The following is a 53,730-nucleotide window of genomic DNA, read 5'->3' as shown; positions in this document are numbered from 1 at the left end:
CTTCCTTCCGTGCTTTTTCTTCGAGCTTTTGTGCGATAGTCATGATTATGTCTCCATGTTGCGGTAAACGCTGCACCAGAGTGCTGATAAAGGCGTCAGGATTTGCCGTATCCCCAACCATTAGCATGTAGTTGAATAACGCCTCCAGCTGTTCGGATGTATTGTAATCCAGCTGCAGCAGCATGACCAGTAGCGGCTCCAGTTCTGCCATATCACGCTGACGGATATGCTTCTGCACCAGTTCCTGCGCGGCAATACGCCGGTGCCTGATAATCTCATCGTCGCTGATCGTTGTAACATCCACCAGCGGAAAATCGCCGCAGTAAAGCTGCCGCGCTGCGTTCGTGTCACTGAATGCATCCATCCAGTTCATGGAATAGGGATAAGGTGCGATTTTACCGTGATAAAACAGGACTGGGATCACCAGCGGCAGTTCCTTTGCCTTTTTATGGTTATCCAGATGCCGCTGCATCGCCGCCAGTGCATAGCGCATCAGGCGGAAGGTCATCAGCCTGTCGGGGGTGCTCTGATGCTCAATCAAACAGTAAATATAGCCCTCCCCGCTGTCAGTCTGCAGCGAATAGAGAATGTCGGACTGAATGCCCCGCAGTTCACGATCGATGAAACTGCCTGACTCCAGCTGCAGTGTATTCAGGTCGCAGCGTTTCAGTAGTGCTGGCGGCAGGTGGATTTGCAGGAAATCCCGCGCGGTCTCAGTGCGGGTAAGGAATTGTTTGAAGACTGCGTCGTGCGGTGTGGGTGTGCCGGCATTCATTGCCTGTATCCTGTCGTCCGTTTGACATGGATGAACTTTATCACGGCTGTCCGCTGGTTAAAATTAAAACAGAGCATTTCTTGAGCAACAGGTAAAGCCAAAAATATACTCAGCTTATGTCGCGAGAAAGCAGGAACTTCACGCCAGATTATCCGTTACAGGCTGGTTATGCATGACTGAATCGCCACGGATAGTCCAGACACATCAGAGCCGTGGGAAATATAGGGCGGGAGCTGTCCAGCCTTACCCTGAAGCCAAAACGCCATTGGCGTTCATGCTAAACCTAATGGCTCACTAATAAGTAGCAACCAGCGTCAGACCCGCTCTGAGCGAGAAGCGCAAGTGACTTTTGGTCATCAATGAGCATCAGGCAGCGTCGTCAACTTAAAGGATGGCCACGAGCGCAATGGCGATGCATTTCGATATCCAAACTGCACACTTAGGGGCCACTTAAAATTAGGAAATTATCCCATATCAAGAGTTTGTGCTTAACGTAGAGTGGCACCCACTGAGCGAAAAACCTTACCGCAATGGATTTACGCAATCGTGCGGTTTAGGACTCACAAACTTCAGAGCAACAGCAATTCAGATAGTTACAGAAAATAGCTCTGGTGCAGAGTATTTTTCGTTTTCAGAAAGAACACCAAATACATTGCAAAGGATGCTTACCATGTCATTACGCACTTCACTATGCTTACTGGCCCTCCCCCTGTTTACTGGTTGCCAATATTTCCCTCATACGAATTACTTTAATGCACCTGATAATGAACCAAACCCCGCATGGATTCGTATAGTTAACTACACGCAACATGCTGGTATCTACCAATATGAAAATGGTGTCCGCTCAGGAGGCGTCATCCGGTCAGGTCCCCTACCATTCATCAACACGCAGGATATGGGCATGCCCAAAGCAGGGCAAAATTTGACCTCCGACTACTATGAAACACGCGTCCGGCCTGATATAAAAACAGAGGTGTCGATGATGTGGGAGGGGCCACGAACGAGGTCTTGCTACATCACAATCAAGTTCACCCCAAAAGCAGGGCGCTATTATCAGTTTATGCTGAATGAAGGCTCAGGAGATTTCTGTACCTCGGACGCTGTTCTAATCGAACGCGACAAAGACGGCGCTTCATGGCACCTCACTCCCAATCCTGACGTGACTTACAAATACGATGGACCAACTGCAAAAAAACGGTTCAATAACTCCAGTTTCGAAGACCCTAACTTCCACCCGAATCCGGAGCAGTATCCCGGCACAGCACTGTAGTTCATCATGAGCGAGTTTTTACCTTAATTTCAGGCAGTTTGGCGTTGTCCAGGCAGATGATTATATCGGCTGGCTGGCGGCAGAAGCTGCCGTTATGTGGCACTCCATCAGCTATGAGCGAGAAAGGGAAGTTCGCCGTTGTTCTTAGAACTGATAAAGGCATTAGTTACATCCCGGCGACTTAATTAACGGGAGCATGTCACGCCTGCAGGGTCGCGCCGCGCACTGCTCGCGCTCCTGCGTATCAACCAGCGTGGCGGTTATCAGTTTTTCCCCGTCAGATATCCTGCTTCCATTGCCAACATCAGGTGTAACTGTACCTGCAGGTCTTAAATGTTGCGGACCAGACCCGCTATATTCCGGATTCAGGCCTGATGTCACTGGCGTGTCGCCTGGCTGTCATGGCGGTGTCGTGTACAGTACCGGACTGATATGCAAGTATCATCACAGGCATTGCAGGGAACGAGAATAATGATCACTGTCGCTGAAAAGATGAAAACGTACCGTCTGAGAAAGGTCTGGTCACAGGAACAACTGGCTGAAGTCGCCTCTCTTCCACAGAAAGGAGATGATGTGGCGGTTCACCTGTACTGAAAAAGATTAACTTTCGTCACCGGGACAAATGATGGATACGGTACACTTTTTAAGAGAAACACCCGTATGGGTATGGATCCTACTGGCCTTTTTACTGCGCCGCGGTTTTACTGCTCTTTATGACCGGGAGATGGCAATCGGGCGGTTGTTTTTTCTTCCGCTGCTTTTTCTTGTCTGGGGAACATATGCCGTTATCACCGAGACAGAACTGGCTGGAATAAGCCTTACAATGATGGCAGCCGGACTGCTCGCAGGCACCGCACTCGGATACAGGTTATGGCGCTCACAACCACCGCTGAGAAATACAGATAATCCGGGCATGATTATCCGGGGTGGGACACCGCTAACCCTGGGATTGATTGTGATTGCTTTTTGTATGAAGTTTATCCTGACGTCGGCCCTTTATAGGCAGCCCGGATTACGGTCTACCGCAAGCTTTTGTATGCTGTTTGGCGGTGTGACGGGACTTGTTGACGGCGTATTCTGGGGGGGGACCCTGAGACTTTTCATACCCTGGTACAGTAAAAGATGACCAAGGGGTCCGCCGGAAAAACGGAAAATATCCGACCATAAGACTACTTTTTAAGCAGTCTGTTATGAGCTGTGACCTCACCGCAAGCTCTGAGAGTGAAAAAGCTGAACTATATGGGCAATGGGCATCCGCACTGTGCCTGCGCGAAATGGCCGTTTGTGTGACCGGCCATTCCCATTATCCAGTTGCACTCTCTAGCTCAGCAGCCGATCAACCATCCGTTGAGCGCGTTATTTCTTCCCATTGTTCTATTTCCTTACCCAATGCCGCGAGCTTTTGCCGCACCAAACTTAATGCATCACTACCTAATAATAAATGCGTTGGTGGGTTCTGGCTCTCAATCATTGCCAGCATGGCGTATGCAGCCTTAACCGGATCGCCGAGTTGCTTACCGCTTTTTTCCTTACGTGACTGACGAATGGGATCGAATAAAGCGTCATAGTCCGGGATGCTGCGAGCGCTGCGTACCATTGATCGTCCGGCCCAGTCGGTGCGAAAAGAGCCAGGCGCCACGGCGGTCACGTGTATATTGAACGGGGCAAGCTCTTTGCTTAACGTTTCTGATATTCCATCCAGCGCAAATTTGCTGCCGCAGTAATAACTGATGCCGGGCATGGTAATGAAACTGCCCATCGAGGTGATATTCATAATATGGCCGCGACGGCGCTGGCGCATGCCAGGTAGCACGGCTTTGATCATCGCCACTGCGCCAAACACATTTACGTCAAACTGGCGGCGCATATCTTCGAGCGAGGATTCTTCCATTATACCTTCATGGCCGTAACCGGCATTGTTCACAAGCACATCCAGCGGACCAACGGCAGACTCAATCTCCGCAACCACCCCATCAATACGCGCAAAGTCCGTGACATCAAGCAGGCGGCCGAAAGCCCGCTGCGCATCGAGCGCCTCGAAAGCCTGCTGTGCTTCGTGGTTGCGCACGGTACCGATGACCCGATGGCCTGCGGCGAGGGCTTCCTTCGCCAGCGCACGACCAAAGCCGCTGCTGACGCCGGTGATTAAAATTGTTTTTGCATATGTCATAAAAAGAACTCCCATGAACAGTGAAGGTTGCATGGTATTCTCTGTCCTGCCGCATTTTTAGGCCGTATATTGTCTTTTTCTTGCCTGATTTTATGAGGGACTGTGATGCCCGGGATGATCACCTTAATGAAAGCCCTTGCGGCGCAGGAGGGGTACAACCTGACTGCGTTACCTGATGTGCGAATTTTGCGTGCCGATCGCCCGCTTGCCAGAACGCCTGTGCTTTACGATCCGGGGATCGTGATTGTCTGCCAGGGCCGCAAACGCGGCTTTTTCGGTCAGCAGACCTATTTATATGACGAACAGCACTACCTGGCGGTTTCGGTGCCGGTGCCGTTTGTGATGGAAACCGACGCGTCGGCAGAACATCCGTTGCTGGCAATTTATATGCATCTGGATTTTCAGCTTGCCGCTGAACTGATGTTGCAGATTGAACAGCATGACGCCCCGCATCCTCCCGCCGCGCCGCAAAGCATGATGTCGAGCCCGATGGACGACGCGGTAAAAACGGCCGTGCTGCGCTTGCTTGAAGTCCTGAACAATCCGCTTGAGGCGGCGATCCTCGGCCCTGCGCGGGTGCGTGAGCTCTATTTCCGCGTATTGACGGGCACACAGGGAAATGCAATGCGCGCCACGCTGGCCTTGCAGGGGCAGTTCGGCAAAATAGGCAAAGTGCTACAGCGCATCCATGCCACCTACGCTGAGCAGTTAACGCTGACGCAACTGGCGATGGAAGCCGGAATGAGTGTGCCGACGTTTCATAGCCATTTCAAAGCGATAACCCGTCTGCCGCCGATGCAGTATGTGAAATCGGTACGTCTGCACCAGGCGCGGATGTTGATGGTGCGTCAGCATATCACCGCTGCCGCAGCGAGCTACGCCGTAGGCTATGAAAGTCCGTCGCAATTTAATCGCGAGTTCAAACGCCTGTTTGGTCTGCCACCGGCAGAGGAGATAAAACGCATGCAGCGTAACTTCGCCGTTCCGCCTGTGCAGCAAGCGTCGGTATTTGTTTCTTCACATTAAGGCTTATTCAGCATGGCTGGATATTCCGTGAGGTATGGCATGGGTTAAATCGGTGAGGTCGGTGAACCTGTCAGAGCAATCCTGAGAAATATAAAATGTCAGATTTGACATGTTTTATGAATTCCCTTCCCCGTCATCCTTAGCAGGATTCGTCAGCTGCAAGGTAAGAGGTTGGTAGAGGTATGCGCCGGGCAGATCTGCCAACTGCGCGGCATTTTTACGCCCCACCACATATGCAACGCGCTGTTCCGGAGTTCTGTCCAGCCCTGACGCCTGCATCGCCAGCGCACGGTATCCCAACCCGGTCTCAATAAAGCTGAGCGGCTGTGAACTGAGCAGCAGTATTTCATCTGCGGATACGGCGGGCGCCGGGCCTTCACACTTATACAGGTTACGATGCCAGTCAGTGATATGCTCCTGCCAGCGCGAAAAATTACCGCCGCCTTTTAGCCTGTACTCTTCGCTGTTAATCACATCCGCATCCTTCACTGTATGGATCGCAAGATATACCGGGCAGCCAGGTTTTAGGGCCTGGAAACGCTGGGAGGTGCTGAATCCGGTGACGGAGACCAACGCAGGCAGTTTTTCGTCACTGTAAAATTCATTCCACTCTTCCTCGCTTTTAGGGTCGGTATAGCTGCACTCCACGATGTAGAACATTGGCTCACCTCTGCATAAATAAACAGCAGGAACCTGATGAACCTGCTTAGTGATTTTTATTCATGCTACACGCTGCATTTTCGGCTATAAATCGATATTATTTCAGCAATTAGTGACATTTAGTCACCAACAACGCATCACACTCCGAGAAAAAGGCAATTTTAATGCGCAGAAAAATTCCCAGCAGCGCTTCGCTACAGGCTTTTGAGGCCGCAGCGAGACACGGTAATTTTGCCCGGGCCGCAGAGGAATTATCGCTGACGGAAGGCGCCATCAGTCGACAAATTGCCCGCCTTGAATCTCTGCTCAATTGCCGACTGTTTGACCGTACGGGAACCCGGGTAAAGCTCAATCCAGTCGGAGCTCGCTATGCGCATCACGTACGAGAAATGCTCGAACGGCTAGACAGGGACACTCAGTACGTAATGGGCATGCCGGAAGGCAGTAGAAGCCTGGAAATTGCCGCCCTGCCGACGTTTTGCAGTCGATGGCTCATTCCCCGGCTCAGCGGCTTCACATCCCGGTACCCGGACATCACATTGAATATTGCGGCCAGAACCGATCCTTTTATCCTCACGGGGAGTGGCTTTGACGCTGCGATTCATTTTGCGCATCCCGCATGGGCAGGCATGCATACGCAGACTCTCTTTCAGGAGAAACTGGTGCCGGTATGCCATCCCGCATTGTTAACAGAAAAGAATATCTTTGATCAGTTGAATAAACTGCCGCGCATTCACCGGCGGCAGAATCCGGAAGCATGGCCTCATTATGCTCAGCAGAGCGGGATAGCGCTTGATAACCCGGCGCAGGGTGTCCGGTATGACCTTCATGAAATGGCAATAGCTGCCGCATTGGCCGGACATGGCGTAGCAATGGTGCCGCGCATATATGTCGAAAAAGAGCTTAATAGAGGAGCGCTTGTTGCGCCCTGGCCGGAATCAGACTATCTGAGCAAAACATTCTGTTTAGTGAAACCAGCAGAAACAGGAATCAATGAACCTGCCCTGCAAGATTTTGAACGCTGGTTACAGGCTGAATCATTAATAGGTACATGACATAGCCATGGGCGGTTTTATGCAAGCAGCAGACGTTACTTATATCACCAGGGGAGCAGGCCACGGGATCAGGAAATGGTTTGGCTGCCCGAGGACTAACGATGCCTTAGCCGTCAAAAGAAATGCAGGACGTTTTTATTTCGTGATCACCTGCTGCGCGCGGGCCGTTGCGTTGCCGGGATCACCCACTCCCTGCCACTGTGTTAACCCCGGTTCGGGGGCAGCCCGGCGGTGGCGATTCAGTCTGCTTTTCTGCAAGATGGACGACAGAGAAAGGATTCGCCCTTAAGGCGTGATGGATACGCTCGCGGACAATCCTGCCACTAACTCGATCCCCGCAGGTAACTTATCGATATGGATGCGTACCGGCACTCGCTGCGCAAGTCGCACCCAGTTAAACGTGGGATCGACCTCTGGCAGGCCAAGCCCACCCGTCTCGTCATTGCTGTCGCTTATTCCATGTCCGATACTTTCAACATGGCCGGTTATTACAGATTCAAATCCCATAAGAGCGATCTGTGCGGTGTTCCCCACGCGAATATGACGTAGCTTCGTCTCCTCAAAATAGCCAACAATCCAGAAACTCTTCGCATCGATGATGGCAACTTTTGTCACTCCAGCGGTTGCATAATCACCGGGGCGCAGCCTGAGATGCGTGACATAACCAGCTACCGGTGCCCGAACCGTGGCATGTGATAAATTAAGCTGTGCCAGTTCCAGCGCAGCCAGCGCCCCATGATAATTCGCCGCCGCGACATTTGCCGCACTGTCTGTTTGTTGTAAATCCTCGGTGGAAATAACGCCTTTGATCCGGGAACGCCGTCTGGCCGCATCCTGACGCATTAACATCTCATGACGTTTAGCTTCGACTTCAGCCTGCGCGCTGACCACCGCCAGTTTCAACCAGTGCGGATCTATCGAATAGAGATCATCGCCACGATTAATCCACTGATTATCGCTTACTGCAACACTGCTTACTGGCCCGGAAACATCAGGCGCAATCTGCACCACATCAGCACCAACCCGACCATCGCGGGTCCACGGCCTCTGCGCATAATGTTTCCACATCATGAAAGCCAGGCTGGTTGCCACCACGACTGCGGTTAACGTAAGCGCATAGCGGCTTAACAAAGAGAGAAATGATTTCATGCTAATAACCCCAGCGCGTTCAACCCCTGCATAAGCAGGAAAAAGCTCACAATATACGTTGAGAAATCAATCAGCGGACGACAAGGCAAGCTACGATAGAGTCTGCTGAAAGTGAGAAGAGGCACGAATAGCAACGTGCAAAACAAACTAACGAGCGCGATAACCAGCAGGCCGGGGAAAAAGACACCGCCGATATTAATGTCATTAATCATCAGTTTGCCCCTTATGCTGTTCTCGCAATGCGCAGTGCAAATCAATCAGTCGGTCAATGAGCTGGCGCGATTGTTGATGTTCCTCAGCAGAATAAATGCTAATCATTGATTCAATACGTTGGCGTAAGAGCCTGGTGTCTGTCTCGCGGCTAAGCACGTTAAGCACCTCGTTAATCTCTTTGGCAGTTTCACTGCCAGTCTGCGGATGAAAACGCCGTAAATGCATGACGGAGAGGCCAATACGTAGATAGTGCAACATTTGGTTAAGCGCCTTTTCTGATGATTGCCTGCTCCGCGGCAAGCGCGGCAGTAACAATGCGGTTCTGTCTATCATCAAATTCGTCCAGTGCACCTCATCCGGAGTAAAAACGCCCTTCACGCTGCGCCGGATGTCGCGCCGGCAAATTTGTAGCAGACGATGTATGGCAGAGTCGGCCTGCACGGTTTGCAGCAAACTCATGCTGACCACAGCAAAGCCGGTCGCGGAAAATAATGCGATGGCGGTGTTTACCGCCGCGGCGAAGTCTCCGCTGTAGTGGGCGCCTAACTCGCATAAAATGGGCAGCGTCAGTGTGATCCCCATGGCCATAAAGGTGGTGGCTGGCCGCGCCTGCAGCGATCCGGCCAGCAGATATGCCGGCGCCAGTACCGCAACCAGCACATTGAACTCTGTAACCTGAGGAAGCAGGGCAAAGCTGTAGAGCAGACTGATAATCACGCCCCAGGCTGAACCAATAATATATTTGACAAGATGCGGGGCCGGAGTGTCGAAACTGCCAAACAGTGTGCAGCAGACCCCGAGGATAGAAACCGCTGTGCTGCCATCAGGCCAGGCTGAGTCAATCCATAACAGGCAGCCACTCAGTATTGTCACGAAAGCGCCCAGCGCAGTACGTGCAGCGGTAAGATTATCACGATGGAAAACATAGCCTTTCACAGCCTTGTCTTCTGCCTGCATTTGCGCGGGTTTCGCATGATGGATGGCTTCAGCAAGGCGCTCGCATTGTTGCAGGAGGAGGATGGCCTCGTTAAGGTGACGGGTAAAACTCACTTGCAACTCTTCTTCAAATGTCAGCGCATTTGAAGCGAGCCGATTGGTTAACTTCGCACTGCATTCTTTCAGCGCTTCTCCCGTTATTTTTCGTTCACTCTCATTCTGACAAGCAAGCCAACTCTGCACATCTTTCAGCAGCAGCTGTATGTCGGCAGGTATCGTACTGATCATCTGCATACGATCACGTAATTCACAGCTCACAATTAACAATCGCGCCAGTTTGTCATGGATGACTTTTCTGGCATTGCGGACAGGAACTGAGATGGCAAAGTCGTAGGGAATATGATGGCTTATACCCTGCAGGAACTGCAACGCCAGCGCCAGCCGCAAGTTCCCTGAAATCTCATCGGCTTTGCCTGTTAATGTGTCCGCAATCATCTGCCGCGCAAAACACAGCGTTTCCAATATTTTGCTGTTGAACAGCCCTGATATACGCTTTGGCAAAATATACCTGTGAATAAGCGCTGCGCAGAGGATACCAATAACGATCTCCTGCACCCGGGTAATGGCTGTATCAAAAATCGCGCCGGGATCAAATACCGCGGGAAAACCAATCAGACTCGCGGTGTAACCGGCCAATACAAAGGCGTAGGCGCGGGGCGAGCGTTCGATCAGTGATAAGTAAAGGCAAAAAGTAATCCAGCCAGTGAGTATCACACTGCAAAAGATCGGCATATTAACGAAAGCAGGCACAATCAAAACGGTCGCCCCGGCTCCGATTATGGTTCCGGCCAGACGATAGACGCTTCTGCTCAGCGAGGCGCCAACCGACGTTTGCGAAACAATATAAACGGTTATGATTGCCCAGGAGGGCCTTTCAAGACCTATCGATAAGGCGATGTAATAAGCGAGCATCGCGGCTGCAAAGCTCTTGACGGAATACAGCAAGGCATTTGCATCGTTCTGCAACCTCGATGAGACCAGTGTTGCGCCCGCACGATGGAACACGACATATATAGCCCGCAAAAAACGGCAGTGGGAGAAGTCTATTTTGCTCATGCCGGCAATTATTACCGGGTTGCGCGCTCCCTTAAATACTCTATTCTGTCAAAAAATACCTAAATGTTGCCAATAATATGACAGCACAATATGCCACTACATTGTTTGACCCCGACGCCACAGCGTGCCCGGCAGTAGCGCGTCATCTTGATTTCATTGATTACGCAGCAGAAGTGCCGGTCCATACACATCGGAAAGGGCAATTAATTATTGCGTTGTATGGCGCAGTTATCTGTCGCGCGCAAAATGAGATATGGATAGTGCCGCCTCACTGTGCCGTATGGATCCCCGGAGGGATCCCGCATAGCGCGGGAGCCACCTGGAACGCACATCTTAATTATTTATTCATTGAACCCGGAGCCGCCGCACTCCCGGATCGGTGTTGCACGCTGGCAATTTCTCAGTTGATTAAAGAATTAGTTGATCGTTTAACCCGCGAGAGCGCTGATTACCCACCGGATAGTCATATTGCCAGGCTGACCAGAGTGACACTTGATGAATTAGTCACGATGCCGCAGCAGAACTTCAGCTTGCCTGTCTCTGCTCATCCCAAAATACGTGCCATGGCCGATACGCTGGTGAGCCATCCTGAAGATCGGAGCACTTTTAAAGCATGGGCGAAACGACTGGCGCTCAGTGAGCGTTCATTGGCACGATTGATGCTGCGCGAGACTGGGCTGACCTTCGGGCGATGGCGTCAGCAACTCCATTTGATTATTGCTCTACAAGAGTTAGCCAGCGGCGTATCTGTACAAAATGTGGCAGAAAAACTAGGGTATGAGTCCGTTAATGCCTTTATAACCATGTTCAGGAAAACGATGGGCAGCACGCCAGCTCACTATTTTGCCGAACGAAAAATACAGGCACCCTAACCCGCGCACGCTAATAATGCGCCGTGATGTTTTTAACGCCCCACAACACCGGTCCCAGGCAGCTTAGAGCGAACAGCGGACGTTGGTGATCAGTAGCTTTAGCCAAATTACAGGTATGAGCCGCTAATATAAGCGGCTGTATCTATAAATTATTCTGAGTAGCAGTGTTCGGGCGCCGGGAAGCTGCCGTCTTTAACTGCTGCAATGTAGCTTTTTACCGCGCCCTGGATGTCATTCTGTCCTTTCATAAAGTTTTTTACGAATTTTGGGGACCTGCCGGTGATGCTCAGGCCAAGCATGTCATGCAGCACCAGTACCTGTCCGTCGGTGTCCGGGCCGGCGCCGATGCCGATGACCGGTACGGACACCGTCTCACTCAGCGCTCTGCCCAGTGAGGCGGGGACGGCTTCAACCAGCACCATCGCCGCGCCGGCTTCTTCAAGCTTTTTCGCGGTATCGATGAGGGCGGCTGCCTGCTGGCTGTCCCGCCCCTGCACCTTAAAGCCGCCAAAGACATTAACCGACTGCGGGGTGAGCCCGATATGTGCGCAGACCGGTATACCGTTGCGCGTCAGCTGGCGCACCGTGTCGCACAGCCACTCTCCGCCCTCAATCTTGACCATCTGAGCACCGGCCTGCATCAGCTGCGCCGAGCTGTGCAGGGCCTGCTCAGGCGAAGAGGAGGTCATGAAAGAAAGGTCGGCGATAATGAAGCCGCCGTTATTTCCGCGCTTTACGCAGGCCGTGTGATAAACCATATCTTCCAGCCTGACCGGCAGGGTGCTGTCATGGCCCTGCAGGATCATCCCCAGCGTATCGCCGATGAGGAGCATCTCCACGCCCGCCGTGCTCAGCTCGTGCGCAAACGTGGCGTCGTAGCAGGTGAGCATGGTGATCTTCTCGCCGCGCTGCTTGAGGTTTTTCAGGTGTGTCAGTGTGATTGATGGCATGGTGTTCTCAGCTAAATCGTTGTATTAGTGAAGGATATTGCGGGTGCGAGAATACCGGCTCCCGGCAACGCTTGATTATATTTTTCAATCCGCCAGAGGCCTTCGAGTCCCGGCGTGCCGCAGCGCAGATAAAACGCACCGCTTTTTATCCGGAGTTCCGGCTGCGTCAGCGGGGTATGACATATTTCCCTGACGGCGGCAGGCGCAGGCGCGGTGCTTTTCATGCCCAGCATGAACAGGCTCAGGTATACCAGCGCCAGACCCACACCGGCAATGATTCCCGCCCTGATGGTATAGCGTGTAACCTGTGCCTGAGACGTCATGTCCCTGCGCTGAGTGTATTCATAGAGTACCTGCTGCATGATGTATTATTGATTAGCCCCTGTGGCCGCGCGTCAGAGAAACTGCTCTGCCAGCAGCAGGGCCGCAACAATGATCATCAGGCCGCCTGAGATCCGGCTGACATTCAGCGCAGCGCGCGGGCGCGTCCGGAGCACCGTGCCGGAGCCATACCCCACCAGCAGGTAGACCACACCGCAGCTGATCACATGTACCAGCCCCAGCGCGGTCATCTGCAGCGGAAGCGGCCAGGCGGCGTGGACGTCGGTGAACTGAGGCAGCAGGGCTAAAAACAGCAGAAAGACCTTTGGATTAAGACCGCTGATGCAAAAACCCTTAAGCGCCCACTTCAGTCGCGAACCGGCATCTTCATTCTGCTCCGCCACCGGCGCTGACGGGTGGCGCAGCATGCCAATGCCGAGCCAGAGAAGATAGCCAGCGCCGGCAACGGTCAGAGCGGTCAGTACGCCCGGTGCGCCCGCAATGACCGAGCCGACGCCCGCTGCCACTATAAGCGTTGCAACAAGATGACCGCTCAGCATGCCGGCTACTGCTGGCATAACCCGGCGTCCCCGAATGCCGGCTGAAATGGCGTAGGCCCAGTCGGCACCCGGCGTGATGACGAAAAGCACGGAAACAGCCCAGAACGCGGCGAACATACTCATTGACATGCGCCGTTATCCTCATAGGTCGCATTTCTGACCGGCCCTTTATCAGTGTCTGAAAACTGCATGTATTGAAACCCTTTCCTGACTGATACGTTTAAAAGAGAAGAAAGATTATCGCTTTTTATGCGGAATGTGCTTTCATTTACAGCATAAAAACGTATACAAGCCGGGAGGTTATTAGGAATGGACAGAACAGACTGCAATATTCTTGCAGAGCTTCAGCAGGACGGACGACTTTCGCTAACTGACCTGGCGGAACGGGTGGGGATCAGCTTATCATCCTGCCAGCGTCGGGTCAGAGCACTTGAACAGGAAGGTGTTATCAGCGGCTACCGGGCGTATCTCGACCCGGCCAGATTCGGGCTGAACTTTTCCGCCATAGTCTTCGTCACCCTGCGCGAGGGAGACCGGCAGGCGGTCAGCACCTTCGAGGCGGCATTAAAAGAGATACCGCAAATTATTCAGGCGCAGCGACTGTTTGGCGATCCGGATTATCTGCTACACGTTATCACCCGGGACCTGCCGGCTTTTCAGCAGCTGTATGATGAAAAACTCTCCGGTATGCCAGGGGTGCAGCGGCTTACCTCAACGCTGGTTATGAAAACGGTTGTGAAAGACCGTGCCCTGCCTGTCTGACGCTTGAGCAGTACCTCAGCCAATCAATATTTTACAGGAAGTTTTTTGGCACTGAGAAAACGTTGTGCTCAGGATCGTTATAAAAGTCGAACGTCCACTGTTGGCACTTCCCTGCCTCTAGGTGCTGAAAAAAACGTCAGTCATGACAACTGAAATGGACGAGGTATCTGCCATATGGTGAATCAATGACGAACTCATCGTGTAGAGAGCCATACCATATAGGAGGGCTAGTTGTGAGTGTAAATAGCCGAGCATTACCGGTCATTTCAGTGAGATCATCTTTAAAATTGGCAAGCAGTTTCTGCTTGAGTGAGCGAGGTAGTTGTTGTGTGTCCGGTTTGATTAGACCATTACAGTTGAACTCACAGCGAAAAGCAGACCGTTCGGCGTTACAACCGGAATGGCTCTCATGCCACAATGAAGACCTGACTGACTACAATGTGCCTTGAACAAAGAGAGAGCTGTTCACAGGGGCTTCCCCTGTTGTGCCAGGAAGTACATAATTGATTGATATTTAAACACCACATGGCGTCTTTATGGCATCTTTTCTGAAGTGCGGGGTTACTCTGTATGAATGTGCCGCAAACAAAATCTGAATTGCTTTTAGCAATTGATAAAAATTTCAATAAATTAATTAGTTATCTTAATGCCATCCCCGCCGAACTTACCTCAGATAACTCAATGGATGGACACTGCAAGGGCACGGAAATGAGTGTTCGTGATCTGGTTTCCTATCTGCTCGGGTGGAACACCCTGGTTGTAAAGTGGATCACTTCTGATGAGAAAGGAGTGCCCGTTAATTTCCCGGAAACCGGTTTTAAGTGGAATCAACTGGGGCTTCTGGCGCAAAAATTTTACTCTGATTATAGCGGATTGAATTATAACGCGTTAATCACTGAGCTCGAGGCAGTAAAAGATAAAATAGTGAAACTTATTGATGAGCGCACAGATGACGCTTTGTATGGTAAACCATGGTACACAAAATGGACTATGGGGCGCATGATCTCATTTAACACATCATCACCCTATGCCAATGCTAATGGCAGATTAAGAAAATGGGCGAAAAATAATAATATCAGCTTAAAATAAAAAAACTCTGTGAGCTTGCCTCATCATCATTGACTAATAATACGCCGTGCTGTTTGTCATGTCCGCTTCCGGCACGCCCTGTTGACCAACAGGTTAGCGAGAATTTATACGAACAACCGTGTCTGAATCGATAACCGATGTGAACCACCGAGCTGAAGTGCGACCAGCTCAACGATTTTTTGTGGTGAGGTAATGGACATCACTTACCAGGAAATTGCCTAAAAGCAGAGGAGAGGACGACTGAAGGCGAATGTTTCAATACCTGAGTGGTTACAGCAACTGGTCGCCCGCAATATCGAATGTTGTCCCGTTTCGTCAGAGAGAATGGCGGCCACAGCACGGCCAATATCATCCGGCAGACCCACACGTCCCAGCGCGATCCCCTGAGCCACAAAAGCATTCACATCTTTATTATCACGCACTGCGCCATCGCCAAAAGTGAGCGAGAAGCAGACATAGTACTAAGAAGAGATTAGATCAACAGGTACCTGACACAATTAAATCTGATTTGCACACTTGGGCAAAGGCATGAATAAGGGTTTGCCACCCTATTCGCAAAAATGCTCCACCTTGCATTTCGGTCGCCATTTATTGGCGACCGGTTCGCGTATAAAACTGATCTTAATTATTTCACCAGGATCTGTCCCACATCGATACGATTTCCATCCGGATCGGCGAAAACAAATGCCCGAATGCCATAATCTTTATCTTGTATGCCTTTAACAATCCTGGCACCAATTTCCTGACAAAGGGTATATAAGGCATTTGCATCATCAACAAGAAGATGAGCGATAGGATAGGAAGCAGCTTTGTGCTGTGGCTGGAGAGTCAAATGTAGTTCAGCCTCTTCACGCTTTATTATCACAAAGCCCACAGGATCTCCATTTTCAAATACATCTTTGAAATTCAGTCCGTTGATATAAAACTCTTTGGAAATCATGATATTTTTAACAGGTAACACGGCTGCTATACGACCAAATCTGACAAGATGCTGCATGATCAACCTCAGGATTGTTAATCAATAGCATAGCGATGGACGGTGCCGTAGCTAAGCGACTGGACGGTGCCAGATGATATATGAGGATATAATAGTTTTTGCCAGTGTGAAATTGAAACTTTTGAGGTGCTGTGACAAGACCTTATGTACTAACGCTCCGTTATGTAATCAAGGTCCGCTCCTGGCTGTGAGTTCAACTGATGGATGCAAGAACTAAAGATCGGCATAAGCAAGGAGCGGACGTCTGCCAGAAAATTATTTCTGGCGACCATCGCTTAGCCCCCTGCCCGGCAAATGTTATCTCTATGACAGACCCTGACAAGTGAGGATATTAGTGATGATGAGAACATCCCACTTGCAGGAATTCTGCAATTGCAGCCGTGACTGCCTGCGCAGCTTCAGTCGGAGGATGATGACCTGTTCCAGCCAGCAGGAGTAGACGGGCCTCAGGGATCAGAGTAGCTATCTCCTGACTCAGTTCAACAGGTGTTGCAGTGTCCTGTTCCCCACAGATGATCAATGTCGGAGCACTGATGTCAGCCAGTAGTGCCGTTATATCACCCCGTTCAAAAACCGCAGCATCCAATGCAAGGTAGCAAAACTGGAGAAAAAAATCTCTGGACGGGATCTGCCTCCTGCCGGAACATTGCTGTCAAACTCAAAATATCCGCTTCTGGCACTGACCCGTCTCTTTGACGTCGAACCACTATGAACGTAAAGCGGTCGAATTCTCCCGGCCGGGGCAGTATTGATAGGTCAGGCTCAGCCATGTCGATTCAGCGGGCAATTCTTGCTGACCCGGATAAATGGTACGCAGGCCCACCGGAATCAAGAATTGACGAAGTAGCGCCCCAATGCCGGACACGCATTAGGAAATTATGTGTTGGCGCCCGGGCATCGTTTTAAAAAGGCCTTAACAGGGCTACTCATTACCCCATTGATTCAGGAACGTGGCTATCTCATCAATACGCAGTGCGTTGATACCGGCTTCACTGGCCATCTCTTTCTGCGCGTTCTCGCTGATTTCTTCGTTATTCATTAAGCGGGTGATCAGCAGCTGGAAATAGCGCGCCAGGGATTCACGTTCTGACTCGCTTACCGGTTCTGCACATTCCGTCGAATACTCATCCACGATGTCATAATATTTAAGCGGTACTTCATTGTTCATAAATAGCCTCCGGGGGTTAACGTCTGTCTATGTCAGTTGCTACGCCAGTTCGCTTCGGGTGACGATGCGGGGAATGGATGGTTGATTATGGTTGCCCGTGCATATCCCATCGCGCAGACCCCATCACGTCGTAAACATGCTGGTCGGTAAATGCCGGAAATTTGGCTCGTTTGGCCGCTTCGGCCAGGGCATGACAATAATCCTTGTCGCCGCTCTTGATGATGACATTCTGCAGGGTGCCATCAATTTTAAAATCCAGATGCAGATTACATCTTTTACCGTCCCAGGCATGGGGCTTTGTAAGCGCAGTATCGAGGGCTTTTTTAATGCCAGCCGCCTGCTCACCATAGATATCATTATCAGTCACTTTACCTGTGCGGTTGTAACTACATGCATCAGTCGCACGCGCTTTCTGACAGTCTTTCGGAGTGAGAGGGGTACAACCGACTACAGTGGCAGCCATCAGCAGCATCAGTAATATTTTTGCCATGATTAAGTCCGTTTATGATGATGGCCAGGTAGCCGTGATTGCTGGCAGTTATTCACGTTATTATGCCACGTGTATTCAATCGGTTGTCAATCAGACTGACAACCCCATGACCTGCATGCCATTATTCAATACACCGCGGTGTTGGTGAAAGAGACGTATATCATGGCGCACAGAGGTCAGTAAGCGATGCTGAAATCCCGCTGATAAATGGCACAGCATCAGTCCGAATGCTTTCAGACCTTAAGCAGCTTCACCGTGGCATCCACGTCAATCTCATCTTCCGAGAAAATTAACGTCGTTCCCTGGAAGGTGGTGATCGCCAGTTTTTTCAGCGAGCGCATTTCACCAGGCTTAGCGGCTGATTTCGGTCTGATACTACTCATCAGTACCCCCACAGACAGCACCGCATTTTCTTTATCAATGCGGGTATCGGCTGATACTTCTTCGCTGTACACCAGGTAAGACTTGATCGACGTAAGCTTCAGGCGCTCGCCCGCGATATAGATGTATTTGCTTTCCGGTACGACTTTTACAGAAAAAGCTGACAACCCCTTGTTATTAGTGGAGGGTTCGAAAGTCACCGCCGCATCTTTCTTAATCAGCTCAGGATTGGCGACCTTAATCACATGAAAATAACGGTTATCACCGTTTTCATCTTTGATAAATCCAAAACCTTTATCTTTAAACCACGTTGTGATCGTTCCATTCATCGCCATTACCGCCTGATTAATCGTTTATCTACTCAATTTTTGCAGCGCGCAGTGTAAAGCACAATGCCTGCGCAGACTACGTCTTTGGTTTAAGTCTGGATGATAAATTTCTGCAATGCGAAAGATGACGTCCAACTGAAGGCGTCACAGACGCCGATTGAAACGTTGTGGCCAGAGGTGGCGGAAGGGTTAACCGGCTACAGCCGGATCGGTTTGGCGGTGTGAGGGTACCAGATCAGCACCCAAATCCCCCGGGGCATGGCCCGCCCCTTAGCGAGGATCGCCGATTACAGATGTGAACCTCTGGTGTTATCTGAAAGGAATTACTGCTGTATCCTGATGACCACTTTGCCCTTCGCATGTCCCCGGGCAAGGTAGGCAAGAGCATCCTTTGTTTCGGCAAAAGGGAACACCTTGTCAATCACTGGTTTGATTTGTTCAGTCTCTATAAGTTTGCCGATTTGGGTAAGTTGATCCGCATCAGGACGGACAAAGAGAAATGAGTAGCTGATACCTCGCTTTTTTGAAAGACGCATAATCTTGCGGCTCATCAACCCAAAGATAAAAGTCAGAAAGAAGTTTACCTCCCGGGCCCGTGCGAACGCTGTATCTAACGGCCCGATAAGAGAAACAATCTGTCCGCCAGGCTTAAGAATTTGGGTGGATTTTTCAATTGCATCGCCTCTGATAGTGCCAAGGACAATATCGTAGTCGCTCAGAATGGTTTCGAATTCTTGCTTTTTATAGTCAACCACTTCATCTGCGCCAAGGTGACTCACCCATTCGACATTGTCTGTACTGGTCGTGGTTCCCACCGTTGCGCCGAACTGTTTCGCCAGCTGAATCGCAAACGTGCCAATCCCCCCCCGAACCAGCAGGGATGAACACCTTCTGCCCTGACCGAAGCCTGGCGCGCTCTACCAATGCCTGCCACGAGGTGAGGCTCACCATCGGGAGCGAAGCCGCCAGCTCGAAACTCAGGTTTGATGGTTTTATGGCCGCAGCGTTCTCCGGCACCACGGCAAATTCGGCGAGAGAACCCGTTCCGCTATCGAAAATACTGGCGAAGATTTCGTCGCCTGACGTGAAACGAGTTACGTGGCTTCCCACTGCAATAACAACACCAGACAGATCGCTACCCAAGGTGGCCGGGAGCTTAAAATGCAGAACCGGCTTAAATATTCCGGTTGGGATCATATTGTCGATAGGGTTGAGACCCGCAGCGTAAACTTTAACCAGGATTTCATTAGCCTTAAGCGAAGGATAATCGACCTGATCGAATCCCAATTCAGGATATTTGCCATAGCGTTTAAAGGTGAAAGCTTTCATTGTGTTATTATTCATTTGTTGTTTACCCCTATTCCCGGAAAAATTTTTATTCTCTCGTATCAGGCTAAAGACTGTGCCGCACCACCTTATCCAGCAATTTTTCCGGCGCGAATCTGAAGATGAAATCCAGTTTTCCGGCCGTGTAGCGCAACTTTGGCTGTGAAGTCTGAGCAGACTTAACAACCACTTCAGCCACCACCGCTGGACTTTCCGCTTCAGCCATCGCCTTACTAACAACTTTCGTCAGCTTAGCCCGAATAAGCTCATACTCTTCAAACCTGGCATCCGGCTCTGGGTTATTGGCGTCAAACTGCGTCTTAAGGTAGGCAGGTTCGATGGCTGGGACCCTTCTGCCCTGGGTGCGCAATTCATGAGCCAGCGTTCACGAATATTTGTCATGCTTAAATCAGACCTTCACGCGTTGTTTGCGCTTTCTCATCGGTGATGAGAAGACCAGCTATACGGAATTTAATGTTGGTTTACCTCTCTGCAGAACAGCCGAAAGACTGTTATCAGTGTCCTGCAGAGGGCATCTCATTGACTAAACGGTTTTATATCGCTCTGCAGCTTCAGCTTGTTTGATGTCGGAAAGCAGAGCCTGCCGCGCAGCATCAAGAGCGTCCCAGCGTGCAGCATTATGCAATGGTGGGATGGTGACGAGTTCACGGCGATCAAAGCCAACCAGTGCTGCATCAACTAACTCACCGACTTCCATCATCCTGGCCGAGGTACTGATATCGATCCCTGCACGTTCCCAGATTTCCGTGTAAGTTCCGGCAGGAAGCACCGCCTGGACGTAAATACCGCTGGATGACAGTTCCAAATTCATTCCCTGAGACAGGAAAAGGACAAAGGCTTTGGTGGCGCCATAAACCGACATAGTAAATTCCGGGGCAAGGCCAACCACGGAGCTGATATTGACAATCGAGCCCTCTCCGGCCTGGACAAATCGGGGCGTCACCGCACTGGCAAGTCGCGTCAGGGCCGTGATGTTAAGTGCTATAAGCCGCTCAATCGAATCAGGCGTCTGCTCTATAAAGCCGCCCGACTGTGCGATACCCGCGTTATTGATAAGAATACCTATCCGCGTGTCGTCACGCAGGCGAGCCTCGACAGTCGCTAATTCATCCGATAGCGTGAGATCAGCGGGCAATACATCGACAGAAATACCCGTTTCTTGTCGCAGACGGTCTGCAAGAATATCCAGTCTGGTCTGGTCGCGAGCCACCAGCACAAGATCGTGGCCGCGGCGTGCGAACCGCTCAGCGTAAACAGCACCGATGCCCGTAGAGGCGCCTGTAATGAGGACTGATGATTTGGTCATAAGTTGATCTTCTTTATTCATGAGTAAACAGAATCCGCAATCTGCGATGTATGTAGTAGCGTGACACCCGCTGATCTAGTTGCTGACCGCGGTAGTCGACGGGTAATCGGTGTATCCTTCCGCGCCACCGCCATACAGCGTTTCAGGGATAAGTGGGCTCAGAGGCGTTCCCGTCTTCAGCCTTGCAACCAGATCCGGGTTGGCGATAAACGGACGCCCGAACGCGAACAGATCGGCCCGGCCTTCCGCAAGTTGGCTGGACGCCAACTCCAGGTCATAACCGTTATTGCCGATATAGGTATTTTTAAAACGCCGACGCAGGGAAGCGTAATCAAACGGTGATATATCACGCGGGCCGCCGGTAGCGCCTTCCACTACATGGAGGTACACAACGCCTAATGTATCGAGTTGCTCAACGAGGTAGTCATATTGTGGCGGTGGATCACTGCAGGAAATCGCGTTAGCGGGCGAAACAGGGGAAATGCGGACACCGGTGCGCTCAGCGCCGATCTCATCCTTAACGGCGGCCGCGACCTCTAATAGCAACCGTGCACGATTCCCGACAGAACCGCCGTATGCGTCGGTACGCCGATTAGCGCCATCTTTGAGGAACTGCTCCAGCAGATAACCATTCGCGCCATGAATCTCAACCCCATCAAATCCGGCGGCAATGGCATTGGCAGCGGCCTTGCGGAAATCTTCGATAATGTCTTTTATTTCGCCCACATCGAGCGCCCGTGGCTCAGAGACATCAGAAAAACCGTTGTTCACAAAGGTTTTGCTCTCGGCACGGATAGCGGACGGAGCGACTGGCGCAGCGCCATCAGGTAGCAAGTCTACATGGGAGATTCGCCCTACGTGCCACAGCTGTACAAATATCAGCCCGCCTTTGGCATGCACCGCATCAGTCACTTTACGCCAGCCGTCAATTTGGGCTTGCGTGTAAATCCCCGGCGTATCCTGATAGCCCTGCGCTTGTGCTGAGACCTGCGTAGCTTCAGTAATCAACAACCCGGCAGTTGCACGCTGTGCGTAATAGGTCGCCGCCAGTTCGCCAGGCACAAGACCCGCTCCGGCGCGATTACGTGTTAATGGCGCCATCACAATACGGTTGGCAAGCGTTATTGGCCCAAGATCATAAGGTTGAAATAACTGTTGGTTCGTCATGTTCGTTTCCCTGCTAAGTGATTGGTGATGACACAAACCTAATGATGATGATCATAATCTAAAAAGTCAATCGGTTTGATTATGGTCATCATCAATGTATACTTGCGGCATTAATTTTTAAGACAGGAGGCGAAAGCCATGAAAGTGTCGAAAGAGCAGGTTCGTGAAAACCGAATGCGTATTGTAGAAACTGCCTCGGTGTTGTTTCGTGAACGGGGCTATGACGGCGTGGGTGTCGCGGAACTGATGTCAGCGGCAGGTTTAACTCACGGCGGATTCTATAAGCACTTTGGCTCTAAAGCTGATTTGATGTCAGAGGCGATGAGCTGCGGTTTTTCGCGATCCGCAGAAAGTACTTTGGGGGTGAACCGGGAGCAATTTGTTGAATACTACCTCTCCCGGCAGCATCGCGACTCTATGGGCAAGGGTTGCGTGATGTCGGCACTGGGTGCCGATACAGCGCGTCAGTCTGAGACAATCAAGGCGACATTTGCGGCTGGAATTGAAAATCAGCTGGCACTGTTAGCAAATGAAAATGCAGTGGGCGGCGCAACACGAGCTGACCTGATCGACACCATTGCACATCTTGTCGGCGCCCTGGTGCTGTCCCGCGCCTGCCCTGATGATTCCGCGCTGGCAGATGAGATTCTGGATGTTTGCCGCTCGCGGATTCTCCGTCAGGAAGTCGATGAGAATTGAATTTCCGGGTGATTTAGCGAGTGAATAAAATGCCGTCGCGTTTAAGCAGGGATGCAGATAAAATGCGCGATTAATACGCTATCCGGGAATTTTATCTGCGGCTGCTATCCGCCAGTAAAGCCAAAAGGCGGGCACTGGTCGCCTGCCAACGCAAAGAAAGCACCATCCTGAATCTATGGTACAGGATAACCAGATATGAACACTTATTCGACCAGTGAACGCCTCATCAGGGGCGGTGTTAACTCAAATGTAGTTCGTTCGTATAATAAGAATAGCTACAGTAACGCGACGATAAACATCCTTCTCAAGGCTATAACGCATGAAGAGGAGGCTATTTTTTCACTGAATCAATTTCCAGGGAAACAGACTGATGACTATTTACATCACTCTGCCATCGATCCTTACCGCAGCCGAAAGAATTTAAAACCCGGTTATCCGTACTCCGACGGTTTTGGTTTGTTCTGGCTAAAACACGGTGGCAAATCCCAATATCATAGTGGGTGATTTCCCTTACTATGACGATCGCGAGTTTTGTCGATCCGTTTCCGGAGCGCTGCCCGGCGGGCTGACTCTTCCATGGGTTTTGCATATACCTTGCTACTCAAGGCAAAAGTAGCCCATTCAATTCCCTGACAATGCAATCCGGTTCATCGCTAAGCGGCATATTGTTGAGATCCTGGATGCCATCAATTTTTTGCGGTTCATCTACTTTTAATGCGTCAAAAAGAGGCGTTAAGTCCGCTTGTTCTTTGCCCCGCTCCGCCACCAGCTCAAAGGTTTTATTTTTTGCCGCCTCACTGGTCAGTGATGAAACCAGTACCCGGGCAATTTGTTCCCGTGAAATCACGCCATCCTTCGGTGTGCCGGCATGGCGACGATCGCCCTGAAGCATGATTAATTGATGCTCATCAGCATTGTTATAATCAAACCAGCCTGGTCGAACAATGGTATAAGGATGGCCACTGGCGCGTACCAGTCGCTCGGCCCGTCGTTTCCAGTCATGGACTTGCGTGCGTTGGTTCCAGTCGCTAAGCCGTTCTGTTACCCCGATGGTGGTCATCAGGGCAAGGCGGACGCGTTTATCTTCCAGCATCTTCAGGATGTTGCGTACCCCACCATAATCTATTGCCCGGGCGCCAATCCGTCCCTGACCATCAGAACCCAGCGTGAAAATCACTGCGTCGATACCTTTCACCACATCCGTTAATGTCTCAGGCATTGAAACGTCGCCATAGAAAACCTCTGTATCACGGGGCAACAGTTTAACTTTCTGGCGGTTTCTGACCAGCGCCCTGGGCTGATGGCCAATCTCAATCACGCGCTTCACAACATGCAGACCAATGCTTCCTGTCGCGCCGACAACAAGTATTTTCATGGCAGACCTTCTATTTTTTAATCAGAGAAACTGGCAATGAAATCAGAATAACAATTGCCATTATTCTCAGTAATAAGGCTAAAATGATTGCGTCTATGAACAGACTTCATGAGTGCCATGTTCGGTGGCGATGTTAATTAAGGAAATAAGCCATGCTGAAAGAAAACTTCAATGAGCTGCAGATCTTTCTGGTTGTCGCCAGAGAGAGAAGTTTTACTAAAGCAGCGGGAAAACTGGGCGTTTCTCAGTCCGCACTCAGTCACGCCATGAAAGCCCTGGAAGAACGTTTAAACATCCGTCTTTTGACCCGAACAACCCGTAGCGTCGCCCCCACTGAAGTCGGTGAGAGAATTATTGCCTGCCTCGAACCGCGTATCGCCGATCTGGAACAAGAACTGGATACCCTCATTCAGTTGAACGGCCATGCATCAGGCAATATCAGGCTTTCGGCAGGAGAGCACGCGGCGCGCAGCCTGTTATGGCCAAAGCTAAAGCCGTTTTTAAGGGAATACCCTGAAATCAGTGTCGAGCTGGTGGTGGATAATGGTTTCGTTAATATCGTTGATGGCCGGTTTGATGCCGGCGTTCGCCTTGGCGAAAGCGTTGATAAAGACATGGTTGCCGTCAAGATCGGTCCGAATATGCGCATGGCGGTGGTGGCTACGCCGGCATATTTTGCGGCAAACGGAACGCCTCAGACTCCGCATGACCTGCAGAACCATCGCTGCATCAATATGCGTTTGCCGACTGCCGGTGGCTTGTATCACTGGGAGTTTGAGAGAGAAAGGAAACCGCTACGCGTAAGGGTTGAAGGGCAATTGACGTTCAATTTTCTGTCAGAAAGAATCGATGCGACGCTGTCAGGATTCGGCATTGCCTGTGTGCCAGAGGATATCATTCGGGATTTCGTAAAGTCCGGAGAGCTTATTCAGATTTTGGAAGAGTGGTGCCCGTCTTTCCCTGGTTATTACCTTTACTACCCGAGCAGGAAACAGCATCCGCCGGCCTTTGCTCTTATGATTGATGCGTTGCGTTATTCTGAATGAATGGCTTGCGGGATACCGCAAGCCAGATTAACCCTTAACGACCCACGCGAGCCTGTAGGGCGGCGGGATAACGTTCGCCCACAATTTTCACCGTTTCAAGCGCCTGAGTAATCTTCCATAAATCATCCTGAGAAAGAACGATCCCGGCGGCGCCCAGATTCTCCCCCAGCCGATGCAGTTTTGTGGTGCCTGGAATGGGCACAATCCACGGTTTTTGTGCCAGCAGCCATGCCAGGGCAATTTGCGCTGAGGTCACGTCTTTTTCTGCGGCCAGCTCAGCCAGCAAGGCAACCAGTTTTTCATTCGCTTCAAGCGCCTCTGCGGCGAAACGAGGCACAAGGCTGCGAAAATCATCCTTACCGAACGTCGCGCCGGCCTTGATGGCCCCGGTCAAAAAGCCTTTGCCTAATGGGCTGAAGGGCACAAAGCCAATACCCAACTCCTCCAGTAGCGGTAAGATCTCCTGCTCAGGTTCACGCCACCACATGGAGTATTCACTCTGCAGAGCGGTAACCGGCTGAACGGCATGCGCACGGCGAATGGTTTCCACGCCGGCCTCGGAAAGACCGAAATGTTTCACCTTGCCTTCGGCAATCAGATCTTTCACGGTACCCGCAACATCCTCAATGGGCACATCGGGATCGACACGGTGTTGATACAGCAAGTCAATCACCTCGGTTTTGAGCCGACGCAGCGATCCTTCCACCGCTTCGCGGATATGCTGCGGGCGACTGTTTAAAATCTGCTGCTTATTATCATCACCAAAGGTAAAGCCAAATTTTGTGGCGATAACCACCTGGTCGCGAAAAGGTTTTAAGGCTTCACCGACCACTTCTTCATTCAGATAAGGGCCATACACTTCGGCGGTATCGAAAAATGTCACGCCACGCTCAACGGCAGCGCGAATCAGTTCGACGGCCTGACGCGTTGCTGTTGCCGGGCCGTAGCCGTGGCTCAGCCCCATACAGCCCAGCCCAAGAGCCGATACTTCAAGCCCGGATTTTCCGAGATAACGTTTTTGCATTGAGTCGAACCTCCCCTGTCATACGGTTAAACATCAAGTTTACGACCAGTCAGCCACTCGACCATCGCCGGGTCCCGATGTGAGAAGAAGGCGCTGGTGGCTGTATCCATCGCACTGATATTGATCATCTCCTCATTGCTAAGTTCGAAGTCCAGCAGGTTGATATTTTCGGCCATACGTTGTTTACGCACCGATTTAGCCAGCGAGACGATGCCGCGCTGGAAGATCCAGCGTAATACTACCTGCCCCACGCTTTTGCCATATTTTTCGCCGATAGCGGTTAATAGCGAATTCTGGAAGAGACCATTTCGCCCTTCCGCGAACGGCGCCCAGGCTTCCGGTTGAATACCACGGCTTTGCATCCACGGCACCGCGTGTAGCTGCTGGTTGAACGGGTTAACTTCAATCTGGTTTACGGCCGGAGCGATGTTGTTAAATGCCATCAGGTCTGCCAGGCGGTCCGGCTGGAAGTTGCTGACGCCAATAGCACGGATTTTGCCGGCCTGGTGTAACTCTTCCATGGCACGCCATGCGCCATGCACGTCGCCATAAGGCTGATGAATCAGGTACAAATCGACATAATCCAGCTGCAGGCGGTTAAGGGAACGCTCAAACTGTGCTTTGGCCCCGGCATAGCTGGTATCTTGCAACCACAGTTTTGTGGTGATAAACAGTTCATCTCGCGCAATGCCACTCTGCTTAAGCGCATTCCCTACCTGCGTTTCATTCTGGTAGGACGCAGCGGTATCGATCAGGCGATAGCCTGTCTCAATGGCATCGACAACGGCACGCTCGCATTCTGCGGCGTCAGTCATCTGGAAGACACCAAAGCCCAGCAGGGGCATATCAATACCGTTGTTTAGTTTTACTGTTTGCATGACGTTATCCTTGAGTGTTGTGCTTAAGATAAGCATAACGCAGCGTCATTTATCTGATTAGAGGCCGTAATGCGATAGGGTTAATTAGCATAATTCACTAATTAACCTATGCACCCTGCTTTACCGTGTTTGTTCACCACATCGCGCCACACTCGTGCCATTGCCAGAGGTACACGCCAGCTATCCTCGCGGGCATCGCCGTCGGTTTGTCCGGAATGTTATCGCCGTAAAAATCCGAACAGGGATTTGGCTTGGCGCCATAAATTGATGCAACGGCACCCATGGCGCTCTTTGTCAGGCTCATCAGGTTAGCTACGCACCGTTTCTAACCAACTGGCGACGGTTTCGGTGGTGCTTCTTTCCTGACTGCATTCAATAACTAGTGGTTTTTCGCGTCGGGATGCTGGCGTCAGGCTGACGACCTCCTGACAATCTTGTCAGTTGCGGCCAATACCGTTATTCCCGGTTCTGCCTCTGGAGATGGCGCCTGATGTCGGTAAGCGCCGCTATCCGACGGCAAAGCAAACGTCAGTCCAAAGGTATTAATGCCGCCCTCGCTACGCGCAAACACATCCCCACGGTGCATAATCGCGACTGCCCGCACGATCGATAATCCAAGACCGTGGTGGGTATCGCTTTTCGTGCGTGAAGATTCCACCCGATAAAAACGCTCGAACAAACGAGGTAACTGCGCGGATGCGATAGGTTCGCCGGGATTGGAAACGGCGACGCAGGCCTGATTCTCATTTGCACTTAATCTGACAGTAATCGTACTTTGCGGCGCTGAATGCCTTGCGCTATTTTCCAGCAGGTTGGCCAGCGAACGGTGAAACAAACGCCGGTCAATAAGGGTTATCGCCTCACCTTCGACCTGCAGGGAAAGCTGCTTCTCAGCGAAGGAGGGTTCAACATATTCCGCGGTTTTAAGTGTCTCTTCGCGCAGTGAGACGCGGGTTAACTGGGAGGCATGTTCACCCGCATGAGCATGGGACAGGAACAGCATATCGTTAACGATGGATGTCATCCGCTCAAGTTCTTCCAGATTTGAACCCAGTAATTCTTCCAGCTCCTCATGCGAACGCCGACGTGACAGGCCCAGCTGCGTCTGGCCTGTCAGGTTGGTGAGAGGGGTGCGTAATTCATGTGCCACATCGGCGTTAAAGCTCTCAAGCTGACGCCAGGCGATCTCCTGCCGCTCAAGCACGCCGTTAAATGATAAGGCCAGCTGTTGCAGCTCTTCAGGTAAGGTCGTGGTATCCAGACGCTGGCCGTGGTCTCCCGGAGCCAGATGCTGTGCCTGTTTGCTGAGCGCCCCGACCGGACGCAGGCCAATTCTGGAAACGGCATATCCCAGTAATGCCACAATCAGCACGCCCAGCGCGGTAATCATAAGCAATGTCTGCGTGAACGCATCCAGCGTGCCCATATAAGGTGTAGAGTCGATAGCCACGACATAGCGTAGCGCCGGTCTTTGTTGATTGGCGGCAATGGTTTTCACCAGCAGAAAAAGCGAGCAGGCCCCCTCTGATGCGCCAGGCATTTTGTTGAAGCCCTCTTTCAGGGATGACCAGTCGACACCCACTGGCGGCGTGCCTCCCACGCTAAAACCGGGGTTGTCGCTGACGATCCAGTAGCGAACTCTCTCCCCCTCAGAGCTGGCCAGAACGGTGAGTTTGTTCGCAAGGGTTGACCACCCCTCCGCCGAAGTTCGCGCGGTGATCCACGGACTCATCAATGACTCGCGAAAAAGCAGTTCGTTGTGCATCTGCTGTTGCAATGAGTCATGCAGCGAACTTCGCAGCAGAATGCCGGTCGCCGAGACAATCAGTAAGGCGGACAGCGCAAACATCAACGCCATATGGACGGAGATGGAACGTCTGAACATAATTTTCTCCTTCACCCGCCCGGTGTGTCAGGTCTGACTTCAAGGACATACCCCATACCGCGAACGGTATGCAGTAACCTGATCTCAAACGGCGCATCTATCCTGGCGCGCAGACGTTTAATCGCCACTTCAACCACGTTGGCATCACTGTCGAAGTTCATATCCCATACCTGCTCAGCAATCATCATCTTTGACAGGATCTCCCCCTGGTGGCGCGCCAGCAGGCTCAGCAACGAAAATTCTTTCGCCGTCAGCTCCAGCCGGACCCCGGCACGAAACACGCGGCGCGCCAGCAGATCCAACTGTAGATCGTGGATCTGTAGTTGCGTGATATCTGCGCCATCCGTAGGGCGGCGACGCACCAGCGCCTGAATGCGAGCCACCAGCTCAATGAGTGAAAAGGGTTTCGGCAGATAATCATCTGCCCCAAGGCGAAGACCTTTAACACGTTCATCCACTGACCCCCGGGCAGACAGCATTAGCACCGGGGTTTGTTTACTGGCACGAATACCTTCAAGCACTTTATAACCGTCCATCCCCGGCAGCATGACATCAAGAATGATCGCGTCGTAGTCGAATTCCAGCGCGTAATGCAGTCCTTCCGCACCTTCTGCGGAAACATCGACAGTAAAACCAGACTCTCCCAGCGCCCGGCTGAGATATGTCGATGTTTTTTCTTCATCTTCTACTAATAACAGGCGCATGGTGTTTTTATTCCTTATCAGAGGGTACGATGTGTCTGAATACAGGATGGCGCTACTGAGCAAACCCTTTTGTCAGCAACCACTGATTCATCAGATCCGCTAGTTGTTGATTATTTTTTTCAGCGATCAGAAAGTGGGAATTTCCTTTAATACCGATGTCGGGAAGATGCACAATGGTGGCATCACCACCATGGCGATTCACAGCAGCAACAAACTGTTGCGCCATTTCATACTCGCTTCGCCATTTATCTGGCCCAACCGCCGCGCCGGGTTTTTCTGCAATAAAGTCGCCATAATAAATTATGATAGGGATACGCGTGAGTTTGAGATATTCATTCATTGGCACCCCCAATGCTGAGGCTGCCAGCGGCGCAAAAGTCGTTTTAATCGGCTGCGGCATTTCACGCTCAGGGAAGATAAACGGCGTACCGCCCGGTTCATAAGCAACTATTGCTTTGACATTATCTGTATAGAAGGGCGCCCGCCAACCGATTGTCCCACCCATCGAATGCGTGACCAGAATCCCCGGACCAATTTTATTAAATAATTGCGCGAGAGTTTTTGCATTCAAATCGTTATCCAGTTCACCTGAATACGGGTTCCATGAACGCTGAAATGCTTCAATACTTGCAGGATCGTTGGGAAATTGAGAATTTTTAAATACGCCTTGCTCATCACCCACACGAGAAAGTAAAAAAAGCGTTTTGTCAGCATACATGGGGTTGCCTGCCCATGGATTTTTACCGCTGTCCGCTTTGGTGGCCAAACCGGCCTCCCCCATACGTGGCTGATCAACCAGATATACACTGTATTTTTTCTTCAGGAAGAGGTTCTGGAACCCGTCACGTCCGTCAGGGGTACTTTCCCATGTTCTTTTGGTTTGTGCTCCACCATGCTGAAACACCAAAGGGTATTTATGTGCATTCAGCGGAATTTGAAAGAAGGCATAGGCATGATCCCCATAAGCCGTTTGACCTTCGGGAGAAAGAAAATTTTTCTCAGAGAAAGTACCTGAATGCCTGACAGTTGCCCCCCCGATAGCAAAACTACCCTGTGTTTGCAAAACTATGGGGTCTGCAACATTGCTATGTTGCGAGCGTTGAGCTGAACACCCGGTCATTGATGCCAGAAGTCCCATAACCAGAATGTTAACGATTAATTTTTTGACATGTTTATTTTTAGTCATCAGCCTTGTCTCTTAAATTTACTGATAGCATTCCATCCGCCAGGGATGCGGAGCTAAATAAAATTAATGGCAATGGATTAGCCCAGCCCTGTAATAATCGCCACTAATGGCATTGTCAGCACCGCCGCCAGGGTTGTGAACGTTGCACCTTTGAGAGCCAACGGATAGGCCTTTTTATTAAGCGCCTGAGCTAATAATGGCGCCCCTGCCCCGGCTGGAGTTGATACTGCTGCCAGAAGGACGCCCAGCAGAAGATGGTTGGTAATAAATTGCTTCATAATTAACATTATTATAACGGGAATAATAATCATCTTGAACAAAGTGTAAAACCATATTCTTACGTCTTTGAATACAGTCTTCCAGTCCATGTCTAACAGAAATGATCCAATAAGCATCATGGAGACAGGTCCTGTCACTGCGCCTAACATTCGGATAGGCTGGGCGATAACATTGGGGAGATGGATATTAGCAACATACAGAATCAGCGCCAAAAAACAGGAAATAATACCTGGGTTAATAACCTTGTACATGTTTTTCCAGTCAAAACCATTTTCTCTATTATGTTGATCACTCATACAGTAATATCCGTACGAGAAAAACATCAAATTATAAGGTAGTAAGAATACGGTCATATAAATCATGGCCGCAGGTCCAAAAAGTGAATATATCATCGGCACCCCCATCATAGAGATGTTGGTGAACGTCGTCATGACTGTAATCACACCATGAAAGTCCTTTTCATAACGCAATATTCTTGACAGTACAATGCTACAAAGGATGAGTAAACCAAGCGTTACCATTACTGCGAGGAACACCATCAACAGCTCTCGCCCTTCAATATGCGGCTGATCGCCAGTGATACCAGAAAGAATAATTGCTGGCATCGCGAAATTAAATACCAGCGAAGTGAACTGAGGAAGGTTACTGTGAGTAACGACACCGACTCTGCGCGCTATAATCCCTACACCAATCAGTAAGGAAAAAATGATCATTTGTTCCAGTATAGCCATATCAGAATCTCTTTCCTCTTAAATTGAACACCGACTGCGTTGGATTAGGCATTCAATTTCGATCAGGAATCATCACCCTTTAAAAAATAAATTTTATTCGCATATGATTCGCCTGTATCAGCAGCAGCCATAAATCATGACTAATAAAATAAAACCAAATAAAGCATAACAAGATATTACGTTGAGTATTAGGTAGCCTGACCAGCTAGGGTTAATTAGCGGAATTCATTAATCATCCTCAGCGCTGGCGGCAGCCGATGATACCAGCATCATTTTCCGGGCTGCCAGATAAACAACAGCCCTGACCGTTCTTTTCCGTCAACTTTTTAACGCAGCGTCCACATCTGAATAAACCTGAACCGCATCCGGTAACCGTTGCCCCTGGACAGAAATAGCATTCAGCGACGTGGTGAGTTCTGTCATTTCCGATGCACTCAAATGCACAGTCGCGGCGGAGGTGTTCTGAAGCATATGATCCCGATTGGTTGTGCCCGGAATCGGAACAATCCATGGTTTCACCGACATCAGCCACGCCAGTGCAATCTGTCCCGGGGCGGCATGTTTTCGTTCCGCCCATTTTTTCAGTAGCCCGACGATTTGTAAGTTATGCGGCAGGTTTTCAGGAGAGAACCGGGTTTCCATCGCGCGAAAATCGCCGGGAGCGAATCGGGTATTCTCGTCAATCCAGCCGGTCAGAAACTGGACGCCTAGCGGACTCCACGGCACAAACCCAATCCCCAGTTCTTCACATACCGGCAGCACGCTCTTTTCCGGACCTCGCCATAGCATTGAGTATTCGCTTTGTACTGCTGTCACAGGAAGTTCGGCATGGGCGCGTCTTAAAGTATTAATCCCCATTTCTGATAACCCCCAGTGCAGGACCTTGCCCTGTTGCATTAAATCCTTAATGACACCGGCAACATCCTCAATCGGTATCAGGGGATCCACCCGGTGCTGATACAGTAAATCAATACGATCGGTACGCAGACGTTTCAGCATACCTTCCACGACTTGCCTGATATGCTCAGGGCGACTGTTGAGTCCCGGCAGACGCTTACCTGTTTGCTGATCGATATTCCAGCCGAATTTAGTGGCGATAACAATCTTGTCCCGAAAGGGCGCTACGCCCTCGCCAAGAATTCGTTCGACCTCAAACGGGCCGTAAGCTTCCGCCGCGTCAAAAAAAGTCACTCCCTGATCAAAAGCGCTACGGATAATATTCACCATTTCCGCACGCAAAGGGACAGAAGTATCGTATTTACGGCTCATGTTCTGGACACCGAGGCCAATGGCCGATACTTCAAGGCTCCCCAGCTTCCGTTTACCTGGCATGGCGGAATGCTGACGGCTTTGCGTTGTTGAATTCCCCGCCGGGTGCAGGTTATTGGTTGCCTTTTCGGCAGCTGAAGCATGAGGTATCAGTGATGCCGCTGCGACTCCGGCCCCGGCAATCAGTAGCTTGCGCCGTTGCGGCATTGCGGGATGGTTTTCGCAAGCGATGAGTTCTGTTTTACTTCTCATAAAAGACTCCTTCTCTAAGCTGATTGAATAGCAACGCACTTTGACCTGAGCACATCCTATTCCCTGTTTACCAACATAAAGCTGACCGCAACCTGACAGCACGGTCAGAAAAGGCACTGACCGGAGCGCCGGCGTCTTCTGACAAAAATGTTATTCCCCGGTCATGATGCTGACAGTCCCCCCAACTCTGGCCCGGCATATTCGCCATCGCGAGCCTGCCGGGTCAGGCATAACAAATTCGGGAAATAACAGGAAATTCAGCTTATTAAGTGCCATGCTACTTACTGCTGTTGATCAGGCGCTGAGTAAGCCTGATACCTTCTTCGCTAAAAATATTTAACTCACCGTTTTTGTTACCCGCGTGGTCAGTGCCATTAATGCACTGGCCAGTGTAAATACCGCAATAATCCAGCCCATTGTCCAGGGGGTGCCATCACTAAGCAGCGCGAGTAACAACGAGGAAATAATGCCGCTGCCGTACTGCAGCGCGCCCATCAGCGCCGACGCGGAGCCGGCAACGTTCGGCACGGCATCCATCGCCGCAGCTGCGGAGGTTGCAGCAATAATCCCGTTCATAGAAAAGAAGACAAATACCGCCGCCACAATCAGACCAATTCCGCCAATGCCAAGTCCGGTGGCAAAAGCCAGTACCAGAGCAGCGAGTGTGGCGATAAATACGGCGAATTTAAGCAATGACTCAAGAGGATAGTGATGCACCAGGCGCCGGTTGATCAGGCTTACGACCATCAGCCCGACGATATTTACCGCAAACAGCCAGCCATAATGCTGCGGGTCGATACCGAAGTAGGTGATGTAGACAAAGGGGGAGCCGGTAATAAAGGCATATGCCGCGACATAGTAGAACGTCAGGCATAATGTGAAACGCATAAAGTTGGTGTTAGTCAGCAACGTAAAATAGTTACGAAAGGCGCTGGATATCGACGCTTTAACCCGTTTTTCTGCGGGTAATGTCTCTGGTAGCCAGAATAATGAGGCCAGCATTAACCCGCCAATGATCGCCAGCAACCAGAAAATGGCATGCCAGGAGGTGACTTTGATCATTTGTCCACCGAGCAGCGGCCCGGCAATCGGGGCGATAGCCATAATAACCATCAGCGTTGAAAGCATCTGTGCCGCACGGGTACGGCTAAACAGATCGCGAATCATCGCTCGCGCCAGCATCGGACCGGTACATGCCCCGAGAGCCTGAAATACACGCCAGAAAACGATTTGCACAATATCCGTTGATAAAGCGCAACCCACAGACCCCATGACGAACAACACCATGCCAATAAACATCGGTAAACGTCGACCAAAATGATCGCTAATCGGTCCCCAGATTAATTGCGCAATGCAAAAACCGATTAAAAATCCGGTAATAGTCAGTTCCGCATCGCCCTGTAAATCTTTCGCCATAATCGGCATTGCGGGTAAATAAATATCGGTAGATAAGGACGTGACCGCCATTAATGCGCTGAGAATAAGCACGAATACAACACCGGTGGTTTTCCCGGTGACTCGCTGCGATCCTGTCTGAAAATCAATCATGGTCATCCATCTGGCGATAAAGAGAGGGATTTATGTTAGCGGGTTTATGCAAAGAGATAATGGCAAGTACCAGGATAGGCACTATGAGTTATATTCATGAATGCTGATCGCAGATGCATCAATGATGCTTTGGCGCCGTGGGAAAAAGTCGGAGAAACTCGTCAGCCCCGGCGACAGCACCACCGAAAGCGGTGAAGAATATGATGCGGCAGTCGGAGCGGGATACCCGCCCTGGTTCTCATAAGAGCGCTGGCGGTGATACTTTTTCCCAGGCTAGCTAATATCTGAGACCGACGCACGGGCAACCAGACGGCCGGTAAATACCCGACCTTCTGGCGCAAACACCGCATGGCCATCAATCAGCGCACGAATACGCTGTATACAATACTCAAGCAACTGCTCAACCGGGTAAGCGATGCAGGTTAGCGGTGGGTAAAGCACAGACGCCAGTGGCGAATCTTCAAGACTCATCACCGACACTTCTTGCGGAATAGCAATATTGAACTCGCGCAATAGCCGCATCGCTTCCGCCGCATAGGAATCACGTTTGGCGATAATTACCGTGTACTTGGTAAAACTGTTAATCAGAGTCAGTAGCGCCTGCTCAATATTGTTGTTGGCGGTCACCATCAACTGCCGGTTGAAGGGCAGAGAGTAATTTTGCAGTACGCTCCGATAGCCTTCCAGCATCTGTTTGCTGGCGATATCGTCTTCGCTATCTATCAGCAGCGCGATATTACGATGCCCTTTTCCCAACACATAACGACAGGCGCTTTCAGTGGCAAATGCGTAGTTATAGCCCTGGCTGGCACTACCGTTAATGGAAAACTCATCGAACGCGATAACATTGCCGGCAACGTCTGCACTATTTTTGCCCAGCGTCACGACAGCAAGACACTGATGGCGCAGGCTTTCAACCGCCAGTTTCTGCTCCGCTGAATCATTGACATACTGAATCATCAATGACTTATTCAGCGACTTTACTGCGAGTGAAAGCTGAGGCAATAAAGTTGCACTTAAGCCAATTTCACTGGCTGGCAACACCATACCGATATAACTCGACGTATTGCTCGCAAGGTTCTGCGCGGCAAAACTGGGATGATAGTTGAGCTCTTCCACCGCCCGTAATACGGCTTCACGGCTCTCTTCACGCACGCCACGCGTTCCCGTCAGCACTCGCGAAACGGTGGCGCGGGAAACGTTGGCTAATTTTGAAACATCATCAATAGTAGGCATGGTGTCGTCTGTATTACGCTTTTCCCCTTATAGTAACATAAACGCGCACAGTTTTTAGCCCCTCGTTCGGGTGCTAACTCCTTATAACTTCGATGTTACTGATAAGGTTGGCAGCCATGCTGCACCGCGCACCCCGCTGGAATCGCCGAATTTCGCTTTCACAATGGCCGTATGGCAAGAGGATGAAAAAATGTATTTTTCAATCGCCGCTGGCAGGTCCTGATAGATGCGCTCAACGTTCGACAATCCGCCACCGATCACAATCACGTGCGGGTCGAGAATATTGATAACACTGGCCAGACTGCGGGCAAAAGCATCGATAAAATGGTGATAGTGCCTCAGGGCGAAAGGATCATGCTGGTTTGCCGCCGCAATGATAGCTTCTGCTTGCAACAGCGTACCCTGTGCCTCATTAAACCGTCGGGTAAATCCGGTGCCGGAAATAAAACTCTCAATACAGTTTTCCTGCCCGCAATAACAGTGCTGACAAGGACCATCTTTTATTGCCTGCCATGCAGGTAACGGGTTATGCCCCCACTCGCCAGCAATCGCGTTTGGACCGCTGAGCAGTTGCCCGTTAACCACGACCCCACCACCGCAGCCGGTACCGACAATCACGCCGAATACGGTGCCATAGCCGGCTCCGGCGCCATCCACTGCTTCTGATAACGCAAAGCAGTCGGCATCGTTCGCCAGAAACACCGGTTGGCCGAGCCGCTTAGCCAGATCGTCCTGCAAATTTTCACCATTCAGCACCAGGCAGTTACAGTTTTTAATCAGTCCGCTATGCGGATCGATAGCCCCCGGCAGACCAATACCGACGGTAAACTCACCTCTGGCAGATACGCTGATGTCATCAATCATCGACACCAGCGTATCCATAAAACCCTGATAACTTTCTTTATACGTAGGACGTCGCTCGCGCAAGTGAACAGCACCACTCGCATCCAGCAACACCGCCGCCATTTTTGTGCCGCCAATATCCAGGCCAAGATGAAACATGGTTATCCTCATGAAAAAAGAAGAGAGGCAACGCCTCTCTTAAAAAAACACCAAGCTCAATGACGGGTTCGGTAGACTTCAATCAGTTCGGTGATCAGCTCTTTGGCGAGGATCGACGTCATCAGGTGATCCTGTGCATGTACCATCACCAGCGTCATTTTGGTTTTACCTTCGCCTTCGTCAGCCTCAATCAGTTGAGTCTGTACCAGGTGCGCTTCCCGTGCGTAATGCTGAGCCGCTGTCATTTTTTCATCAGCAATGGCGAAATCGCCCTCTTTGGCACTGCGCAGCGCTTCATAGCAGAGACTACGTGATTGCCCGGCATTAATAATGATGCCCATGATTTGCTCTTCTAATTCCATAACGGCCTCTTACCTCAAAGATAAATGTTACGCAGTTTGTGAACCTTCAACGGCATTCGCTTCATTGGCGCTGTTGGTTTCCTGTGCCAGCAGCTGTTTTTCATACGCTTTAAGGAAGGGGTAATACATGACGATCGCGATGACCATACAGATAAGGCACATCACAACCGGACTGAAAGCCCAGTTTGCCGCCCATGAGGCACCAATCGGAGCGGGTGTCGTCCAGGGTGTCATCGACACTACGCGCGCGACTAAACCAAACTCGAGCGCAAAATATGCCAGCGTGGCATTCACCATCGGGACCAATACAAATGGGATAAACAGCAAAGGATTCATAATAATCGGCGCACCGAACAGAATCGGCTCATTGATATTAAACAGGCCCGGCACGACGCCCATGCGTCCGATGGTGCGTAAATGCACCGCCTTGCTTCGCATCAGTAAAATAGCCAGTGGCAAAGTTGATCCGACACCACCGATTAATAAGTAGTGATCCCAGAATCCCTGCACATAAATATGGGGAATAACGCTACCTGCCGCCATCGCAGCCTGGTTAACTGACAAGTTTGCCATCCAAAAAGGATTCATGATCCCGGTGACAATCAGAGCGCCGTGAATGCCGGCAAACCATAAAATTTGACAAACCAGCACTGAAAGTAAAATGGCAGGCAAAGTGTCCGATGCGGCGACCAGCGGTTTCACCAGTGACATAATGGCTTCGGGAATGATCATCCCAAGCTGGGCTTCAATAAAAAGATTCAAAGGGTGTAGCGTTAACGCTACAGCCAGCACCGGCAGCAGAATTTCAAATGAACGGGCAACGCCAGTCGGTACTTCAGGTGGCAGACGGATGGTAATGTTATTTCGTTTGAGAAAGGCGTATAGCTCAGTGGTATAAATTGCGATAAGTAGCGCAGTAAAAATACCTTGCCCTGCAAGATAGTCTGTCGAGATCTGTCCATTTTTCAGCGGCGCCGCGACCAGCAAGAAACCCATCAGTGACAACATGCCGGAGGTGAGCGGATCAAGAGCGTGATGACGCGCCAGACTGGCGGCGACCCCGACGGAAATAAATATGGTCATGATACCCATACTGAAATTGTAGGGTAACTTAAGACTTTCACGATGATCTAATGAAAATTGTAACCAGGCGCGGGCGAACCCCCAGCTGGTATCCGGCGAAAACGGCGGGAAGATAAAAACCAGCATAAAGGAGCCCACAATCATAAACGGTAGGGCGAGAATAAAACCATCACGAATGGAGGTAACATATTTTTGCTGGCCGACAGCACCGGCCATAGGAGTGATCTTATCTTCAATCACCTTCATAAATTTCGCATACAGAGAGCTCATTTCTTATCCTTTATTTATTATTTTCAATTAAGGAAAGGGCAAAATCTAAAACCGCAGCGCCTTTTTGCATGCCGTAATCCATCATGTTGATGGGTTCAACCTTGATGCCATAAGCACTGGCTTTATTCTGCAAATCTTTTTGCATGTACTTCACCTGCGGCCCCAGCAGCACAACCTGATAGTTAGCCACTTGCTGTTCAAATTCCGCTACGCCGAACGCTTTGATATCAACTTCCAAAGCGCGCTTATTCGCCTCATCCACCATTTTTTTAACCAGCAGGCTGGTAGACATGCCAGCGGAACAACAAAGCATGATTTTTTTCATCGAAATCTCCGGTCTGAGTAAAAACAATGAGCGGACTATAATTACATGGACTCAAAACGGAAAGCGCTTTCCGTAATTGTATCCATTAAATGTGAGGACGATCACCAGTTGCAGGCTTTCACTTTGGCTGGATGTGGGCGATGATCGCGGAACTTCACCGCCGCTATAGGTTTCGCCATGAACATTCATCTTATGAATGTTGCCGTTACGCTCATTGAACAGCGTGTAACACCCTTTGCTAATATGCTTACCCGAAGCCCGCATATCACCGCTATGCGTGATAGCTTTGCGCTTGCCATGCCGTTTGTCATCATCGGCAGTCTGATGGTGCCGCTGATTTCCCCGCCGTTTGCCATCAACTCTGGCTCCTGGTATGGCGCTTACTATCAGTTAATCCGCCCTCTGCTGCTGCCGACCTTTGAACTGACTATTGGCCTCGTGGCGCTGATTATTGCTTTTGGCGCCAGTGCAAGCCTTGCCAAGCAGTACCAGCTACCGGAACGGTTATCTGGCCTGACGGGATGTCTGGCTTTTTTAATCTTTATTGGCTTTAAAGAGAATGCGGGGACTAACGTTTTTCTCGGTGGGATGGGGATATTTAGTGCCTTAATATCAAGCTTTTATACAATTGAAGTGATGCGTTTTTTTTACCGCAAAGGCTGGTGTATTCGCTTACCTGACGAGGTACCCGTGATGACGCGCAATAGCTTCCAGTTACTGGTGCCGCTACTGGCTATCATGCTTTCGATTACCGTTATCAATGCCGTATTGAAAGCCAGTATCGGCATGATTTTACCCAATTTAATCAGTGAAGCATTGCGACCGCTCATTATCGCCTCAGACACGCTCACGGCCTTACTCATTTCTCTGCTCATCTGCAATTTGCTCTGGTTTGTTGGCATTCACGGGGCCCTGATTATCACCGGCATCATGAATCCATTCTGGATGACTTATCTGGTTGAAAATCAACAGGCTCTGGTGGAGGGCGCCAGCCCATTACCTCATATCTATCTTCAGGGATTCTGGGATTTTTATCTGCTGATTGGCGGTATAGGCTCTACCCTGCCGCTCATCTTTATGGCGATGCGTAGCCAATCCCGACAGTTAAAAAGCGTAGGGAAAATCGGCCTAATACCATCATTGTTTAATATCAATGAGCCGATTTTGTTTGGTTTTCCCGTTATTCTTAATCCCTTGTTTTTAATTCCATTTATATGTGTCCCGATGATTAATGCCTGCCTTGCCTGGTACCTGACGCAACTCGGAATCCTTGATCGCGCAGTCGCCATGCTGCCATGGTCGATGCCATCGCCGATCGGTGCAGCCTGGTCGGCCAATGGCAGCTGGAAAAACATGTTTATGTGTCTGTTTGCATTTATCAACGCGTGGATGATTTACCGCCCATTCTTTAAAGTGTACGAAAAGCAACTCACTGAATCTGAAAGAAAATAGTTCCCCCCCCTCGACTTCCCTGCTGCCAGCGCATCCTTTGTGCTGGCATCTGCGCTGTTTTTTCTTGCTGAAAAGAGATCTCCGTCACGATTTATAAAGCATTTAGTAACATTTTGTGATGCAATCCGGCAATTACGGAAAGCGCTTTCCGTAATTGGATTTACATTTCCATACTTAATCCGTAAATTTCCCCCGCGCCATACACACGCTCTTTCACTAAAAAAAGAAAAGGGAAAATATGAAACGCTTCAACCGATTGACGCCTCTGTTTTTACTGATCAGTTCAACGATTAGTGGCCTCGCTTATGCCGAACAATACGATTTCACCATGCACGGTTATATTCGTTCCGGGATCCTTGCCAATAGTGACGGTAATCGGGCCGACTCCGTCGGCCTGATGCCAGACGGGAAATTCCGCCTCGGCAACGAAGAAGACACCAAGATCGAACTTATCCCGCAAGTCACGCTGAAATCTGACTCCGGCGTCATCGCGAAGATCCAGACCAACATTACCCATCAGAGCAAATGTACTTCTGACTGGAATTGCCTGGATGATGACAGCAAAGCCGTGCAGTTCCGTGAAGGATACGCCGAGCTGACTAACCTTGATTTTGCTCCAGAGGTCAATTTTTGGGCAGGTAAACGCTATAGCAGCTCTAACACATCCAGTCACCAGTTCGACTGGGAATATATCCAGTACAACGGCACCGGCGGTGGTTTCGATAAACTTGATCTGGGCTTCGCACAGTTTGATGCCGGGATCTACGCCTTTACGACAACTGATGAATCCAAAGCATATCCCGTAGAAAAAGGTGAGCAGGGTTACCCGGATGATTACTCCCTTAATCTGTGGTTCAAGAAAATTGGCGGATCGCCTGTCGATCTGCAACTGGTCGGTCACCATATGAATAACAACGAAAATCATATTGGTGCGGCGGAAAAAGGTTACGGCTTAACCGGGGTGTACAACTTCGATGGCTTTTACGGCCTGCCAGGGGGTTACTCGAAATTTGTCGTCCAGTACGGTCGTGGTTTAGCCGCGGGTGATTCACTGGGAAAAAATGGCTGGGGATGGGCGAACCTGGATGATACGCAATCATGGCGCGTTATTCTTGACGGGCTGGCGTCATTCGGAAACGGCTGGGAAGTTTCAACCTTTACCTACTACCAGAAAGACAAAAATTACCGTTGGTGGAGCAGCGATAGCGAAGGCTGGGGACGTTCCAGCTGGGTTGCGGGTATTCGTCCTTATCAGCAAATCACCAAAAACTTCGCCATGCAGTATGAAGTCGGCTACGAATATCTTGACGATAAAAACTACAAAGGGGTTGATGGCAAAGGAAAAGGTGGCCTGACCAAAATTACTATTGCGCCAACCTTAACGTTTGATTCCGGTTACTGGAGTCGCCCGCAAATCCGGGTATTTGCCACTTACGCAAAATGGGATAAGGGCGTTTCAGATGCCCTGGACGGCAACTATAACTGGAGTACAAATACGATTGGATCGGGTGGCTATAGCCGGAGTGGCGAGACAGACACGCTGAACTTTGGTATCCAGGCTGAAGTGTGGTTCTGAGGAGAAAAATGATGAAATTTCCCGTAAGAACCCCGCTGCTGTTATCCCTGCTGACGGCGCTGGCAAGCTGCGGCGCCATGGCGGCAGAACCGTCTCATTTCGACAACTTTATCACCCGCCAGGGCGCGCAGTTAATGGATGGCAGTAAAACATTCCGCTTTGCCGGGATCCATGCGCCAGAATTGCACCGCATTGAGAACGATGCTCGCGGTGTCTGTAAAGCCGATCCCCGTGGGTGGGGGCAATACTTCGCCTGGCCAACCGCTGAAGAACAGGAGAACTGGATCAAAGCCTTAGTGCAAACCGGGGCAAAAGCACAGCGTGTTTACGTACTTTCAGTTCAGCAGGAAAACGATAAAGCCTGCGAGCGCGAAACCCATATCCTCGCTCCGGCAACGCCAGACGGCATGCCGCGCCTGAATGAAAATGCGATGAAGGTTTATGACAACATGATCGCTGAGGCTGATAAACAAGGGCTGCGATTAATTTTGCCGTTTATCGATCGCTGGCAGTGGTGGGGTGGCAGTGAACAACTGGCGGCGTTTTATCATGAGAAACCAGCAGATTTTTATAACACCGGCAGCAAAACCTACAAGGCTTATCAGGAGGTTATTCGCCAGGTCGTCACACGCACCAATACGATTACCGGGCGCCCGTACTACGACGAAAAGGCCATTATGGCCTGGGAAACAGGCAATGAACTGGAAGATACCAACGCCGACTTCCTGCAACAAACGGCGGCGCTGATAAAGAATCTGGCACCTCATCAGCTGGTCGTTGATGGCACCTATAAGAAAATTAACGCTTTTTCAGTCAACGACCCGAACGTTGATATTGTAAGCAACCACTATTACACCAATGCCGGGAATAACCACCCGGATCAGGTGAAAAAAGATCTGCAGGCAATTGGCGGCAAGAAAGTCTATCTCGTCGGTGAGTTCGGCTTACTCGAAAGCCAGGCTTTGCACGACATTATGCAATCGATTGTACATACGGAGGTGAATGGCGCCAGAGCCGCGGGTGGATTTATTTGGGGCTTCAGGGGACATCGTCACGATGGCGGCTTTTATTGGCATAAAGAGTATACCGGTCACTACAGTTACCATCTGCCAGGCTTCGCGCCAGAGGGAAACGCGAATCAGGAAATGGAGGTCGTCAATCTGGTACGTGACGCCGCGGCTCAGATGAACGGACAGGAGAAAACGCCGCCGCTTCCGGCGCCGGATGCGCCAAAGTTACGTGAAACTCACTCCCCATTTGCCATTAACTGGATGGGCGCTGCCGTCGGTCGCCGCTATGACGTCGAGCGTGCAACATCGCCAACCGGCCCCTGGAAAGTTGTCGGTGGTGATCTTTCCGACGGGATACAGGAATGGAACCCGGCCACGATGGATCTGTTCCGCGATGATTACGCATCACTGACTTTGGGTAAAACCTATTACTACCGGGTAATAGCAAAAAATGAGTCCGGCATTTCCGCACCTTCTAACGTTATCAGCGTGGCGCACACCCAGAATAACCAGGCTCCGGTTATTGAACTAAAGGCGACAACGACCACCACGCAGAACAGTGGTCTCAGCCTGGATGTGAGCTGGCAGGATGACAATCTTCCGGCTCGTAAAGTGACTGAACTGTGGACCAGTACTGGCGCCAAAGAAGCGCATTTATGCAATGCACATAAAGCATCTACCCGCGCATGGTTCTCTGAGCCGGGAGTATATCAACTGACGTTTACCGCCGATGATGGCTTGTTAAAAAGCAGTAAAACCATAGAGGTAACAGTCACCAAAGCAACCGCGAAAGCCCCCGCCGATTTTTGCCAATTCGACAGTCATCGCCTGAGCGTGAAGCAGGCAAAAATAACGGCCATCCACAGTACGGAAAACCCGCTGGCAACGGATAAGCATGGCTTCCTTGGCGCATTCACCAACGATGGCGACAAAGTTAGCTGGCAGGTGGATACGCCATGGGACGGCGAATATCTGCTTCACATCAACTTTAACGCTAAATGGGGAAGTAAGAAAAACTCAGTGCAGGTTAACAATGATAAACCGCTACAAATTGAGTTTCCACAAACTGATGAAACCGGCCAGCAGCAGGTGATTCCGCTACGCCTGAAGCAGGGTAGCAATACCATCAGCCTCGGTAAATATTCCGGCGACTGGGGATATATATTCATCAAATCCATTCAGGTTACCACAAATTAGTTCTTTTGCTGCGCCCTGACCGGCGCAGCTTATTATTGAAACAGGAGGATATATGACCATATTTGCGTTTCCGGAAAAGTTTTTATGGGGCGCGGCGGCTTCTGGCCCACAAACTGAAGGCACCGAAGGTAAACCGCATCGTTCCATTTGGGACAGCTGGCATGCTCACCAGCCAGAGCGTTTTTTCGCAGGTATTGGCCCGGAAAAGGTTTGCGAAACGCTGCATAAATATCAAGAAGATGTCGCACTGATGAAAAACATCGGTTTTAACTCGTTTCGTACTTCCATTCAGTGGTCACGGCTGATCGAAGACTTTGAAACCGGTAAACCAAATGAGGAAGCGGTACGCTTCTACAACAATTATTTCGACGAAATGATTAGTAACGGCATCGAACCGATGATCAATCTTTATCATTTCGATATGCCTGAAGAGTTGCAGCAGCGCTACGGTGGATTCGAGTCCAAACACGTTACTGAACTTTTTTCGCGCTTTGCCACCACGGCTTTTCAGCTTTTTGGTCACAAAATCAAATACTGGATAACCTTCAACGAACCTATCGTGCCGGTGGAAGGTGGTTATCTGTATGACTTCCACTACCCATGTAAGAAAGACGGAAAGCTGGCCGCCCAGGTTGCCTTTAACATCATGCTGGCGCATGCCAAAGCGATAAAGTGCTACCGTGAACTGGCGTTAACCGGTGAGATTGGCGTGGTGCTTAACCTGACGCCAACCTACACACGTAGCGATTCGGCGGCAGATAAAAAAGCAGCGTGGTATGCGGATTTACTGTTCAACCGAAGCTTTCTTGATCCTCTGGTCAGGCATCAATTTCCGCAAGAGCTGTGTGAACTACTGGCGACCCATCACTGCCTGCCGGAAATGTCCAAAGATGAAGTGATGCTGATCACTGACTCGCGGGTAGATTTTCTCGGTGTGAATTACTACGTGCCTCGCCGGGTCAAAGCCCGCGAAGCGGAATATACGCTCGACTACTTTACCCCTGAATACTATTTCGAAAACTATATCGATCCGAACGGGCGCTTCAACCCTTACCGTGATAACAACGAGATCCTACCTCAGGCGATCTACGATATTGCAACTAACATCCGTGACAACTACGGCAATATTAAATGGTATTTAGCGGAGATTGGCATTGCGATGGATTTAGAGTCAGAAGGTCCCGTACAGCCGGATGGCGTGATTGACGATAGTTTCCGCATTGCGCTAATGGAAGAGCATCTCATTCAGTTACACCGCGCGATTGGCGATGGCGCCAACTGTTTCGGCGTACATCAGTGGACCTTTATTGATAACTGGTCGTGGATCAACGCCTTTAAACGCCGTTACGGTTTCTATCGTCTCGACCTCACAACCGGTAAACGGCAAATTAAGCGCAATGGCCTGTGGTTTAAAAGCTTAGCCGAGAATAACCAGTTTATCTGCGAGGGACCTCAGTCATGAACCACCATTATTTCTACCCATTAACCAACGTGGTAAAAAATTATCCGTGGGGAAGCCGTAGCGCCATGAGTCAACGCTTTAATATCCTCAACCCGGACGCACTGCCCCAGGCAGAATTATGGATGGGAGTTCACCCGTCAGGTATTTCCCAGGTTAATTCTCAGGGAGTACCGATGGCGCTGTCGGAACTGATTGCCCGGGATAAAACCGCGATGCTTGGTGATGACACAGTTAAGCGCTTCGGTGATTTACCATACCTGCTGAAAATCCTGGCCGCAGAGAGTGCGCTATCGATTCAGGTGCACCCTAAAAAAGCCCAGGCTGAAGCCGGGTTTGCGCGAACAGCTCCGTCGCCCTCTTCTGAGATTCCTGATTATAACGATGCTAATCATAAACCTGAGTTGGTTTATGCCATCACCTCATTTATCGCCATGAATGGTTTTCGCGCGATCAATAGCATTGTGGAAAATTTTAAAGCACTGGATATCCCGCCACTGAATGAAGCGGCCAACAAACTGGCACTGCATCCGGATGCAGAAGGACTCAGGGCTTTCTTTGTCGCACTGATGCAGATATCGCCGGCAAATAAAGAGCAAGCGATCCAGCGGCTGAGCAGCGGTAATATTTCGCTGTATGACGAGGCGCTGGTGAATATTGTTCAACGGCTTAAGCAACATTACCCGAATGATATCGGCGTGCTGGCCCCGCTGTATCTGAATTGTGTGACGCTACAACCCGGCGAAGCGATGTTTCTCTACCCCGGAACACTTCACGCCTATATTCATGGCACAGCGATTGAGGTGATGGCAAGTTCAGATAACGTTTTGCGTGCCGGGTTAACGAACAAAAAAATCAACCTTGAGGAGCTGGTCTGCTGTACAACATTTGAGCCTGCCGACCAGGCGACCCTTTTGATGTTACCTGAGCGGCAAGACGGGCAAGCACGTTATCCGATCCCGGTAGATGATTTTCGTTTCAGCATTTTTACCGCCACAGTCGATTATCAATTACAAACCCGCAGTGCAGAAATTTTGCTGGTTATCGATGGGGCCGCCACGCTTAAGCATATCAATGGCGAAATGCTGAGACTGGAAACGGGTCAGTCAGCGTTTATTCCCGCATCCACCGGCGACTGGAGTCTTACCACCACGGGAAAGCTGTGTAGAGTTTCTTGTTGATTGGCGTGTCGGTAAGCTCATGGGGAATACCGGTGAGCCTGACCTGCTTGCGATAGATGTTCCAGCCTGGCGAATCAGGCGATCAGCCAGATTCGCCAGGCGGCTGAAAATTGGTTATTATCCGCCCCCCACTCTCCATGCGGGCAGCCTGATGTCTACGATTTTCGATACCTTTATTGCCCCGCCGTGCCATGACAGGATAGAGATTCTCTATCAGGATGATCACCTGGCGCTGATTAATAAACCCGCCGGGCTACTCAGCCTCTCGGGAAAAAATCCGCAAAATCTGGATTCAGTACATCATCGGCTGGTACAGATATTCCCCGGCTGCACGCTTGCCCACCGTCTGGATTTCGGTACTTCCGGACTGATGGTGATTGCCCGCAATAAGGTTATCAATGCCGCCCTTTGCCACCAGTTCAGCCAGCGCACAGTGAGCAAAGTGTACAGCGCACTGCTCTGCGGACACCTGAGCGATAACGAAGGGGTGATAGACGCAGCAATTGCCAAAGATCCGGCGCGGTTCCCGCTGATGTCGATTTGCGCAATCCATGGCAAGCCCGCTCGCTCCTGCTATCGGGTGGTTGAGCGCTTATATCATCAGCTGGGAGACGGGACGTTACTGCCATTGACGCGGGTACAGCTCACCCCGGAAACCGGGCGCACTCACCAACTCCGCATCCACTGTCAGCAGTTGGGCCACCCTATTTTGGGCTGTGACCTGTATGGCGGCCGCCTGCTGCCCGGCACCGAACGGACGCCGCGGCTGATGCTTCACGCCAGCGAACTGCATTTTGTTCATCCCGTTAGCGAAGAGAAGATCAAAGCCCGTCATGCCAGCCCGTTCTGAAAGCGAAAATAGCGGTAATGATACCGCCACGCAAACACCCGGCGTGGCGCCAGAGGGCATACGCAAGAGCTTAATCAGCAGACATTGATGGTAAAACCCGCCATCAGCAAACGTGAATTACCACATCAAATCATCGGGCACTTTAAAATCGGCATACGGATCTTCTTCATCTTGCTCTTCCTGACTAAGGGCACTATTTAATACAATACTGCTCGCATCTCGCTGCGCAATTTTATCGGCAACGCTGGCGGGGATAATTGCATATTGGCTCTCTCCACGGTTATCAACAACCAGACGGGCAATAGCGAGGCGGCCACTGATCAGCTGAGCCTGCGTCAGCTTATCCACAACTATTTTTTTTATTAAATTGTTATCCGTGAAGTTAAACCCAATATTGCCTTTTGCAATGTCAATTTTGTTCATTTCAATTAACTGCTTCACCTGAGCTTTATACTCTTTAGATAACACAGCTTCTTTTTGTTGTTGGCTTAGCTGTTTATCACGCTCAAGTTGTGCTTTTTTATTTTCTTCCACCGCCTCTCTTGCCTCACGAGTCTGAACTCGTGATTTTTTAGCCGTTCTCTGGACTTTGGCCATTTTTTTGCTGGTCACTAATCCAGCTTTTAACATCTGCTCTTGTAAGGTGAGTTTTGCCATCTTCGTTTCTAAACCAGTTGAATAATTTGTGGGATTATACCTGTAATTTTTGAGGCTGCACCAGGTTGCCGTACCTGATTACGATGCCGCCTGAGGTTGGAGGGATTGATCAGAGGCTGAGGCGATCCGTTCTCCGGCCACTCCTTTCTGTTGCGCGGCGCAGTGGCAACCCGCTACCCCATGGCGGAGAACGGGGGATCAGTGTAGGTCAGGTTGCAAGTCAAATGGTCAGGAACCGTGCGCAAACGGTCCCGACCATTATCGGTACGGGTATTACCTGGCAGTATTAAAAAAGGCCACGGTTTCCGTCAGCCGCCGGGTTTGATCTTCCAGAGCACTTGCCGCTTCCACCGCCTGCTGAACCAGCACCGAGTTCTGGTGAGTCACCGCATCGATTTGCACAATGGCTTCGTTCACATGGCTAATCCCTTTGCTCTGTTCTTCTGTTGCGACAGAAATTTGCGACATAATATCCGAAACGCTATGCACAGCCTCGATCATATCGTTGATATTGCTGCCGGCGATTTTAATCTGTGAAGAGCCGCTGTTGACGCGCGTCACCGACTCTTCCACCAGACCTTTGATCTCCTGCGCAGCCTGAGAGCAGCGTAGCGCCAGGTTACGCACCTCGCTGGCGACCACGGCAAACCCCTTGCCTTGCTCACCGGCCCTGGCCGCTTCCACCGCCGCATTCAGGGCAAGGATATTGGTCTGAAAAGCGATGCTGTTTACCACCTCGATAATACTGGCTATTTTCCCGGCGCTTTCAGAAATACCGTTCATGGTGTCATTCACACTCTGCATGACCACGCCGCCGCGCGAGGCAATCTCCACCGCGCCACGAGCCAGTTCGCGTGCCTGCCCCGCATTCTCCGCATTTTGTTTTACGGCGGCGGTAATTTCTTCCATGCTGGAGGAGGTTCTTTCCAGAGAGATAGCCTGCTGCTCAGAATGCGCGGCGATTTCCTGGTTTCCGGCGACGATATCATGGGTACTGGTGTTGATTATCTCAGCCCCATCGCGGATCTCTTCAATAACCGCAGTCAGTTGCTCGCGCATCATGCCCATTTCATATATCAGGCTTGAGTTGTCGCTGGCTTTTTTATCAACCGTGCGCGACAGATCCCCTGCGGCAATGCGCGCGGCAACTTCCACGGCATAGCGTGGCTCTCCTCCGAGGGCTTGCAAGGTACTCCGGTTAATCACATACACGAAAATAGAGAGCAGCATGCTGATGGCAACAAATACAATAATATTCTGATAAAGCGAGGCGAGAAACGCCTTGTCGATATCATCAACATACAGGCCGGTGGTAATTATCCAGCCCCAGGGCGACCACGGAATGTTGTAGGCAATTTTCGGCAGAGGTTCCGTATCGCCCGGACGGGGGAAAACATAAGCAGTATAACCGGCCTGGTTGTCCCTGGTGACGGCCACCATATCCCGGAAAATATATACCCCATTGGCATCAGCGACGTCAGGCCCTTTGCCAATCAGCTTTGCATTGATTGGATGCATAATAACCTGCGCCTGGGTATTCAGAACCGTAAAATACCCGGTTTCGCCATAGCGCAAATCCTTAATCGTCTGGATGGCACGCTGTTGCGCTTCCGCCTGTGAAATCAGTCTCTTGTCAACAAGATCGGCCTGCGTCTTAATGATGCTAAGGGCCAGTTGCGAGACTTCCCGTAATTCGTTTTTCCGCAGTGTCAGTTGGCCTTCTTTAACCTTTACCGAACCAAAGAATAATGTCCCGGCAAGGCACACCAGTGCGACGACGAGTGGGAGCCAAAGTTTATGGGCAAGAGATAATTTCATGGCATGATTACCTGTTATTGTTTTATATGGCGGGTAACGCGTCGGCCCTGGTATCAGGCCGGGGCTTTAGGTGTTTATCGGAGAATTTTTCAAAAAAGTTAATCGATAAAAGCTATATGCAGGCCTGATATGTTATTTTTTTGTTATTAACAAATTAATTCTGTACCAGTGAAGATTTTATTTGTACGGTTGTAATTAACTGATTGAATTCCTTGCAGCTGCCCGGCCTGCTGACAGCGCTTGATTTGCCAGGTGGGCAAGGCGACTGGATACTCTGCTCCGCGTTGCTCTTGCAACTGCCGGGCCCATTTACCGATAGTGAATTTGCCCACAGGGTTCACCGGAGCAATAGCGATGACGCCGGGATCCTGACCGAATAGTTACCGCGCGGCGTTAAGTCTGAGTCCGGAGCGGATATGTCGTCAGCCACCTCCGGCGCAGGTGTCGGCATGGTCATAAGGTGATGATATTTCCTCTGTTCAGATCACCAGATTACCTGTCCCGCGACCAGCGACATCCAGCTATCAACTGTGAACATGTGCTGTTTTGATACCGTGCGCCATCCCCTGCCCCTGCGCGCGAAAAAGACGGGCGCCAGGACACGGCGCTCAGGGCAGCAAAAAGTGCCATGTGCTGGCAGACAAATCCATTTTTAACGCCGCTTTTTGTTGATCCAGATCACACTTTATTCAGCCTTCAGGGGGATACTCCCATTAGGAAAAAACGGCTGTAATAACCAGAGGTCATACAAATGTCATTCCAATCAACCACTACCAAAGAAAAAATCCTTTTAGCCATTTTGCTTGGTATCTTAGCTGGCATCGTTTGCGCCATTACAAAATTTGGCTGGGAAATCCCTTTCCCGCCCAGAACACCTTTGCGCGATCTGACCAATCCACCTCAGCAAATCCTCCAGCAGTTAGGTTTTTCTTTTGACTTTACCCATTCAACCTACCGTTACAATGACAACCCGCGCCCCACTTATAGCCTGATCATGCATTTTGGCTTTTCCATTACCTTCACCATGCTCTACTGCATTATTGCCGAGTTCAAAAAAGGCATTACTCTCTGGCAGGGCAGCTTATACGGACTGTTTATCTGGTTTATTTTTCATGTGGTTATTCTGCCGCTTTTCGGCACCGTTCCTGCGCCCTGGAACCAGCCACTGGCCGAACACTTTTCCGAAATTACCGGACATATGTTTTGTTTCTGGGTTGCCGAACTGGCAAGAAGAGATTTGCGTAATCGCATGACTCATAAGGTTGAAGCATAACGTTGCGGCCAGGCACGAACAGCGGGACGATCAGGAGATTAATCGTCCCGTTAGTCGGTTTAATATCGGTCAGGAAGAGTGGTGAGTCGGAGTGATTATTTACTGCAGAGACCAGAATAATAAATAACAAGTAATCCAGCGCTATAGAAGAAATATAAATTACAGTACCTGTTACAATATTTTCTTCGGTAATATCACTGCGTTCTCCCGTTAGCCTTTTTCCTATGCAAAAATCAGCCATCGATTAATGATAATGATAATTATTTGATTAAATTCAGCGGTAAAAACCAGATAATAGCGTTTTCAATATGTTTCCTCTATTGGCGGAGAAAGCCAGGAAATTGCGGCCTCTTTTATATTAAATAAACATTGTTCTACGTCAACTTTCCGCAGCAAAAAGCGAAGGCAAAATGAAATTCATTGGACTAGTATTCTATTGGTCAATAATTGCCTTATGTTTCCAAATTGGTAAGGATTACTAATGAAAGAATTGCCAACAGTACCTAAGGTCTCGTTAGACGAAGTTGAAAACAGTAAAAAAATCAAACCGATTATCGCTGGGATTGTTGTTGGGATTTTAGCGGGGAGCGGTATGGATGCCATGGCGTCAACGGACACCATGCCGGTGAATAATGGCATTCAGGAAAGCATCCTTACCCGAGCCACCCCGCAGACCGGCGTAGCCGTGATCTTAGAACGGCCGGCGCTGGACGGGCAAGCGTTTGCCGCCCACTACAGCCATTCCAGCCACGCCAGCCATGCAAGCCATTACTCTTGCACGCCGGGTAAGACCTGTTAATGGGTCATAGCCAGCAGCAATGCTGGCTATTTATAGGAGTAAGTGAACCATGCCGCCCATTGGTAAAGGCGTGAATGCGCTCGGCGATTATTTTTTCGTCCTCGCAGATAAAGAAATCTATGCGATCAAGGCGATAATGAAAACATGTTATACATTGACAGATCGTTTTTATATGCATGTTACTAAAGCAACAGATAATCAATTGTCGATTTATTTTTATAATAAAAATACCGGCGCACCCGCCAGCGATATCGATCGGGCAGCCTATGAATTTTTGGATCTACTGCATGAAAACCAAATGCGTCAGATGGTGCTTGACGAAACGAAAGAAATTCATGCTGAGATTGTTAGAAAGGCATTTTCTCCGACGACAATGCTGGTGAACAATGTGGCTTCTGACGACAGCCTTCATATACTTACTTCCTCGGTATAAACCTATGCAGATTATGCTGGATTCTGATTTTTATACACAGCATGCCGTTGAAGAAATGGCATCTTTGTTTGCGGATTATTTGTCAGTAACGGCCCAAACCGGAGATGCCATGCTGCTGAATGTGACCGTCACAGAGGAGCATCATCATGACAGTACAGAAATAATCAATACGTTTCTCAATAATGTGCTGATGCTCAGCATACAAGAACAATTTAATCATGAGCATTAAATTCGCCTGCATTGAGGATTTTTACCAGCCCCATTATCGGCTGTTGCCTTTCAGGTTCAGCAAATTGGATGCTAAACGATATTTTATTTCGACTGATTATGGTGAATGGGTTTGTTTAACCAGCGAACAGTTGAGCGTATTGGTCAATAAAAAAGAAATAACCGATAAAAAACTCTACTATGAATTGCGTTCAAAGCACATCATCATCAATGACGAAGCCTTAGATCCGATCCCCCTATTGGCGTCCAAATATAAAACCAAAAAAGCTTTTCTCGAAAACTTTGCGCAATTGCATATTTTCGTGCTGACCGTACGCTGCAATAATTCCTGTATCTACTGCCAGGCATCGAGAAAATCCTGTCAGTCAGACTCCTCTTGCTTTGATATGAGCGAAGCCGTGCTCGACAGCAGTATCGATATGGCATTGTCCATGCCCTCTTCTACGCTCACGCTGGAGTTTCAGGGCGGAGAATCAACGTTGACAATGCCGTTGGTCCGGCGGGCTGTGGAGCGTGTGCAACAAAAAAATACGG

The 53,730-nt window shown here is 50.3% G+C and carries 55 protein-coding genes and 5 pseudogenes (1 of these 60 running past the window's edge); 22 read left to right on the top strand and 38 right to left on the bottom strand.

Going from position 1 to position 53,730, the window contains the following annotated elements; all coding sequences use genetic code 11:
- Positions 1-775: Rpn family recombination-promoting nuclease/putative transposase (locus JWF83_RS22180; RefSeq protein ID WP_413650470.1), on the bottom strand; the 775-nt coding region annotated here is incomplete at its 3' end.
- Positions 776-1,445: 670 nt separating this feature from the next.
- Here JWF83_RS22180 and JWF83_RS22175 point away from each other — a divergent pair.
- Positions 1,446-2,045 carry a hypothetical protein gene (locus JWF83_RS22175; protein WP_413652675.1) on the top strand — a complete coding sequence of 200 codons (600 nt, stop codon included), beginning with the start codon at positions 1,446-1,448 and terminating at the stop codon, positions 2,043-2,045.
- Positions 2,046-2,285: 240 nt separating this feature from the next.
- Here the strand turns inward: JWF83_RS22175 and JWF83_RS22170 are convergent.
- Positions 2,286-2,371 (bottom strand): annotated as a pseudogene (locus tag JWF83_RS22170) (phosphoribulokinase); the annotation flags it as partial.
- 145 nt (positions 2,372-2,516) lie between these two features.
- Between JWF83_RS22170 and JWF83_RS22165 the strand changes: the two are divergent.
- Entirely contained in the window at positions 2,517-2,639 is a 123-nt protein-coding gene (locus JWF83_RS22165; RefSeq protein ID WP_413652674.1) for a hypothetical protein, read from the top strand.
- Between the two features lie 28 nt (positions 2,640-2,667).
- Positions 2,668-3,171 (top strand): DUF6622 family protein, encoded by a 504-nt coding sequence (locus tag JWF83_RS22160; protein WP_413652673.1) that lies wholly within the window; start codon positions 2,668-2,670, stop codon positions 3,169-3,171.
- A gap of 210 nt (positions 3,172-3,381) precedes the next feature.
- Here the strand turns inward: JWF83_RS22160 and JWF83_RS22155 are convergent, their stop codons facing one another.
- Positions 3,382-4,215 carry an oxidoreductase gene (locus tag JWF83_RS22155; RefSeq protein ID WP_413652681.1) on the bottom strand — a complete coding sequence of 278 codons (834 nt, stop codon included), beginning with the start codon at positions 4,213-4,215 and terminating at the stop codon, positions 3,382-3,384.
- Positions 4,216-4,320: 105 nt separating this feature from the next.
- Here JWF83_RS22155 and JWF83_RS22150 point away from each other — a divergent pair, with 105 nt between their 5' ends.
- Entirely contained in the window at positions 4,321-5,241 is a 921-nt protein-coding gene (locus tag JWF83_RS22150) for an AraC family transcriptional regulator (protein WP_413652672.1), read from the top strand.
- A 114-nt stretch (positions 5,242-5,355) separates the two neighbouring features.
- Here JWF83_RS22150 and JWF83_RS22145 read toward each other — a convergent pair whose 3' ends face one another.
- The gene (locus JWF83_RS22145; RefSeq protein ID WP_413652671.1) at positions 5,356-5,901 is read right to left on the bottom strand and encodes a sugar ABC transporter; all 546 of its coding nucleotides are present in this window, start codon (positions 5,899-5,901) and stop codon (positions 5,356-5,358) included.
- Between the two features lie 164 nt (positions 5,902-6,065).
- Here JWF83_RS22145 and JWF83_RS22140 point away from each other — a divergent pair, with 164 nt between their 5' ends.
- Complete coding sequence (locus tag JWF83_RS22140) at positions 6,066-6,956, top strand: LysR substrate-binding domain-containing protein (RefSeq protein ID WP_413652670.1); 891 nt, start codon at positions 6,066-6,068, stop codon at positions 6,954-6,956.
- A 285-nt stretch (positions 6,957-7,241) separates the two neighbouring features.
- Here the strand turns inward: JWF83_RS22140 and JWF83_RS22135 are convergent, their stop codons facing one another.
- The 3 genes from JWF83_RS22135 to JWF83_RS22125 are packed head-to-tail and all read right to left on the bottom strand — an operon-like array spanning position 7,242 to position 10,370.
- A complete protein-coding gene (locus JWF83_RS22135) occupies positions 7,242-8,105 on the bottom strand; it encodes an efflux RND transporter periplasmic adaptor subunit (RefSeq protein ID WP_413652669.1) in 864 nt (287 codons plus the stop codon).
- The gene (locus JWF83_RS22130; RefSeq protein WP_413652668.1) at positions 8,102-8,317 is read right to left on the bottom strand and encodes a DUF1656 domain-containing protein; all 216 of its coding nucleotides are present in this window, start codon (positions 8,315-8,317) and stop codon (positions 8,102-8,104) included. Before JWF83_RS22130 ends, JWF83_RS22135 begins: the two co-directional genes overlap by 4 nt.
- Positions 8,310-10,370, bottom strand: a complete 2,061-nt coding sequence (locus tag JWF83_RS22125) for an FUSC family protein (RefSeq protein ID WP_413652667.1) — start codon at positions 10,368-10,370, stop codon at positions 8,310-8,312. Before JWF83_RS22125 ends, JWF83_RS22130 begins: the two co-directional genes overlap by 8 nt.
- A gap of 77 nt (positions 10,371-10,447) precedes the next feature.
- Between JWF83_RS22125 and JWF83_RS22120 the strand changes: the two genes are divergently transcribed.
- A complete protein-coding gene (locus JWF83_RS22120) occupies positions 10,448-11,242 on the top strand; it encodes an AraC family transcriptional regulator (protein ID WP_413652666.1) in 795 nt (264 codons plus the stop codon).
- Positions 11,243-11,391: 149 nt separating this feature from the next.
- Here JWF83_RS22120 and panB read toward each other — a convergent pair whose 3' ends face one another.
- From panB to JWF83_RS22105, 3 genes are read right to left on the bottom strand one after another with little or no spacing between them, the layout of a single operon-like run.
- The gene (gene panB, locus JWF83_RS22115; protein ID WP_413652665.1) at positions 11,392-12,192 is read right to left on the bottom strand and encodes a 3-methyl-2-oxobutanoate hydroxymethyltransferase; all 801 of its coding nucleotides are present in this window, start codon (positions 12,190-12,192) and stop codon (positions 11,392-11,394) included.
- A gap of 11 nt (positions 12,193-12,203) precedes the next feature.
- Positions 12,204-12,554, bottom strand: coding sequence for a branched-chain amino acid transport system II carrier protein (locus JWF83_RS22110; protein ID WP_413652664.1), 351 nt, complete (start codon positions 12,552-12,554; stop codon positions 12,204-12,206).
- Positions 12,555-12,587: 33 nt separating this feature from the next.
- The gene (locus JWF83_RS22105) at positions 12,588-13,202 is read right to left on the bottom strand and encodes a LysE family translocator (RefSeq protein ID WP_413652663.1); all 615 of its coding nucleotides are present in this window, start codon (positions 13,200-13,202) and stop codon (positions 12,588-12,590) included.
- Between the two features lie 180 nt (positions 13,203-13,382).
- Here JWF83_RS22105 and JWF83_RS22100 point away from each other — a divergent pair, with 180 nt between their 5' ends.
- On the top strand, positions 13,383-13,835 hold the full coding sequence (locus JWF83_RS22100) for an Lrp/AsnC family transcriptional regulator (RefSeq protein WP_181632558.1): 453 nt from the start codon (positions 13,383-13,385) through the stop codon (positions 13,833-13,835).
- A 570-nt stretch (positions 13,836-14,405) separates the two neighbouring features.
- A complete protein-coding gene (locus JWF83_RS22095; RefSeq protein WP_413652662.1) occupies positions 14,406-14,924 on the top strand; it encodes a ClbS/DfsB family four-helix bundle protein in 519 nt (172 codons plus the stop codon).
- Positions 14,925-15,142: 218 nt separating this feature from the next.
- On the opposite strand, the pseudogene JWF83_RS22090 reads toward JWF83_RS22095, so the two are convergent.
- The 10 genes and pseudogenes from JWF83_RS22090 to JWF83_RS22045 all read right to left on the bottom strand — a co-directional run.
- Positions 15,143-15,361: pseudogene (locus JWF83_RS22090) on the bottom strand (hypothetical protein); the annotation flags it as partial.
- Positions 15,362-15,549: 188 nt separating this feature from the next.
- Entirely contained in the window at positions 15,550-15,921 is a 372-nt protein-coding gene (locus tag JWF83_RS22085; RefSeq protein WP_413652661.1) for a VOC family protein, read from the bottom strand.
- Between the two features lie 331 nt (positions 15,922-16,252).
- Positions 16,253-16,549, bottom strand: coding sequence for an alpha/beta fold hydrolase (locus tag JWF83_RS22080; RefSeq protein ID WP_413652680.1), 297 nt, complete (start codon positions 16,547-16,549; stop codon positions 16,253-16,255).
- Between the two features lie 294 nt (positions 16,550-16,843).
- The gene (locus tag JWF83_RS22075) at positions 16,844-17,089 is read right to left on the bottom strand and encodes a YmjA family protein (protein WP_413652660.1); all 246 of its coding nucleotides are present in this window, start codon (positions 17,087-17,089) and stop codon (positions 16,844-16,846) included.
- Positions 17,090-17,174: 85 nt separating this feature from the next.
- Positions 17,175-17,579, bottom strand: coding sequence for a cell envelope integrity TolA C-terminal domain-containing protein (locus JWF83_RS22070; RefSeq protein ID WP_413652659.1), 405 nt, complete (start codon positions 17,577-17,579; stop codon positions 17,175-17,177).
- A 233-nt stretch (positions 17,580-17,812) separates the two neighbouring features.
- The gene (locus JWF83_RS22065; protein WP_413652658.1) at positions 17,813-18,295 is read right to left on the bottom strand and encodes a cold-shock protein; all 483 of its coding nucleotides are present in this window, start codon (positions 18,293-18,295) and stop codon (positions 17,813-17,815) included.
- Positions 18,296-18,612: 317 nt separating this feature from the next.
- Positions 18,613-19,633: pseudogene (locus tag JWF83_RS22060) on the bottom strand (NADP-dependent oxidoreductase).
- Between the two features lie 49 nt (positions 19,634-19,682).
- Positions 19,683-19,997 (bottom strand): annotated as a pseudogene (locus JWF83_RS22055) (short-chain dehydrogenase/reductase); the annotation flags it as partial.
- A 162-nt stretch (positions 19,998-20,159) separates the two neighbouring features.
- Positions 20,160-20,942, bottom strand: coding sequence for an SDR family NAD(P)-dependent oxidoreductase (locus JWF83_RS22050; protein WP_413652679.1), 783 nt, complete (start codon positions 20,940-20,942; stop codon positions 20,160-20,162).
- A 75-nt stretch (positions 20,943-21,017) separates the two neighbouring features.
- Positions 21,018-22,109 (bottom strand): alkene reductase, encoded by a 1,092-nt coding sequence (locus JWF83_RS22045; RefSeq protein ID WP_413652657.1) that lies wholly within the window; start codon positions 22,107-22,109, stop codon positions 21,018-21,020.
- A 138-nt stretch (positions 22,110-22,247) separates the two neighbouring features.
- Between JWF83_RS22045 and JWF83_RS22040 the strand changes: the two genes are divergently transcribed.
- Together JWF83_RS22040 and JWF83_RS22035 are read left to right on the top strand one after the other, a co-directional pair.
- Positions 22,248-22,808 carry a TetR/AcrR family transcriptional regulator gene (locus JWF83_RS22040; RefSeq protein ID WP_413652656.1) on the top strand — a complete coding sequence of 187 codons (561 nt, stop codon included), beginning with the start codon at positions 22,248-22,250 and terminating at the stop codon, positions 22,806-22,808.
- Positions 22,809-23,003: 195 nt separating this feature from the next.
- Complete coding sequence (locus JWF83_RS22035; RefSeq protein ID WP_413652655.1) at positions 23,004-23,312, top strand: hypothetical protein; 309 nt, start codon at positions 23,004-23,006, stop codon at positions 23,310-23,312.
- Between the two features lie 97 nt (positions 23,313-23,409).
- On the opposite strand, the gene JWF83_RS22030 is transcribed toward JWF83_RS22035, so the two are convergent.
- The gene (locus JWF83_RS22030) at positions 23,410-24,183 is read right to left on the bottom strand and encodes an SDR family oxidoreductase (protein WP_413652654.1); all 774 of its coding nucleotides are present in this window, start codon (positions 24,181-24,183) and stop codon (positions 23,410-23,412) included.
- 152 nt (positions 24,184-24,335) lie between these two features.
- Between JWF83_RS22030 and JWF83_RS22025 the strand changes: the two genes are divergently transcribed.
- The gene (locus tag JWF83_RS22025; protein WP_413652653.1) at positions 24,336-25,229 is read left to right on the top strand and encodes a LysR family transcriptional regulator; all 894 of its coding nucleotides are present in this window, start codon (positions 24,336-24,338) and stop codon (positions 25,227-25,229) included.
- 34 nt (positions 25,230-25,263) lie between these two features.
- Here the strand turns inward: JWF83_RS22025 and JWF83_RS22020 are convergent, their stop codons facing one another.
- From JWF83_RS22020 to JWF83_RS21955, 14 genes and pseudogenes are all read right to left on the bottom strand, one after another.
- Positions 25,264-26,253: an aldo/keto reductase gene (locus JWF83_RS22020; protein WP_413652652.1), complete on the bottom strand. Its 990-nt coding sequence runs from the start codon at positions 26,251-26,253 to the stop codon at positions 25,264-25,266.
- 26 nt (positions 26,254-26,279) lie between these two features.
- Positions 26,280-27,131, bottom strand: a complete 852-nt coding sequence (locus tag JWF83_RS22015; protein WP_413652651.1) for an aldo/keto reductase — start codon at positions 27,129-27,131, stop codon at positions 26,280-26,282.
- A 122-nt stretch (positions 27,132-27,253) separates the two neighbouring features.
- Positions 27,254-27,410: pseudogene (locus tag JWF83_RS22010) on the bottom strand (alpha/beta hydrolase); the annotation flags it as partial.
- 130 nt (positions 27,411-27,540) lie between these two features.
- Positions 27,541-29,016 (bottom strand): heavy metal sensor histidine kinase, encoded by a 1,476-nt coding sequence (locus JWF83_RS22005; protein WP_413652650.1) that lies wholly within the window; start codon positions 29,014-29,016, stop codon positions 27,541-27,543.
- Between the two features lie 11 nt (positions 29,017-29,027).
- On the bottom strand, positions 29,028-29,720 hold the full coding sequence (locus JWF83_RS22000; RefSeq protein ID WP_413652649.1) for a heavy metal response regulator transcription factor: 693 nt from the start codon (positions 29,718-29,720) through the stop codon (positions 29,028-29,030).
- A gap of 52 nt (positions 29,721-29,772) precedes the next feature.
- On the bottom strand, positions 29,773-30,906 hold the full coding sequence (locus JWF83_RS21995; RefSeq protein WP_413652648.1) for an alpha/beta hydrolase: 1,134 nt from the start codon (positions 30,904-30,906) through the stop codon (positions 29,773-29,775).
- Between the two features lie 77 nt (positions 30,907-30,983).
- Positions 30,984-31,916, bottom strand: a complete 933-nt coding sequence (locus tag JWF83_RS21990; RefSeq protein ID WP_413652647.1) for an AEC family transporter — start codon at positions 31,914-31,916, stop codon at positions 30,984-30,986.
- A gap of 318 nt (positions 31,917-32,234) precedes the next feature.
- On the bottom strand, positions 32,235-33,437 hold the full coding sequence (locus tag JWF83_RS21985) for an aldo/keto reductase (protein ID WP_413652646.1): 1,203 nt from the start codon (positions 33,435-33,437) through the stop codon (positions 32,235-32,237).
- A 336-nt stretch (positions 33,438-33,773) separates the two neighbouring features.
- Positions 33,774-34,985, bottom strand: coding sequence for a multidrug effflux MFS transporter (locus JWF83_RS21980; RefSeq protein ID WP_413652645.1), 1,212 nt, complete (start codon positions 34,983-34,985; stop codon positions 33,774-33,776).
- Between the two features lie 273 nt (positions 34,986-35,258).
- The gene (locus tag JWF83_RS21975; RefSeq protein WP_413652644.1) at positions 35,259-36,221 is read right to left on the bottom strand and encodes a LacI family DNA-binding transcriptional regulator; all 963 of its coding nucleotides are present in this window, start codon (positions 36,219-36,221) and stop codon (positions 35,259-35,261) included.
- A gap of 81 nt (positions 36,222-36,302) precedes the next feature.
- Positions 36,303-37,223 (bottom strand): ROK family protein, encoded by a 921-nt coding sequence (locus JWF83_RS21970; protein WP_413652643.1) that lies wholly within the window; start codon positions 37,221-37,223, stop codon positions 36,303-36,305.
- 56 nt (positions 37,224-37,279) lie between these two features.
- On the bottom strand, positions 37,280-37,585 hold the full coding sequence (locus JWF83_RS21965; RefSeq protein WP_413652642.1) for a PTS lactose/cellobiose transporter subunit IIA: 306 nt from the start codon (positions 37,583-37,585) through the stop codon (positions 37,280-37,282).
- A 27-nt stretch (positions 37,586-37,612) separates the two neighbouring features.
- Positions 37,613-38,938 carry a PTS sugar transporter subunit IIC gene (locus tag JWF83_RS21960; protein WP_413652641.1) on the bottom strand — a complete coding sequence of 442 codons (1,326 nt, stop codon included), beginning with the start codon at positions 38,936-38,938 and terminating at the stop codon, positions 37,613-37,615.
- A 10-nt stretch (positions 38,939-38,948) separates the two neighbouring features.
- Entirely contained in the window at positions 38,949-39,263 is a 315-nt protein-coding gene (locus JWF83_RS21955) for a PTS sugar transporter subunit IIB (protein ID WP_413652640.1), read from the bottom strand.
- Between the two features lie 177 nt (positions 39,264-39,440).
- Here JWF83_RS21955 and JWF83_RS21950 point away from each other — a divergent pair, with 177 nt between their 5' ends.
- The 6 genes from JWF83_RS21950 (at position 39,441) to JWF83_RS21925 (ending at position 47,988) form a co-directional block, all read left to right on the top strand.
- Positions 39,441-40,715 carry a PTS sugar transporter subunit IIC gene (locus JWF83_RS21950; RefSeq protein WP_413652639.1) on the top strand — a complete coding sequence of 425 codons (1,275 nt, stop codon included), beginning with the start codon at positions 39,441-39,443 and terminating at the stop codon, positions 40,713-40,715.
- A 238-nt stretch (positions 40,716-40,953) separates the two neighbouring features.
- Positions 40,954-42,291 (top strand): maltoporin, encoded by a 1,338-nt coding sequence (locus tag JWF83_RS21945; RefSeq protein WP_413652638.1) that lies wholly within the window; start codon positions 40,954-40,956, stop codon positions 42,289-42,291.
- 11 nt (positions 42,292-42,302) lie between these two features.
- Positions 42,303-44,498 carry a CBM35 domain-containing protein gene (locus JWF83_RS21940; protein ID WP_413652678.1) on the top strand — a complete coding sequence of 732 codons (2,196 nt, stop codon included), beginning with the start codon at positions 42,303-42,305 and terminating at the stop codon, positions 44,496-44,498.
- A 52-nt stretch (positions 44,499-44,550) separates the two neighbouring features.
- Complete coding sequence (locus JWF83_RS21935; protein ID WP_413652637.1) at positions 44,551-45,960, top strand: glycoside hydrolase family 1 protein; 1,410 nt, start codon at positions 44,551-44,553, stop codon at positions 45,958-45,960.
- Positions 45,957-47,138: a mannose-6-phosphate isomerase, class I gene (gene manA / locus JWF83_RS21930; RefSeq protein ID WP_413652636.1), complete on the top strand. Its 1,182-nt coding sequence runs from the start codon at positions 45,957-45,959 to the stop codon at positions 47,136-47,138. The genes JWF83_RS21935 and manA overlap by 4 nt, the downstream gene beginning before the upstream one ends.
- Before the next feature lie 151 nt (positions 47,139-47,289).
- A complete protein-coding gene (locus tag JWF83_RS21925) occupies positions 47,290-47,988 on the top strand; it encodes an RluA family pseudouridine synthase (protein WP_413652635.1) in 699 nt (232 codons plus the stop codon).
- A gap of 117 nt (positions 47,989-48,105) precedes the next feature.
- Here the strand turns inward: JWF83_RS21925 and JWF83_RS21920 are convergent, their stop codons facing one another.
- The 3 genes from JWF83_RS21920 to JWF83_RS21910 all read right to left on the bottom strand — a co-directional run bounded on the left by JWF83_RS21920 (position 48,106) and on the right by JWF83_RS21910 (position 50,795).
- A complete protein-coding gene (locus JWF83_RS21920; protein ID WP_413652634.1) occupies positions 48,106-48,645 on the bottom strand; it encodes a DUF2058 domain-containing protein in 540 nt (179 codons plus the stop codon).
- Between the two features lie 273 nt (positions 48,646-48,918).
- Positions 48,919-50,463, bottom strand: a complete 1,545-nt coding sequence (locus JWF83_RS21915) for a methyl-accepting chemotaxis protein (RefSeq protein ID WP_413652633.1) — start codon at positions 50,461-50,463, stop codon at positions 48,919-48,921.
- A 146-nt stretch (positions 50,464-50,609) separates the two neighbouring features.
- Positions 50,610-50,795: a hypothetical protein gene (locus JWF83_RS21910; RefSeq protein ID WP_413652632.1), complete on the bottom strand. Its 186-nt coding sequence runs from the start codon at positions 50,793-50,795 to the stop codon at positions 50,610-50,612.
- 419 nt (positions 50,796-51,214) lie between these two features.
- Here JWF83_RS21910 and JWF83_RS21905 point away from each other — a divergent pair, with 419 nt between their 5' ends.
- The 5 genes from JWF83_RS21905 to hxsB all read left to right on the top strand — a co-directional run.
- Positions 51,215-51,736, top strand: a complete 522-nt coding sequence (locus JWF83_RS21905) for a YagU family protein (protein WP_413652631.1) — start codon at positions 51,215-51,217, stop codon at positions 51,734-51,736.
- Between the two features lie 481 nt (positions 51,737-52,217).
- Entirely contained in the window at positions 52,218-52,535 is a 318-nt protein-coding gene (locus JWF83_RS21900; RefSeq protein ID WP_413652630.1) for a hypothetical protein, read from the top strand.
- A 49-nt stretch (positions 52,536-52,584) separates the two neighbouring features.
- Positions 52,585-52,968, top strand: coding sequence for a His-Xaa-Ser system protein HxsD (gene hxsD, locus JWF83_RS21895; RefSeq protein ID WP_413652629.1), 384 nt, complete (start codon positions 52,585-52,587; stop codon positions 52,966-52,968).
- Positions 52,969-52,972: 4 nt separating this feature from the next.
- On the top strand, positions 52,973-53,197 hold the full coding sequence (locus JWF83_RS21890) for a hypothetical protein (RefSeq protein ID WP_413652628.1): 225 nt from the start codon (positions 52,973-52,975) through the stop codon (positions 53,195-53,197).
- On the top strand, positions 53,187-53,730 hold the 5' end (the start) of the coding sequence (gene hxsB / locus JWF83_RS21885) for a His-Xaa-Ser system radical SAM maturase HxsB (RefSeq protein WP_413652627.1). Its footprint extends 914 nt past the window's final position; the window shows 544 of its 1,458 coding nt (coding positions 1-544); it begins with the start codon at positions 53,187-53,189; its stop codon lies beyond the right edge, outside the window. Before JWF83_RS21890 ends, hxsB begins: the two co-directional genes overlap by 11 nt.

Source organism: Pantoea sp. B65 (assembly GCF_047308185.1).
Classification (GTDB): domain Bacteria; phylum Pseudomonadota; class Gammaproteobacteria; order Enterobacterales; family Enterobacteriaceae; genus Erwinia.
This window is presented reverse-complemented; position numbering and strand designations above follow the sequence as displayed.

Coding starts and splice junctions, on each gene's coding strand:
- JWF83_RS21925 (WP_413652635.1), top strand. CDS start 47,290: ATGTCTACGATTTTCGATACCTTTATTGCCCCGCCGTGCCATGACAGG.
- JWF83_RS21890 (WP_413652628.1), top strand. CDS start 52,973: ATGCAGATTATGCTGGATTCTGATTTTTATACACAGCATGCCGTTGAA.
- JWF83_RS22070 (WP_413652659.1), bottom strand. CDS start 17,579: ATGGCAAAAATATTACTGATGCTGCTGATGGCTGCCACTGTAGTCGGT.
- JWF83_RS21945 (WP_413652638.1), top strand. CDS start 40,954: ATGAAACGCTTCAACCGATTGACGCCTCTGTTTTTACTGATCAGTTCA.
- panB (WP_413652665.1), bottom strand. CDS start 12,192: ATGCCATCAATCACACTGACACACCTGAAAAACCTCAAGCAGCGCGGC.
- hxsD (WP_413652629.1), top strand. CDS start 52,585: ATGCCGCCCATTGGTAAAGGCGTGAATGCGCTCGGCGATTATTTTTTC.
- JWF83_RS22075 (WP_413652660.1), bottom strand. CDS start 17,089: ATGAACAATGAAGTACCGCTTAAATATTATGACATCGTGGATGAGTAT.
- JWF83_RS21995 (WP_413652648.1), bottom strand. CDS start 30,906: ATGACTAAAAATAAACATGTCAAAAAATTAATCGTTAACATTCTGGTT.
- JWF83_RS22110 (WP_413652664.1), bottom strand. CDS start 12,554: ATGCAGCAGGTACTCTATGAATACACTCAGCGCAGGGACATGACGTCT.
- JWF83_RS22135 (WP_413652669.1), bottom strand. CDS start 8,105: ATGAAATCATTTCTCTCTTTGTTAAGCCGCTATGCGCTTACGTTAACC.
- JWF83_RS22150 (WP_413652672.1), top strand. CDS start 4,321: ATGCCCGGGATGATCACCTTAATGAAAGCCCTTGCGGCGCAGGAGGGG.
- JWF83_RS22085 (WP_413652661.1), bottom strand. CDS start 15,921: ATGCAGCATCTTGTCAGATTTGGTCGTATAGCAGCCGTGTTACCTGTT.
- JWF83_RS21980 (WP_413652645.1), bottom strand. CDS start 34,985: ATGATTGATTTTCAGACAGGATCGCAGCGAGTCACCGGGAAAACCACC.
- JWF83_RS21955 (WP_413652640.1), bottom strand. CDS start 39,263: ATGAAAAAAATCATGCTTTGTTGTTCCGCTGGCATGTCTACCAGCCTG.
- JWF83_RS22050 (WP_413652679.1), bottom strand. CDS start 20,942: ATGACCAAATCATCAGTCCTCATTACAGGCGCCTCTACGGGCATCGGT.
- JWF83_RS22095 (WP_413652662.1), top strand. CDS start 14,406: ATGAATGTGCCGCAAACAAAATCTGAATTGCTTTTAGCAATTGATAAA.
- JWF83_RS21900 (WP_413652630.1), top strand. CDS start 52,218: ATGAAAGAATTGCCAACAGTACCTAAGGTCTCGTTAGACGAAGTTGAA.
- JWF83_RS22005 (WP_413652650.1), bottom strand. CDS start 29,016: ATGTTCAGACGTTCCATCTCCGTCCATATGGCGTTGATGTTTGCGCTG.
- JWF83_RS21905 (WP_413652631.1), top strand. CDS start 51,215: ATGTCATTCCAATCAACCACTACCAAAGAAAAAATCCTTTTAGCCATT.
- manA (WP_413652636.1), top strand. CDS start 45,957: ATGAACCACCATTATTTCTACCCATTAACCAACGTGGTAAAAAATTAT.
- JWF83_RS22025 (WP_413652653.1), top strand. CDS start 24,336: ATGCTGAAAGAAAACTTCAATGAGCTGCAGATCTTTCTGGTTGTCGCC.
- JWF83_RS22120 (WP_413652666.1), top strand. CDS start 10,448: ATGACAGCACAATATGCCACTACATTGTTTGACCCCGACGCCACAGCG.
- JWF83_RS21915 (WP_413652633.1), bottom strand. CDS start 50,463: ATGAAATTATCTCTTGCCCATAAACTTTGGCTCCCACTCGTCGTCGCA.
- JWF83_RS22155 (WP_413652681.1), bottom strand. CDS start 4,215: ATGACATATGCAAAAACAATTTTAATCACCGGCGTCAGCAGCGGCTTT.
- JWF83_RS22130 (WP_413652668.1), bottom strand. CDS start 8,317: ATGATTAATGACATTAATATCGGCGGTGTCTTTTTCCCCGGCCTGCTG.
- JWF83_RS21970 (WP_413652643.1), bottom strand. CDS start 37,223: ATGTTTCATCTTGGCCTGGATATTGGCGGCACAAAAATGGCGGCGGTG.
- JWF83_RS22040 (WP_413652656.1), top strand. CDS start 22,248: ATGAAAGTGTCGAAAGAGCAGGTTCGTGAAAACCGAATGCGTATTGTA.
- JWF83_RS22145 (WP_413652671.1), bottom strand. CDS start 5,901: ATGTTCTACATCGTGGAGTGCAGCTATACCGACCCTAAAAGCGAGGAA.
- JWF83_RS22125 (WP_413652667.1), bottom strand. CDS start 10,370: ATGAGCAAAATAGACTTCTCCCACTGCCGTTTTTTGCGGGCTATATAT.
- JWF83_RS22015 (WP_413652651.1), bottom strand. CDS start 27,131: ATGCAAACAGTAAAACTAAACAACGGTATTGATATGCCCCTGCTGGGC.
- JWF83_RS22065 (WP_413652658.1), bottom strand. CDS start 18,295: ATGGCGATGAATGGAACGATCACAACGTGGTTTAAAGATAAAGGTTTT.
- JWF83_RS21975 (WP_413652644.1), bottom strand. CDS start 36,221: ATGCCTACTATTGATGATGTTTCAAAATTAGCCAACGTTTCCCGCGCC.
- JWF83_RS22000 (WP_413652649.1), bottom strand. CDS start 29,720: ATGCGCCTGTTATTAGTAGAAGATGAAGAAAAAACATCGACATATCTC.
- JWF83_RS22105 (WP_413652663.1), bottom strand. CDS start 13,202: ATGTCAATGAGTATGTTCGCCGCGTTCTGGGCTGTTTCCGTGCTTTTC.
- JWF83_RS21935 (WP_413652637.1), top strand. CDS start 44,551: ATGACCATATTTGCGTTTCCGGAAAAGTTTTTATGGGGCGCGGCGGCT.
- JWF83_RS22140 (WP_413652670.1), top strand. CDS start 6,066: ATGCGCAGAAAAATTCCCAGCAGCGCTTCGCTACAGGCTTTTGAGGCC.
- JWF83_RS21920 (WP_413652634.1), bottom strand. CDS start 48,645: ATGGCAAAACTCACCTTACAAGAGCAGATGTTAAAAGCTGGATTAGTG.
- JWF83_RS21950 (WP_413652639.1), top strand. CDS start 39,441: ATGAACATTCATCTTATGAATGTTGCCGTTACGCTCATTGAACAGCGT.
- JWF83_RS22175 (WP_413652675.1), top strand. CDS start 1,446: ATGTCATTACGCACTTCACTATGCTTACTGGCCCTCCCCCTGTTTACT.
- JWF83_RS22030 (WP_413652654.1), bottom strand. CDS start 24,183: ATGAAAATACTTGTTGTCGGCGCGACAGGAAGCATTGGTCTGCATGTT.
- JWF83_RS22160 (WP_413652673.1), top strand. CDS start 2,668: ATGATGGATACGGTACACTTTTTAAGAGAAACACCCGTATGGGTATGG.
- JWF83_RS22100 (WP_181632558.1), top strand. CDS start 13,383: ATGGACAGAACAGACTGCAATATTCTTGCAGAGCTTCAGCAGGACGGA.
- JWF83_RS21960 (WP_413652641.1), bottom strand. CDS start 38,938: ATGAGCTCTCTGTATGCGAAATTTATGAAGGTGATTGAAGATAAGATC.
- JWF83_RS21965 (WP_413652642.1), bottom strand. CDS start 37,585: ATGGAATTAGAAGAGCAAATCATGGGCATCATTATTAATGCCGGGCAA.
- JWF83_RS22035 (WP_413652655.1), top strand. CDS start 23,004: ATGAACACTTATTCGACCAGTGAACGCCTCATCAGGGGCGGTGTTAAC.
- JWF83_RS21940 (WP_413652678.1), top strand. CDS start 42,303: ATGAAATTTCCCGTAAGAACCCCGCTGCTGTTATCCCTGCTGACGGCG.
- JWF83_RS22045 (WP_413652657.1), bottom strand. CDS start 22,109: ATGACGAACCAACAGTTATTTCAACCTTATGATCTTGGGCCAATAACG.
- JWF83_RS21990 (WP_413652647.1), bottom strand. CDS start 31,916: ATGGCTATACTGGAACAAATGATCATTTTTTCCTTACTGATTGGTGTA.
- JWF83_RS22020 (WP_413652652.1), bottom strand. CDS start 26,253: ATGCAAAAACGTTATCTCGGAAAATCCGGGCTTGAAGTATCGGCTCTT.
- JWF83_RS21985 (WP_413652646.1), bottom strand. CDS start 33,437: ATGAGAAGTAAAACAGAACTCATCGCTTGCGAAAACCATCCCGCAATG.
- JWF83_RS22165 (WP_413652674.1), top strand. CDS start 2,517: ATGATCACTGTCGCTGAAAAGATGAAAACGTACCGTCTGAGAAAGGTC.